The organism is Coleofasciculus sp. G2-EDA-02 (assembly GCF_040226375.1).
Classification (GTDB): domain Bacteria; phylum Cyanobacteriota; class Cyanobacteriia; order Cyanobacteriales; family Coleofasciculaceae; genus Coleofasciculus.
Map to the genome: position 1 here is coordinate 1 of NZ_JAVKEW010000052.1, position 45,763 is coordinate 45,763.

The following is a 45,763-nucleotide window of genomic DNA, read 5'->3' on the forward strand; positions in this document are numbered from 1 at the left end:
TTTTTGGACAGTTACCGACCGATAACCTTGGCGAGGCTAACTTTACCCCAGAAATGGGTGAAAACCGGAGGGGCAACCATACCCCTCCACCCCGAAAGGGGTATGCTTCTTAAACCGCTACCGCTTGTTCCTCCCTGGTCTAAAGCTTGCCCGATAAGCGAAGCGAAGGGACACAGGGTTTCCCACAACGAAGGATTTTTATGAAACTAACTTGTAAACAAGGTGAACTCAATACCAATCTTTCTCTGGTGAGTCGGGCGGTTCCCTCACGTCCCACCCATCCGGTGCTGGGTAATGTTTTACTTAAAGCCGATGCCAAAAATCAGCAAGTGTGCTTAACCGCCTTTGATTTGAGTCTAGGTCTGCAAACCAGTTTTAACGCCAACGTCGAAGCAGATGGTGCGATCGCGATCCCAGCTAAACTGTTCAACGACATTGTTTCCCGTTTACCAGAGGGAGACATTACTCTCGAAGATTCCCTCACCGAAGCGGATAATGATCCTGAAACCGAAAGCATATTGATCACCTTAACCTCAAAATCTGGACAATACAAAATGCGGGGAATGAACCCGGATGACTTTCCTGAACTTCCCCAAATCGAAGCGGGGATGGTGATTAAACTCCCGGTTGAAGCATTAATTGAAGGATTGCGCGGATCGTTATTTGCCACCAGCGCCGATGAAACCAAACAGGTGCTGACTGGGGTGCATCTGATGGTTCAAGAAGATAACCTGGAATTTGCGGCGACGGATGGTCACCGACTGGCTGTTGTGGAAACGCCTAACACTAAACCGGTGAGTGCAGAAAACTCAGAGGATGAAGAGAACCCAACCTCTGAAGATACCCTATCGCCCTTTGAACTAACCGTACCCGCTAGAACTTTAAAAGAACTCGAACGGATGCTAGGACTCCCTCAATCCAGCGATACCGTCGCCTTGCGGTTTGAGGTGGGTCAAATTATCTTCCAAGGTGGTAATCATCGCTTGACCAGTCGGACATTAGAAGGACAATATCCGGCTTATCGCCAACTCATCCCCCGCCAGTTTCAACGCCAGGTAGCTATTGATCGGCGTCAATTACTGAGTGCAGTTGAGCGAATTGCCGTCTTGGCTGATCAGAAGAATAATATCGTCAAGTTTGATATTGACGAGTCCGCCCAAAAAATTGCTCTGACTGTGGACACTCAAGATGTTGGTAGTGGTACTGAGTCCCTAGCGGCACAAGTTACGGGTGACAGTATAGAGATTGCCTTTAATGTAAAGTACTTAATCGATGGCTTAAAGGCACTGTCTACGTCAGATATTCAACTACAAATCAATGCGGCGAATACCCCAGTGATTCTCACGCCTCTGGGTGGCTTAAAAATGACCTACCTAATTATGCCTGTGCAAATTCGGGATTGACCTCGCGCCACTAAACGCTTCGCGCTGGCTTCCGGGGATTCTTCCTTCACAAGGAAGAAGCCTTTACTTCGGAAAGAGGACATGGTTGTATAGCAGTAGACACATCGATTAGGACTTTCCTTTCCTGTTGTAGAGACGTTGCATGCAACGTCTGGAACCAAATGATGCGTCCTAACCGCTATGGCGATTGCTATACAACGTCGGTGGTTGTTGGCTTTACCCTCCAGTAGAGACGTCGCCGGCTACGTCTCTACTTATTAATAAAATCTCTATTGGCGATACGCTCATGCCGTTTATTTCCTTTCCAAAGTGCATTGGGGCGATTATTTGACCTTCATCCTACCTAATTTTCTCATTTTAGTCATGAAACTATACATTATTAATGGATATTTTTATCCAAAAATAAATTTATTGTAGTTGACTAGGATAAGCTCAAATACGATGTTCCCTAGAAACCATCGATTAATTTCTCTACCAAACTTTCATTACTATTATTTATCTTTTTGAAACCCTTCCTGATATCTGCTATTATCTATAAGCGGATTTTACCTTTTAAATTGTTCAATAGAATAGGGCAATCAGCAAAACGGTAAAAACGGAAACAATTCTTTTCCTGTAGTCCATTATACAGTTTATCCAGTGATATAGCCACCCTAAAGGAGGCAAAAAAAACAGGGATCAAAAGCATACCCAATCAGGGTTATTATTTCCAAAATGTTAGACACACACTCTCTCGCCATCAATAATTTTTCACCAACTTGACCCCTATCCTCTGGGTGCAATAGACGGACTATTATAAGTAAGACTTGCGGCAATGGGGGTTCACCTTCAACATTTACCTGACATTTTTAAAAAGTTTACAAAGTCTTCATCTTCAGTTTACACAGTCTTCATCATTACTTAACTTAATACTCCTGTCTCATTTTCAAATTGTTGATAACTGTAATGTAAACAGTAAGTTAAGCAAACCAGGGTTCATCAGCGTGCTTACCTTATCAACAGCGAATGATTGATCTGTGATGCAACCCGTAATTGATAAACACGTTATCATCTCTGACCATCTGGTCACCATGGTATTCACAGACCTCGTTAATTCTACCGCTGTCAAAAAATATTTGAAGGGAAATGACATCACCAGCCGCAATCGCCTCTACTTCGACACGATTCTCAAACCCCATCGCCAGCGTGTTGAAGCGAATTTAGTGGCTTACGGAGGGCGTGTAGTTAAAACTGAAGGTGACGCTTATTTTGTGGTTTTCGCCAATGCGTCTCAAGCGGCTCAGTGGGCGGTGGCGCTGCAACTTAGTCACACCCATGAACCCATTGACACTCCCCTGGGTTCCTTACAAGTCAGAATTGGTATGCATACGGGGAGTCCCTTACCCGACGGTGATGATTTTATTGGCGAGGAAGTTGACTACGCGGCTCGGGTTTCCTCTCTCGCCCATGGGGGACAAATTCTGCTGTCGGAAGTGACAACAGATTTGATTTACGAGGCGGGAATTACCAACTTAAGCATTGTTTCCCGTGGCAATCACTACTTAAAGGGTATTGGCAAAGCTCCGATTTTTGAACTGCAATACCTCAACAAGCAGCAACGACAGCGCCAAAAACCCAGATCTTGGAAATCTCGGAGTCTTCAACTGTTGGCAAGTCTGACGGGTGCAGGTATGGCAATGGGTGTCGGTTTGGTGGGTGTGCTACAGCCTCTGGAAATGAAGGCGTTTGACCACTTTATACAAATCCGTCCTCAACAGGAAAGTCCTGACTCACGCCTGCTGATGATTACGATTACAGGTCGTGATGTTCAAGCTCAATCTTCTGCCCAACGCCAAGGGTTATCGTTGACAAATGCTAAATTGGCTCAACTCCTGGAAAAGTTAGCTCAATACCAACCGCGAGTTATTGCTTTAGATCTCTATCGCGATTTTCCGGTAGAACCTGAGTATCGTAATTTAGCCAATCGTTTACGGCAAGACAACCGTTTAATCACGGTTTGTAAGGTGGGGGATACAACGGATAATCCGGGAATTGCGCCCCCTCCAGATATTCCTGTAGACTCCTTACCCGAACGAGTCGGGTTTAGTGATGTAACACTAGACCCAGATGGCGTTGTGCGTCGTCATCTTTTGGGTTTAGCGCCTCCTGAGCAATCTGAATGTCAAATCAGTAATTCTCTGAGTCTAGTCATGGCTTTGCGGTACTTGGAAGATGAGGGCATTACAGCTCAATTGACTCAAAACAATGACTTGCAGATTGGTCAGGTTGTTTTCCCGACTCTAAAAAGCAATAGTGGAGGGTATCAGAATACCGATGCCAGAGGTTATCAAATCTTGGTGAATTATCGGGCTACGGGTTCGGTAGAAGCGATCGCGCCTGCTTATACGTTAGAAGAGGTGCTTTATGAGAATAAATTAACGCCTGAATTGGTCAAAGACCGCCTGGTTTTTATTGGTACTGTTGATAAAACCTTTCACGATATTCATGCAACTCCTTACAATCAAGGTAACCGACCTGAGGCGGCTGGGGTATTTCTGCAAGCCCAGATGACGAGTCAAATTATCAGTGCGGTTAAGGATGGACGTCCTCTGTTGCTGTGGTGGTCCGATTGGGCTGAATATGTTTGGATTGGGGCTTGGTCTGTTGTGGCTGGTTGGGTTAGTTGGCGTTTCCGTTCCCCTCTGGTGCTGGGTTTGGCAGTCGCCGGAATGCTGATTGTTCTCTATGGCTGCTCTTATGTGATTTTTCTCCAAGGAATTTGGGTGCCGATGATACCATCGGGCTTAGCGATCTTTGTCACCAGTGGCATGGTTCGTGTGTATTTTTCTCATCCCGGTCTAAAATACTGGATGCTTTATTGATTCCCCCATTTGGCACGACTAAATCGCGGACTTCTTCGCCTCCTGTATTTTGGACAGATTAGGGGCATGGCAGCACTGCCGTGACCTGTCCATTAAGATGGACTTAATCCCACAGATGCTTAATCCAACAGATTTAGGATATGAAACGTAAACAATTGAACGGGCTAGGAGGGATTCGAACCCCCGACACCGTGGTCCGTAGCCACGTGCTCTAGTCCACTGAGCTACAAGCCCTAGCTGTGATCTCTCACCGATTACTTAGAATATCACATCTTTATCCAATGACGCAAGAGTATTCCCAAAAATCATCCCTCACTCATCTAAATTCTCAGGGTCAAGCCCAAATGGTGGATGTCTCCAGCAAACCCGCTACCCGTCGCCAAGCTGTCGCAGCGGCTCAAGTGCGGATGCAAACGGCGACATTCCAGGCGATTGAGACGGGTAATGCGCCGAAAGGAGATGTTTTAGCCACCGCCCGACTGGCTGGTATTATGGCAGCCAAGCAGACGGCAAACTTGATTCCTTTGTGTCATCCCTTACCCCTACACCAAGTCGAGGTACAAATCCAACCTGATTCTCAACTACCGGGGTATCAGATTCAGGCGTCTGTGACGACAAAAGCCGAAACGGGGGTAGAAATGGAGGCTCTGACTGCCGTTTCTGTTGCCGCTCTTACTTTGTACGATATGGCAAAAGCTTTGGAGAAATCGATTCAAATTGAATCTATCCGCCTGTTGAGTAAGACGGGTGGCAAATCCGGCGAGTATCAATCCCCCAGTTGAGCGAGCTTTCCTATCCCTTCTACGCCAATTGGCGTAGGTAATTTCTGTAAATATACGGATGTCTACCACCTCAAGGAATATTTATATTAAGGCTTGATGAGCTAATTGTACTGAGGGGATTAGCAAAAATCTGTATTGTACTTTTGATAGTTTGCAGTAGGAGATGGGTAATCAATGATTTACTGTGTGGGTATTATTTACGGAACAATAGCCGCTTATTTATTTACCGTTTGGTTTGAGTTGACTGATGATATGAGGACTTTATCTGAGCCACAAAAGGTCTTCTCCTGGGTGACGTTAATTGTTGCTGCTGTATTTTGGCCCCTGGTAATCCCGATTGCTTACACTAAGCTGCTTAAATCTCAAACTTCTAAAAGACTTATTTGAACAGGGTTATATCCTAGAGAATTGGCAGTAATAGGTTGATGAAAAACTTGACTGCCGGATAATAGTAAATAGCTCTACACTCTGTTTTGAGAAACGCTTTGCGGAAACTTAGAAATAATTAACATCAATAACCAAATGTAGGGGCTTGGTAACCAAGCCCCTACAGATACGGGTGGGAAATAATGTTAACCGGGAATCATCATACTCACCGTTTGACTCCAGGGTCCTGATTCCCCTTTGGTGTTGACCCAGCGTAGCATGAAGTAAGCGGTTTTCCCCACATCTTCACCGCTGAATTCCATCACATACGGTGTCGCTGTATCCAAGGCTACAAAGGTTAACTCCTTCGGATCAGTGGGCGGTGAATCACCAATTTTCACCCAAATTTCACTGCCAATTATGCCACTGGGTTTGGCTTTGCGTGTGGGTGTGGTTTCATCAACGAAATGAAGTACGGTGTAACGGTTCCTTGGTACGGTGTAACGGTTCCTCGTGCAATATGACAGAAATCATTGAACCGCTAAAATCTCCCAAAACGTAGCCGATTACGTCTCTACAAGATTCCCCATCTCTCCTATTCAATCTGTTTCAGTTTTAGGGTGGCGTTTATAGAGAAGTTCCGATACAAGGTATCGAGAAAATCAATGATGATTTGGGTTTGGCTCCGGGTTGAGGAAAAGGGAAAAAGAGTAAAATTTTTCCTTGACAAATTAAATGAAGTTATGTAATGTATAAGAAGGATACAGAATAAATTTTAATACCAACGGAATAAAACGTCAGTGAACAAGACTTTTTGGGAACATAGTTTTTCGGGTCAGATTCAGAATCATTCTACCGTTGTTAAAGACGACTTTTACTAATAGCGTGTAGGTTAACACAATGCGGAGCGGCAGCAAGGTTGAAGCCGCCGTAGGGTCAAGGGTTTCTCCCAAGTTCTTTAACGCCAGTTTTAGAGGCTCTATATCATTTGTGCTAACCGACAATTAGAGGATTGAGAGGCGCTGCGCTGATGTCAGACTAAGGAACGCTATTTTGGCTCAGGCTGACTTAGCTAATATCTCCTTAACTGATGCGACTGGACTGACACAGTTAAACTGGTGGGATAGATTTATGGTTAGATCGGGTGCACGCCGTTGAGATGGGTGCACGGGATTTAGATACGGGTGCACGGGATTTAGATACGGGCGCACGGGATTTAGATCCGGGTGCACGGGATTTAGATACGGGTGCACGCCATTTAGCTCCGGGTGCACGGGATTTAGATACGGGCGCACGCCATTTAGCTCCGGGCGCACGGGATTTAAATACGGGCGCACGCCATTTAGATACGGGCGCACGCCGTGCGCCCCTACAATTCTAATCCACCAATTAAGGTGTGCCACGCCAACGCCATCCACAGTTACGTTGTTAACGACTCCTAGTGCCGTTTTTTGATCTACCTATAATCCGGATGGCTGAACTGTTTTTTGAAACATTTACAGCTCGTTCACCTGCAGATTAAAGGTAAATTCAGCCAAATCCAAATCCTAAAGCGTCTCCACGAGTGAGATTAACTTTAGGATGCATCGACATGGGTTTTAAACCCAAGAGTTTTCTAATCCTGAAAAACAATAGAATTATGCCAGCTTTAGACTTTAGTGAACAAGAGTTATTCGGGAATGACTTTAGTGGGCAAAACCTAAATGGTTCCACCTTTTTCAAAGCTAAACTCGATGGGGTCCAATTGGTTGAAACCGCCTATAAGAGGGACTACCTTTGAAGAAGCCGTACTGCTAAATGTTGATGCAACCGGTGCCATCTTTGCCGCCAATGGGAGCTTTGGTCCTGCTACTTTCTTTAAGGCAACTTTAGAAAATGTTAATCTCAGTGACGCCAACCTAAGGGGGGCGAATCTATCGTTAATTAGCACAAAATTCATTACCCTAACCAACGCCAACCTGACGAATGCGAATTTACGAGAGGCGAATCTAAGTGGCGAGCAGTCGGATCGCCCCAACCTCCAGGGTGTCAATTTAACTGGCGCGGATTTATACAAAGCCAAGCTAAAAGCGGCGGATTTTACGGGGGCAAATATTACTAATGCTAGCTTAGAAGAAGCGGATTTGGAAGCCACGCTGCTGATTAATGTCAATGCAACTGGGGCGGATTTCCGCTTAGCTAATCTCACTGATCTTACTCTGGAAAATTCTATCTTTGATTTAGCGAATTTCAGTGGTGTTTCTCTGAGTGATGTGTCAGTCGAACCCGGAGCAACGGGTAATGTCAGATTCCGTGGCGCTGATTTAAGCGGCTTTCTCGCCGATGATGCGATGTTGACGGGGGCTGATTTTAGTTCCTATGTCGCTACCGATGGTACGGTAACCGTAACGAATCTCACGGGCGCTAAATTTGATGATACGGATATCAGTGGCGCTAACTTCACTCAAGCCAACGCTGAAGGTATCTTTATTAATGGGCTTGCGGTTGGCACGAATTTTACTGATGCTAATTTAAGAAACGCGGATTTATCCAAAGGCGACTTTACGGATGCTATCTTTGTCGGTGCGGATCTCACGGGTGCGATCGCGGTTGATGCGATCGGTTTAACCCTAGGCACTTCGGCTAATGATAATTATAGCGGCACATTAGGGAACGATAACATCTTCGGCTTTGATGGCGATGATACCCTTGATGGTGCTGGCGGTAATGATTACCTCGATGGTGGAATTGGTAGTGATTCCCTCATCGGCGGCGCTGGTAGTGATACCCTTTTTGGCGGCGATGGTGCGGATAATCTCAACGGCGGCGGTGGTAGTGATTTTCTCAAGGGCGGCGCTGGCGGTGATACCCTCCTGGGCGGTGCTGGTAATGATACCTTAGTCGGCGGTACAGGGAATGACACGATTACCGGCGGTGCCGACAGCGATACAATTTACTACAGCAGTGGTGATGGTCAAGACCGAATCAATGGATTCGTCACTGGAGTTGGGGGAGATATCTTGTCCTTTACTGATATTACTGCTATTGATGTGCGTTTCGTCAATGGTAATACCCAGTTTCGAGTTGGAGATGGGATAGGCGGCAATAGCGGTTTTGGTACAGGGAGTTTGTTAGTTACGTTGATTAATACTAGCTTCACCCAGGCTGATATTAGCACCAATATTGACCCAACCAATAATACAGTGTTTCAGTTCTCTTAATCGTTCCTCGTTAGGTTTGTAGTGAGGACTTTACTCCTCCGACAAGGGCGGGTTTAATGTAGGGGCGGGTTTTATAGCAGTAGACACATCGATTAGGACAAACGAACTGTTGTAGAGACGTTGCATGCAACGTCTCTACCAAATGATGCGTCTTAACCGCTATGGCGATTCCTATACAACTATCTTTTTGGTTACACCTAGATATAACTAAACCCGCCCCGACAAAGCTTTTGCCATCAGTTATCTGTAAAACCCGCCCCAAAAGCCATCATCCTTAATCACCCAATAAAACCAACACAGGAAATCCAACCCATGATTCCTCCCCGATTAATCCTCCTGATCATGACTTCAGTGCCCCTCTCCTAAGTTGAGGAGAGGGGGAATAATCAGGATAGCTACAGACAAAAAATCACCAAACAATTTGGTGACTTACATAACCAATTCATCGAAAAAAAGAGGTAAACTATGGCAATTATCAATGGCACACCAGAACCTGATATCCTAATTGGGACAGCCAATGCTGACCGGATTCGCGGCTTTGACAAAGAAGACTATCTGGAAGGCTTAGGTGGCAATGACACCCTCGAAGGCGGGGCAGAAAAAGATACCCTATTAGGTGGCGCCGGTGCCGATCGCCTTTTGGGGCAAGATGGTGAAGATGAACTCTATGGTGAGGGCGGTAACGATCAGCTCTTTGGCGGATTTGGCAATGATACCCTGTTTGGTGGCGTCGGTGCCGATCGCCTTTTTGGGGAAGACGGGGAAGATGAACTCTATGGTGAGGGTGGTAATGATACCCTTAACGGTGGAGACGGCAAAGACTACCTGGATGGGGGAGCAGGTAACGATTCCCTAGTGGGTGGCTTTGAAGATACTCTCTATGGCGGTGCTGGGGATGACACCTTAACCTTTGCTGATAACTTAGACGGGAAGAGTGTTCTCTACGGCGATGCTGGGAATGACTCCTTAGTCGGTAGTAACTCTGTGATTGAAGGGGATACCCTGGAAGGGGGCGCCGATAATGACTTCCTCGATGGACTCGATGGTGATGACGTGCTTTGGGGCGATGATACCTTAAGCGCCCCAGGTGCGGATACTCTCGTCGGCGGAGATGGCAATGATACCCTCTATGGGGATGGGGATACCTTGAGTGGCGGTGCTGACTCCCTCGTGGGTGGCGCGGGTGATGATATTCTCTATGGCTTTGCCGGGAATGATACCCTGGATGGCGGAGATGGTTTGGATACCCTCTATGGTGGGGATGGTGATGATGTTCTCAATGGGGGGCTAGGAGCGAGTACAATCTTTGGTGAAGCAGGTTTTGAGACAATCACCGGCGGTGCTGAAGGAGACTACATTGATGGTGGAGCAGATAGTGACTCCCTCTTCGGTGCTGGTGGCAATGATACGCTCTTGGGTAGCGATGGCAATGATACCCTCAGTGGTGGCGCCGGGGATGACTATCTGGATGGTGGAGTCGGTGTAGATCGCATTCTGGGTGGTGCGGGGAATGATACCCTGTTTGGTGGGGAAGATTTGGAGGATCAAACCGTAGCAGATACCCTGATTGGCGGGGCGGGCGCGGATGTCTTTCAATTGCTGTATCTGGAATTTATACCCGAAATCCCTGATCCGGGTGAGCCTCCCATACCGGAACCCGTTGGGGATGTGATCCAAGGCTTCGAGGATGGGATTGACTTGTTTGAGTTAGAGGTGCCCTTGTTTGAGGATCTACAGATCATCGGTAGTGGTAGTCATACCTTAATTAAAGTAGCCGAAACCGGCGAACTCATCGCCACGGTATTAAATACCAATCCCAGTTTGATTACTGAAGCCGATTTCTTGGTGTAGAAAAGGGGCGTGTCTATCCAGGGGAAGCTGGATAACCACGCCTCATCCTTGAGTCGCACCGAACTGTGCTTCAGAGTGATTTCGTCTTACTCCTGCTGTTTCTGGCAAAAGGGACAGTGGGAGCTAACTTATCAGACAGAACTATGCGTATTCTCTTTCTCCATCCTAATTTCCCTGCCCAGTTTCGTCATGTAGCGGCGGCTTTGGCGAAGGATAGCCGTCATCAAGTGGTGTTTGGCACAACTCGTCGTCAAGGGGGCTTACCGGGTGTTCAGAAGGCAGTCTATCGCCCCTCCCGTGAGGCGCGACAGGAAACCCATCATTATATTCGCCCTTTGGAAACGGCGGCGCTGCAAGGGCAAGCGGTGTATCGGTTGGCAGAGCAACTGAAGCGTCGGGGGTTTGTACCGGATATAGTATATGGTCATTCGGGTTGGGGTCCAACCCTATTTATTAAGGATAGTTTCCCAACGGCTCAATTACTCGGCTATTTTGAGTGGTTTTACCACGCCCATGGTTCTGATGCTGACTTTGATCCGAGGGAACCCCTGACGGCTGACGATGAAGCCCGGATTCGGTTGAAGAATGCGCCGATTTTGATAGATTTATATAGTTGCGATCGCGGGCTTTGTCCGACTGATTGGCAATATCAGCAGTTTCCACCGGAGTATCGCTCGAAGCTGACGGTACTTCATGATGGGATTGACACGGAATTCTTCTGCCCTAAACCGGGCGCCAAACTGGTGCTACCGAGGATTAATCTAGATTTATCTCAGGTTAACGAACTGGTAACCTATGTGGCAAGGGGGATGGAACCCTACCGAGGGTTTCCCCAGTTTATGGAAGCCGTTGCCTTACTCCAAGAGCGTCGAAAAGACTGTCATGTGGTGATTGTTGGGGAAAATCGGGTGGCTTATGGCAAAACTCTGCCGGATGGTCAAACCTATAAAGAGTTAATGTTGGAAAAATTTGCCCTAGATCAGGATAGAATCCATTTTACCGGCTGGCTACCTTACCCAGAATATTTACAAGTTCTGCAAGCTTCCTGTGCCCATGTCTATCTCACCCGTCCCTTTGTGTTATCCTGGTCAATGCTGGAGGCACTATCGACAGGATGCTTAGTTGTAGGGTCAAGAACCGCACCCGTAACCGAAGTAATCCAAGAGGGAGTCAACGGGTTATTAGCCGACTTTTTTTCACCCCAGGAAATTTGCGATCGCCTAGAGGAAGCCTTGAACCATCCCGAAAAGATGTCAGCAATCCGAGCCAAAGCCAGGGAAACCATTCAACAGCGCTACAACCTATCCCAGTTACTCCCCCAGCACCTGCAATGGATACAGCAACAAGGGGAAAAAACCAACCTGGTTTATTTCCGGGAAGGAATCAAACAAGAGCCACGATTAACCCCAGCCGAAAACGAGTCAACGGGTAAAATCACAGTAACAGAGACGGTGCAAATTGGCAACCGCACCCTAACTCATCAGGATTTGATTTGCCGACTGAATCAATACCAACTCCTACCCAAGCTCGAACAAGAACTAATTATAGATGATGCGATCGCGCCCTTTCGCTGTACGGAAGCCGAAGCAACCCAGTGCTGCCAAGACTTCTACAAACAGCATCAGTTACTATCAGAATCAGAATATCAAGCTTGGTTGCAGCAGCAAGGCATAACCGAACAGCAACTTATAGAGTTAGCAACCCGGAAATTAAGAATCGAGAAATTCAAACAAGCCACTTGGGGCAACAAATTAGAATCCTACTTTCTGAAACAAAAACAGCAATTAGATCGAGTCATTTATTCCCTGATTCGCCATCAAGACAAAGCCGTAGCACAGGAACTGTATTTCCGCCTACAAGAAAGTGAACAATCCTTTGCTGAACTCGCCCATCATTATTCCCAAGGTGCAGAGGCGAAAACCGGGGGATTAATTGGTCCTGTGACTCTAAATATACCCCATCCCCAACTCGCCAAACTCCTCAGCATCAGCCAACCAGGGCAGCTATTACCGCCAACGCGCCTAGGAGAGTGGTGGCTGATTGTGCGAGTAGAGAAATTTATACCGGCTCAACTGGATCAACCCATGCGCCAAAAGTTACTAGATGAACAGTTCACCGCCTGGTTAACCGAACAACTTCACTCTCCAACTCCAGATTCTTACCCGCATTTAAACCTAATTAATTCATCAGCGAATTTAGACAGAGAGCCTACCTCCTATCTCAAGAAAGGAGCTTAAAAAAGAGTAGGCACCACCCACCACCCTTAATGCCCTACCCTGATTATTCAACAACGGACAACTTACGATAACCTATGCGAATATTAGTAACCATTGCCCACGTTTTTAATCCAGACAGCAAAAGTCGGCACGCTTCCCAAGGACAAGATGCCCAACCCCGTATCCAAGCCTTAACTCAAAGTCTTGCCGTTTTACATCAGCTATTTAGTAAATCTCAAGATATTATCAATATCGCTCAACGAAAAGCCATCCCAGCAAACCAGCCTCACGCTTACGAACTCGACATTATTATTTGTACAACTCAAAAGAAGCATCTTTTAAATCGCCTCCCCCTGCCCGAACATTTCTACAACCACCACCCCACTCAAGCCGAACCCCTACTGTTAGGATTTGAATGTCAAGCCGTCTTACGGGATTGTCTGGGTGACTATGATTACTACTGTTATTTAGAAGATGACCTAATCCTGCACGACCCCTGGTTTTTTGTCAAACTTAATTGGTTTACTCAACAAGCGGGAGACTTAAGCTTGCTGCAACCGAATCGTTATGAAGTCTCCACTCACACCTTAAGCACCAAAGCCTACATTGATGGAGATTTAGCGCCCAAAGTAACCGCACCCTTTCAAACTGTCCAGGAAAAACCCAAAATTAACGGGAAAGTTATGGGAATGCCGATTACCTTTCATCGCGCCCTAAATCCTCATTCTGGCTGCTACTTTTTAAATGCAAATCAGATGGAGTATTGGGTGAGCCAGCCCCATTTCTTAGATCGCGACACCTGCTTCATTAGTCCCCTGGAAAGTGCAGCAACCTTAGGAATTATGAAGACATTTCGGATTTACAAACCGTCACCCAACCAAGCCAATTTTTTGGAGATTCAGCACTTTGGTTCAGCCTTTGTCAGACTAATTGGAGAACGGGTAAGTTTAGCAGCTTGTTGATGAGCGCTTGGCGCGGGGTGTCGGGAACTCAGGTTTCAGGGGAAATCTAGAAACCTGAGTCGGGGCGGGTTTGTCACATCCCTTGTGCAACCGAAAAGATAATCGTGAAACCCGCCCCTACAGAGGCGCTCCAACGGGGCTTGTTGATGGGCGCTTGGCGCTGGGGAATAGGGAATTTAAATCATCAACTCCATCCCCATCCATATTGATATTTTTTTTATAAGTTAAAAATAGAAGTATCAGTTATGTTAGTGTAGCGGCGTGGCAGACCTTATTTAATGTAGGGGCGCATGGCGTGCGCCCTTGACCAACCTGCGCCAAAGAAGTCGTAGAATTGACCAATTAATTAGGGCGTGACACAGTTAAAATGGTGGATTAGATTTGTCGATTTTATGGGCGCACGCCATGCGCCCCTACAGTTTCTGGATGTAATTCTAAATTCATCAAATCAGGTGTGCCATGCTACTACTGGCGTGACCGTCCTAAAAATGTAGGTTGGGAAAACGCAAGGAAACCCAACCAAAGCCTTGGTCATGTTCGGTTTCGTGCCTCAACCCAACCTACGGTGATGAACTATTTTAGCTGGGTCACGCCCCTACATTATGATAAACGTGCCATGTCTGTTGTTCCAGACGTGCCATGGCACGTCTGGAACAATCAGGATGAACCGATTCAACGAACCAAACGATAGTAGTATGGCAGAACACAAACGAATTGGTATTCTCACCAGTGGTGGGGATTGTGCGGGGTTAAATGCGGCGATTCGAGCGGTGGTTCACCGAGCGGTGGGAACGTATAATTGGGAGGTTTGGGGCATTTATCGCGCTACCCAAGGGTTGATGCAACGTCCTCCCCAAGCAGCTCGCCTGGAACCTCAGCAAGTAGATACGGCGCTAACCCTCGCCGGAACGATTTTGGGAACGACGAATAAAGGAAACCCCTTTGCATTTCCCATGTCCGATGGTACCGTGCGCGATCGCTCCTCGGAAATTATTGAAGGGTATCATCAGTTAGGACTTGATGCCCTAATTGGCATTGGCGGTGATGGCAGTTTAGCGATTTTGCGTAAACTAGCGGAAGTTGGCGGGATAAATTTGGTGGGGATTCCCAAAACCATTGATAATGATGTAGGGATTACCGAGCGCTCCATCGGATTTGATACAGCGGTAAATATTGCCACCGAAGCCCTAGACCGCTTACAGTTTACCGCCGCCAGCCATGATCGGGTGATGATCCTGGAAGTTATGGGACGCGATGCAGGTCATATTGCCATCAGTGCCGGAATTGCCGGGGGTGCTGATATTATTTTAATTCCGGAAATCCCCTATACTCTAGAACGAATCTGCCAGCAAATCCAACAGCGCAAACAACAGGGCAAAAACTATAGTGTCGCCATAGTTTCCGAAGCCGTTCCCACGGAATCCGGGGAAGTGGTGCAGAATACCCTTAGTTTTGGCGAATGTCGCTATGGCGGGGTGGGGCACTATTTAGCGGAGCGAATTAGCGCCTTAAGTGGTGCAGAAACACGAGTAACGGTGTTGGGACATACCCAGCGAGGTGGGACTCCCTCACCCTTAGATCGCCTCACCGCCTCGGCTTTCGGTGTCGCAGCGGTAGATTTAATTGCTGAGCAGGACTACGATAAGATGGTCACCTGGCAGAATCGACAGGTTGTCAGCGTACCGATTGTAGACGCGATCAGTCAATACCAAGCCGTGGATGCCGAGGGAACTCTGGTGAAAACCGCCAGAGGTTTGGGAATTTGTCTAGGAGATTAATCACCTTTGAAGTTCTGAGGTTGTAGCGGCAAAGACAAGAAAAGGGACACAAGTCTAAATCAGGCTTGATGTCCCTTACAGTGTACAATCATTTCTGGTTCAAAGAACGTTAAATAGAGTTGCTTTCGCTCTACCAGGCATTACTTGCAGTATGGCGACGCGCTCCACCACGATTATTCTCCCGGGGTCTAGCTTTATTAACTCTGAGCTGGCGTCCCATCCACTCTGCACCGTCGAGTTGAGAAATAGCAGAGTCTTCCTGAGCTTCGTCTGTCATCTCGACAAAGGCAAAGCCTCGAACTCGACCTGTTTCCCGATCTGTGGGTAATACGACTCGTTTGACAGTGCCATAATCAGCAAATACTGTTTTTAAGTCGTCTTCGGTTGCTTGGTAAGACAGGTTTCCTATGTAAATGGTCATTTGAATCGATAAGGCTGAACGAAATACAAAAGTTCAGAGCCACAGACGAAAACTTGAAAATGCAAGCTGCTTAAAGTCTTGTCTGATAATCCGTGGTTAATTTTCAGGGTAATCAACTATGCATGTAGCTGCCCAACAAAAATCTCACCAAAGGTAGAACTGAACTTATAGATATCGTTAATGATAACCCAGAAATGGGTTTCTGGTCGGTTATCTAGCTTACTAAACATGATGAAAGCATTTGAGCGGGGTAAGAGTCTCAAGCCATCGAAGTTCTATTCAATCGAGATAGATTGAGGTCCGCTCGTCCTACCATTGTCACTTCCTGTAGGAGTGGTTGTATAGCTGGTTGAGCCAGTTTGCTGATTAAGCCAACTTTTAACGGGGTCATCTGAAAGATTGAGTCGAAGCACTCCCGAACAAAATCCGCCTAAGAAGGCTACAGGCTGTTGGAACAATTCTTTAACGATAGGGGTGAGTTCATCAAGAAACATCTGTGAAATTCTCCTCCGGTCAATCAAAAGTTTGCTTATGGGTGGAATGGACAAAACCCAACCCTCTATTTGCCAAAACTGACGTCCCTAATTTATGGGCAGAGTGGCATTACCATTATCTTACTCGCCAAAGCACCACAAAAAAGCGAGTAAGGCAACAATCAGGGTTAATGAGGTGAACGGTTTCAATGAATTTAAGATATCCACCGGAAACAAGACGAGAACCTCTGAAAATAGCCAACTCATAATCAGCAGCAGCGAAATCAAGATAATTAAAGGCACAGTCCCTCCAGAGCCAAACGAGTGTGGCAGATGCCAAGGTGTCACCTCTTCAACTATATATAAGCGGTAAATCAGATAGAACAAGAGTAGACAGTCTGATCAACTGGTACTCAAGGGGGATAGGGAAAGAAGTTCACAATCAGTGTTTCCAGGAGAGTTAAGCTATGTTACGGCAAAGGGGTTCTCAAGTATTAATAGCCATGGTGATAGCGCTAACGGCTACACCCGTTTTATCCCAGTCAGCCAATTTTGGCAGGTTAACCTTATCACCCGGATTTTCCTCATCGTCAGGAGCGGCGATAGGTACGACAGGGGGTTCATTTTCATTGCCGTCGCTAGTGAACCGCGATCGCGAAAATAATCCTTGTTTGGGTTACGCCGAAGAAACTCCCGATCACATCATAAACTTAGAAGCAAATTTTAATCAGCTCCAGATCGCTGTTGATAGTGGCGGTCAAGACACAACCCTCTTGATTACTGGACCCAAGGGCTTTGCCTTGTGCGGTGATGATACAGGCACAAGTAAAGATGCTAGCGTAACCCGCTCAAACTTTGAGGCAGGAGAGTATAAAGTTTGGGTGGGAACCATCAATCCCAATCAAGCCTGGAACTATACCTTGACTGTGCGAGAGTAGCCAATAACGATAAGATAGTCAATGAGTCGTTTACGTTTGTTTGTCTTAACTCGCTTGTGCTATCCACGTTTTTAGCTGACTTCCGCATCATCTTTGATCGCGACCCCGCCGCTCGCAACTGGCTCGAGGTTTTATTATGCTACCCCGGTCTACAGGCACTCCTGTTTCACCGCCTCTGCCATTGGTTGCATACTATGGGGATTCCGTTCATCCCTCGTTTTATTTCTCAGTTTTCTCGCAGCTTGACGGGTATTGAGATCCATCCCGGCGCCCAAATTGGTCAAGGTGTCTTCATTGATCATGGCATGGGTGTTGTCATTGGTGAGACGGCAATTGTTGGTGATTACTGTCTTATTTATCAAGGCGTCACCCTAGGGGGTACGGGGAAAGAATGTGGCAAACGCCATCCCACCTTAGGAGAAAATGTAGTTGTTGGTGCCGGTGCCAAGGTTCTCGGCAACATTCAAATCGGCAACAATGTCCGCATTGGTGCAGGTTCAGTCGTTTTGCGCGATGTTCCGTCTGATTGTACGGTTGTTGGTATCCCAGGTCGAATTGTTTATCGTTCTGGAGTGCGAGTTAATCCCCTAGAACATGGTAGTTTGCCCGATTCTGAAGCAACGGTGATTCGATCATTAGTAGATCGGATTGAAGCCCTGGAACAAAAGTTGGCACAGTTAAGCGACAAGCAATCATCGACACCGATGCAGAATGGGTGCGATTTAGATGCTGAGCAGGTTTCAGTGGCTACGGCGGGTAGCTGCCAACTTCGGGATAAAGCGATTCAGCAATTTTTGGATGGAGCTGGAATTTAAAGGAAATACCAGAATTCATCTGATAGGCTTTGAATTGGATAGTCCCTGTTGCCTATTCCCCGTTAACTTGATTGTGCCAGAAGTCTCCCGCCATAATCTACGATTTGGCGGCGAGATGAATCGCGCCTTGTGACAAAACTTGTTTTTATAAACTTATGCTTAAGAGACTTTACTATCAATTACTTGGATATGTTATATTAAACAGAATAGGCTAGAACTCTAGCCGCAAACCGCGAAAACCAAGCGGCAAAAACTTTCATTCTGCCTTGGAAGGGCGGCGGCGCGGGTTCTCCCATTGAGGAGATAAAGGTTGGATTCCAACCAGAGACGCGCTCGCAAGACCAACATGCTTTCGGGTATAGCGGCTTCGGTGAATGAGACGCGAAGCCTACACCATAGCGTTAGTTTGGTGTAGGTAGTTCACGAGTTCCCTTTGATTAGTACATTCGACTCAGTACATAATCAGTTAGCTCGACTAAAGCTGTCGTAGCTGGCGAGGGTTTTAGTGGCGCTAGGTTTTCTAAGGCGAGGCGAGCATGGTAAGCCGCCAGTTCACGCGATCGCTCAATACCCCGACTCTCCATAACTAATGCCAAGGCTTGGCTAATGTCATCCGGTTGAGCAAACTCTCGCTCAATCAATACCTCTAAGTAGGGTTTTTCTTCTATCGCGTATAAGACGGGGGCAGTTAGATTCCCGCTGCTCAAATCAGAACCCGCCGGCTTGCCCAACACTTCTGTGGATGCGGTGAAATCCAGGATATCATCAACAATCTGAAAGGCTAACCCTAGATGATTTCCATAGCAGTACAGACTTTCGGCAAACTCAGCTGAGACGCCACTCAAAAGTCCGGCTGACTTGGAACTATTGGCAATCAGGGATGCCGTTTTCTTGTATGTCTTTTCTAGATAGGTTTCAATGGTAGTACCCGCCTCAAATCGGGTCAGTCCCTGCTGAATTTCTCCCTCCGCCATATCCTTAATCACTTCGGAAAGCAACTTGACTACCTCTAAGTTGTTGAGATTAGCCAGATACCAAGCGGATTGACCAAACAAAAAATCTCCCGCCAGTACCGCGATGCGGTTATTGAACAAACTATTAACCGTGGGGACATTGCGACGGACTGATGATTCATCCACGACATCATCATGAACCAGAGACGCGGTATGAATCATTTCGGTAATTTCCGCTAGACGGCGATGACGGGGGGTAATGTCGGAATCCAGCACCGTCGCTCGCGCAATCAATAGGACAATGGCTGGTCTTACCCGCTTGCCCCCAGCTCCAAATAGGTGTTCTGCTGCGGCATAGAGGATAGGGTGGCGGGCACCCACTAAGTTCTTTAAGTTCTCGGTCAGCAGATGGAGGTCTGCTTCAACAGGGGCAAAAAGGGAAGTCACTGAGGTCATGGATTGGGCGACTCAGAAATTAGGTTACGAAAGTTTACATATTCTTTCCTTAATTTTAAGCGAAGCGTCCCAAGTAGGGAAATCTGTTTGACCAATAACATGTCTGGGGGGACTTCCAGGAATTGTATCGACTTATTAAGTTGATAAGAAAATTGCTGGAATTCCCTGGAACTGTTATGTTAAGCTAAATATTAAGGGTTTCAAAAGATTAATCGACTGATTGACTCCGAGGTGGTAGGGACAACTCGCTTCCTTACCTTTAGGTTAAGGTGCCGTTAGGTAGGCAGAGATAGCCTCAAGGTTTTGGATGACGGCTTGGTGTTTTGACTAAGTGTCGTCCTCTATTTTACATAAACAGGAGCTTTCCGCTAGGAAACCTGTCGAGCTTCATCCAACTGAGTTGGATAAAGGCTTGTACATATCACCGCCAGTAATAGTGAAGCAACTGAACAAACTGGGGAAGTTTTCCCCGAAGCTTCTGGTAGCAGGATTTATTCCACTGCCGGTGGGCTAGTACCGTTGCCTCAGTTTCTATGGAATCTTACATGACTTTGCTGTTCGTCCACACTATGATTTACACTGATATGCCTTTGATTATTCCTGTTCTGGCAACTGTTTATTTGGTCGCGATTTACTTGCTGTTAATGGTAGCTCAACGCACAAAAAAGAGTTCGCACTACCTAGCTAACTCTTTTAGTGACGTTTATGCTACTTCAGTGGGTCTGGCATCAAATGCTACATCTACAACGGATGAAGTAGAACAATCGCCAGCTTCAACGGTTCAAGAAGTGAGTAGTCCACCACTGAGTTGAGCTTTCATACCACTCATACAGGGTTTCAGACCAGAACAGCGGGGGAGCTTGCTTATCCGGAGAGAATTGGTGGAAACCTTTGACTCTGACAGGTTGATGTTTAGCCAAGTCTCTCTCACCCCCCATTCAAATAATTCTTATTATTATTTATTAAGCTAAATTATACGTCACAAGCTTGGCTGATTAATTCTTGGAACTCGTTAGTATCAATACACCCGCTAATCTACTGTTGTCGGAGCGACATCTAGCTTGCTCATGATCGGCACGAGTATAAAGTAGAATTTTTTGAATGGGTGAATGGGTGAATTCTGATCGAGGTACTCTAGGGGAATTTTCAGAAGTTCTGGGTTGAAGGAAGGCAGTAGAAGAATTTCTCGACCAAGACTTGCGCTTAAGGTACGATGTCGTTTAGTTTAGATTGTTTGCATCAAAAGAAAGCCTGTAGTTGCATGACTTCAGATTCTGACCAAGTATTATCTATGTCAACGGTTGCCGAGAGCAACATGGCAGTGGATTGCCAGTCTCAAGTCCGCCTGAAACAGACCGAGGAAGGGCTACAGCTTGTCTTACCCTCAGTGGAAGATATGTCCGATGCCAATTGGTCTGATATGTGGCAACAGTTTAAGCATCGCTGGCATGGAGGCGATCGCTTCTGGTCAATGCCAGCTACAGTACATCTGATGGCAGGTGACCAATTATTGGATGGACTGAAGTTACAAGCGATCGCGGATGTATTAAACGACGTGGGACTACGAATTTCGCGGGTACACACCAGCCGACGACAAACAGCCGTTGCTGCGGCGACAGCCGGGTATTGTATTGAGCAACAATCAGCTAACTATTCTCTCCATCAAACCCCTGAACCCATTCAGGAGTTAACTGAACCCCTATACTTACAAATGACCGTGCGATCGGGTGTAGAAATTCGCCATCCTGGTACTATTGTTATACTGGGAGACCTAAATCCGGGTGGTACAGTGATTGCAGCCGGAGACATCTTCATCTGGGGACGTCTACGTGGGGTAGCTCATGCGGGAGCTGATGGCAATCGCTCCTGTCGGATTATGGCTCTGAAAATGGAACCCACCCAACTCCGGATCGCCGATGCTGTGGCTAGGGCACCGGAGACGCCACCGATTGAGTTTTACCCAGAGGTGGCGTATGTCACACCCCAAGGCATTCGTATTGCTAGAGCTGCTGATTTTGCTAAGACCCAGTTATTGTTAAATTCATGAGTCGTATTATAGTGATCACCTCTGGCAAAGGAGGGGTGGGTAAAACAACAGTTACGGCGAATTTAGGCGTGGCGATCGCTAAATTAGGTCGTCAGGTGGCACTCATTGATGCCGATTTTGGTCTAAGAAACTTAGATTTGCTCCTAGGGCTAGAAAATCGGGTGGTTTATACCGCCATTGAAGTATTCGCAGGACAATGTCGCTTAGAGCAAGCATTGGTAAAAGATAAGCGCCAAGAGGGATTGGTTCTGCTTCCTGCTGCCCAAAGCCGGAACAAGGAAGCGGTTAGCCCCGAGCAAATGAAAAAACTCATTGCTGTGTTATCCCAGAAGTATGAGTACATCTTAGTGGACAGCCCAGCCGGAATCGAAATGGGATTCCGTAACGCGATCGTGGCGGTGTCGGAGGCGTTAATCGTGACGACGCCGGAAATTGCGGCAGTGCGAGATGCTGATCGCGTTGTGGGTTTACTAGAAGCTCAAGGGATTAAGCGTATCTTCCTGATTGTTAACCGTCTTAAACCCGCCATGGTGCAAGCGGATCAAATGATGTCTGTTCAAGATGTCCAAGAGATTCTGGCAATTCCCTTAATTGGCGTCATTCCTGATGATGAGCGCGTGATTGTTTCCAGTAATCGGGGCGAACCCTTAGCCCTAGCAGAAAATCTCACGCTCCCCGGTATCGCCATTCACAATATCGCTCGGCGTTTGGAAGGAGACAAAGTGCCCTTTCTTGATTTGATGGCGGAACATGACACCCTGATTAATCGTATCCGTCGCATGTTCCGCAGTTAAGTTAGTTAGTTAAATTTTGAGTGTTGATAATCAATTAACCCAACTCATAACTCATCACTCCTCACTCACCACGGATGCAAAACCCCATGATTAGCGAACTTCTAGAACGACTTTTTCCCTGGACAAGTGCCAGTAACAGTCGCGCGGAAGTAAAACGCCGCCTACAACTGGTTATTGCCCACGATCGCGCCGATCTTAGTCCAAAGATGATTGAGTCGATGCGTCAGGAAATTTTAGAAGTTGTGTCTCGTTATGTGGAGATTGATCAAGAGGGTTTGGAGTTTACCCTAGAAAGTAACCAACGGGCAACAGCATTAATTGCCAATCTTCCCATCCGCAGAGTTAAGGAAGAAAAACCTCCCTTACCGTCTGTTGACTAAAGCGGAAAATCCCTTTTGTCCCTGGCGATTGGACTATTTTTAGATACATTTTTCTGTACAATAAGATGAGCCACTTACCAAGTTTAGCGATGGAAAAGTCTAGGTACAACCTCAGTCGCGAATAGGGGTAAGCCGTCACAGTATCATAGGTTATAGCCGCGACAGTATTAAGGTAGCCGCCTTGAATACCATGAAAGTTTTGCTGACTGTAATAGTCTGGATAAATGAGATTGGTTTGTCGGAAACGTTCACTCTGCTTTTGCCAATTAATGGTTTCATAGAACTGGAGTTGATCCTGACCAATCAGGGCGCTTATGATTGGCTTCAGTAAAAGCTCTCCTATTTTGTTTGTCATGCATTTACAGCGCGATGGCGTGTAAGTGAGGTACACAGACAGATCCCCGACGCCCTAGGAGTTGTCGGGGATCTTGGTTGAGGCTGTACCTCATCAACCACCAAATCTGCTGTAAATTGGGTATTAGTAGCGAGCAAGACGCTCGCACTACAACGATTTCGCAAAGGATATTCAAAAGTTTAATTTCTCGGACTTTTTCCCTTGATTAGGTACGTAGTTTTTTGTGATTCGGCGATCGCTCTTAGGTTGAATAGCACGTTCAGATGAGGCTGGTGGGCAATGCCCACCCTACGATATACCAAGGGTTTCGGCGATCCAAAAATGTAAATTTTCAGTGCCATTCCTCTTAGATTGGTCTACTTGAGAATCGTTTACGGGAACGATTCTAGTTACCTTGCGAGTTCCATAGATACCGTTGTTAACGCCGTTTCCGATATCTGCGTTGTTGTCGGTGTCTGGCTATTTCCTTGCGTTTGTGCTTTTCCAAGGGAGTTTCAAAAAAGCGGTTCTTCTTCATGTCTGAGAAAATCCCAGCGCGAGATACTTTGCGCTTGAATCGTCTAAGTCCAGATTCAATTCCCTCGTTTTCTCCAATAATCACTTGAGCCATGCTTATCTCCTTTGAAGCTCAACACAAAAAGGGCAGACAATTACCTGCCCTCAAAATTCAAAAGCTATAATAAATTAATTCCTTATCGTTCCTAATTTCATAGAAAAATAAGGAAATCAGCTTTTGAAACTCCCACCGCTAAATGCTTAACGTTATAGCGCTCTTGCCATAACTGTCAGGATGAGAAAATAACTTTTCTCACAAGGCGCGATTTATGTCACCACTCTCATCCAGTGTAGCGATATAAGTATGACACAGAAAGCGAAACATTCACTATCCATCCCCGCCGCACGAGACGAGCGGGGAATTGGAGCGATTTTACCTAGAAAGAGCTACGGCTATAGTCACCGCGATTTCCATTTCCATTGCTTCGTTCCCTTGGTCTTGCTTTGTTAACCTTCATTGAGCGTCCCATCCATTCAGCACCATCAAGGGTTTCAATGGCACTGTCTTCGTTAGAGTCAGACTCCATCTCCACAAAAGCGAACCCTCGTGGACGTCCGGTTTCACGATCTTTAGGTACACTCACACGAGTGACGGTGCCGTATTCGGCAAAAACTTCCGTCAGATCATCTTGAGTTACATCGTAGGACAAATTACCAACGTAAATAGACATAAGGCACTTCCTTTTACTGAACCTGTAGCGAGATAAATCGGAGAAGTGCCTGCGGACAAAATCGAAATCGAAAAAATCGAAACAAGCTTACTTACCGAAAATCAACCGTATATACTCTAGCATCGATGGGGGGAGTTTGGCAAGATATTTAACTTGTCTGGACCATCTCCCCCCAATCTACCCCTTATCTCTTACCTTCCTGTTGTGCGACTTGCTGCTTCACCTGACTCACACTATCCGGATTCAGGGAAATCGAATCAATTCCCGCTTCGACTAAAAACGCGGAAAAATCCGGATGATCGCTGGGTGCTTGTCCACAAATACCCACCTTGCGATCGCACTGATGCGCGGTTTTAATCAGTCGCCGGATCATTTTCTTGAGCGCTAGATTGCGTTCGTCAAATAGATGGGACAGATCACCAGAATCTCGATCCACCCCTAAAACTAACTGAGTCAGGTCATTACTACCAATGGAGAAGCCATCAAAGCGTTCAGAAAACTCCTCCGCTAACTCCACATTAGAGGGAATTTCGCACATCACATAAACTTCTAACTCATTTTCCCCCCGCTTGAGTCCATTTTCTGCCAAGACGTGGAGAACCTTATCCGCCTCATCCAGGGTGCGACAGAAGGGAATCATGATAATCACATTATTAAAGCCGATTTCTTCTCGTACCCGTTTCAAGGCGCGACATTCCACGGCAAACCCTTCCCGGTAGCGATCGCTATAATACCGAGATGCACCCCGGAATCCCAGCATGGGGTTGGCTTCCTTTGGTTCAAATTGTTGACCGCCAATCAAATCAGCATATTCATTGGTCTTAAAATCACTCATCCGCACAATCACGGGATCAGGATATTGGGCGGCGGCGATTTTGGCAATTCCCCGGGCTAAATTATCGACAAAATATTCTGTCTTATCCTCATACCCCTGAGTCAAGTCCTGAATCTTCTGGCGTGCATCTTCATCCTCTAACTCATCCCAATGAATCAATGCCATGGGATGAATTTTAATCACATTATTGATAATAAACTCCATCCGTGCCAACCCAATGCCTTCACAGGGTAATCGCCACCAGCGAAACGCCGCATCCGGACTGGCAATATTCATCATAATTCGGGTTTTGGTTTGGGGAATTTCTTCCAACTTGAGTTCCGATTCCTCATACTCTAATATTCCCTGATAAATCAAACCGCGATCGCCTTCGGCACAGGAAATAGTAATCTCTTGACCATCTTCTAAAGCGCTCGTTGCATCACCCGTTCCCACAATAGCGGGAATTCCTAACTCCCGACTCACAATTGCCGCATGACAGGTACGTCCCCCGTGATCAGTGACAATTCCGGCAGCTTTTTTCATAATCGGCACCCAATCGGGGTCAGTCATTCCTGTCACTAGGATAGAATTCTCTTCAAATCGGTCAATATCTGCGGCGCTCTTAATTCGGCATACTTTACCCGCCGCGATCGCATCCCCTATACTGAGTCCACAAAGGATTTCTTTGCCCTTTTCCTTGAGGTTATAGGTTTTTAATGATCCGGCTTCTTTTTGGGATTGAACTGTTTCTGGACGCGCTTGCACGATAAACAAGTTGCCTGTATCCCCATCTTTTGCCCATTCCATATCCATGGGTTTTTGGTAATGGGATTCAATCGCACTTGCCCATTGACCCAGTTGTAAAATTTCCTCGTCATTCAAGACAAAATAATTACGCTCTTGGGACGATGTGTCTATATTTTGCGTCGTCTCGCTTCCCCCTTTCGCGTAGATCATTTTCTTCTCTTTGGCGCCCTGTTTTTTCTCAATAATCGGCTTGAGATTGGCATCCTCTAATAAGGGTTTAAACACCCGATATTCATCTGGCGTTACTGAACCCTGTACCACATTTTCACCTAATCCCCACGCCGCATCAATTACAACCACATCGGGAAAGCCAGTCTCGGTATCCAGGGAAAACATCACCCCAGCGCTAGATTTATCTGATCGCACCATCTTTTGCACCCCCACCGAAAGCGCCACTTTCAGATGGTCAAAGCCTTGGGCCTGTCTATAGCTAATCGCGCGATCGGTAAATAAGGAAGCATAACATTTACGACAGGCTTCTAATAATTCTTCATAGCCAGTAATATTCAGAAATGTTTCCTGCTGACCCGCAAAACTTGCTTCCGGCAAATCCTCAGCCGTTGCGCTACTTCTAGCCGCGATATCTACATCTTGGGTATCATAGCGTTGACTGAGTTGGTCGTAAGCCTCACGAATTTTACTGGCAATGTCTTCGGGAAAGTCGGCAGAATGAAATAGCTTGCGGATAGATTTGCCGACTTCCTCTAGAGGAATTTTATCACTTTCTAGTTCCGACAAATGCGACTTTATTTTTTCATTTAGCTGGTTAGACTCAAGGAATTTACGGTAGGCATCAGCCGTAGTAGCAAAGCCATCAGGTACACGAACGCCTTCATCTTTTAGGCTGCGAATCATTTCACCTAATGAAGCATTCTTCCCCCCGACTATTGACACATCATCGGAGGTAAGATTCTCAAACCAACGAATGTACTGATTATTGTTGTTTGTCATAATTATTGTTAACAGAAATAAAATAGAACTATGATTTACAAATTGACAATGGATAATGAACAATGGATAATGACCTCTCCTTAAAAGAAGAGGATTGAATTTAAGGAAAATATTTTTTAATTTCTTCGTAAACGAAGAGGTCTTAGACCCAATTAATCAATTATCAATTATCAATTATTAATTATCAATTATTAATTATCCATTGATAAATGATTGGTAAGTGCCTATACCTCCCACTTTTTCCCAAAATTCATTACCAATTAAAACAACTTCATCTTCTTTCATATTGAACCATCGAGTAGGTGGAGACCAGGCATAGTCTTCTTTCAATCCATAAGGATTGTAGGGTAATGCAAAGTATGCCTCATCAACTTTTTTAGGGTTCATACTATACAACTTTAGGATTTTCTCTTTACTAACTTTTGTTTGATCGCTGTTAGGTAGTGGTGCTTTTAATTCAAAAGCATATGTTTTACTATTAGTTTTATCTTGAGCAAAAATATCACAGATTACCTGTACAGGTATATCTTCACCATCTCCATCTAAAATATAAGACAATTCACTATCCCAATCTGGTCTTACTCTAGCTTGTTCTAAAGGTGGGTGTTCTAGCTTATTGAGTACTTCTGTAATTCGCCTAAGCCTTTCAGTTTTTACTAATCCGTGAATAGTGTGATTCATCACTCCATAACCCAATCCTTCTTTAGCAGCTACTATAGCTAGTTTTTCCCAGACTTTACCAAAGGGAGTGACAAATCTTCTCTCAAAGTAAGAACCTTTGAAAATTTCATCGGGGACTAAAGCAGCGTAGAGAGGTTTAAATGCTCTATGCTCTTCAGGAATAAAAGGCTTCTTAATGAGTACATTCTCCATTACCTTATCCATCATTTCTTTGATGACGGATTGAATAGCCGTTTTGATTTTTTTGGAATCATTCATGTAACTTTCGCTATAAAATTACTTTCACTAAAGCTTTAGCTATATGATAAACAACAGGAACTGATACCGCATTTCCAAATTGCTTTTTAGCAGTATTTTCCTTGTCAGCAATTGTAAACAAATCTGGAAAGCCCTGCAATCTAGCATAGTCTTTTGCAGATAAAGGTTTGTACTTTCCTTTTCTATAAATTTCTCGAATGAATGTATTTTTATACTCTTGAGGTTCTTGAGAGTCTAGTGATACAGTGGCAACAAAATCTCTAGTACCCGTTGCCGTCAACGTCCCAATTACATCGGAATTTGGTAGAAATATCTTAGAAATTCCATTGATTCCTGAAGAAATCTTAGAGTTGAAAAATTCATAGCCTTTGTGTTCAATATATCGAAGTATTTTTTTGGCAATTAACTTGTCGAGTTCGGCGGCGGTCAAATTTGGGATAAGTTGATCTAGAAATTCAAATTTTAAAGGATTACCATCTTTCAAGCCATATTTCTTTTTTCTTCTATTTTTGAGTATTGTTTTACAAATCAATTTTTCTCGTTGAGTAGTCCTGACAAGATCCCACGAGTGAATCGTGGTATGTCCATCTCGAATATCTGTAAAGATAAAGAAATCATTTAACTCATCATTTTTTTGAAATCTACCTCTAGAAGCCGGTATTTTCCCTGCAAACAAAATATCGGGAGAGAATTTTTTCTTTCTCACTTCACTAGCCTCAATACCCTCTATAAATTCATAAAGTTTTGGTTTAACGTGCAAGGGTTCAGGAAATTGGAAAGATTCGCTATTATCTAAGTCATCTCTAACTCCTACTATAAATACCCTTTCCCTATCCTGAGGAACGCCAAAGTCATAGGAATTGATTACACTGGCTTTAACGTTATAGCCTAAGCTTTTAAGCTTGCTGATTATTAGTTCAAAGCTTTGCCTATGTCGCGGCTCTGTTAAGCCTTTTACATTTTCAAATATAAACCCTTTTGGTTGATTTTGTGCTACAACTCTAATTACATCAAACCAAAGCTTTCCCCTTGGATCATCTAAACCTTTTATTTTTCCAGCAATAGACCAGGGTTGACAAGGAACTCCACCAACTACTATATCCACCGAAAAAGGAAATTTCCCAAGTTTGACAATATCCCCCAGATTTACTTCTTCTGAGTTCAAATAACTAATAAAGTTTTTTTTGTAAATTTTTATAGCTTCTTTATCAATTTCTGAATAGCCTAAGCATTTTCCTCCTAACTCTTCAAGAGCAATCCTAAATCCACCAATACCAGAAAATAAATCCACAAATGTAAATTTAGGATTAAACCATAGAAGGTTAGATGGTTTAGATGGATTAAATAGCTCTAACTGATTAGAAGACAATACCGATTTCATCACCGATTTTAAGTTTGACAATCAACCCAAATTAAAAAATACTTCCACTAATCTACGTTTAGAATTAAGCCAGGTTTTCTCTGAAATGTACTTGATTCGGTTAGAGTATCTAATGGCTGAGTTACCATCATGACCGTGGCTTAAGTGTGTAGATAGTATAGAAGGTATTATAGTTTCATGTCTATATATTACCAAACATAACTATATCTGACTATATTCTTATTTAAAATTTACAATACCAAGTTTATGTTCAGGTACTTCGTTCGGCAAGAGCCAAATTATTGTAAACTATTATATCGATTTATTATATTATTTTTCAATGAGCAAACTTCTGTATCATTCTTAGTCCACACAAACCAGAAAGGAGTAAAGTTAAAAAGTGAAGCTATAAAGCTTTCCTGACAGATAACCGAGTCTAGTCTAGTGTAACTTAAACATCACGATAACAAGGTCAAAAGATCTGTTTACCCCAATATCTGTCTCGTCAACAAACAACAGCAACGATAAACTGGATTGTTCATAATTTACTCAAATACAAGACTGGGAGCTATGCAACTGAAGGGTGTGAGGTCAGTCAGCGCAACTCCAAAACAACTTGTGTCACTATAGGAAATTACGGGCAAAAATTTAAAAGTTGCTGTTGTTTTTCAATGGACAAAATTCTTTAGGGTTGACGTTTGCTCAAAGACGGGTTTTGTTGATAAATTATCAGTAACTAGCGACACCCTAAACTATCCCGCGTGGAAACGCCGGTGAAGGGATTAACACCCTCTGCCCGTTGACACATTAAGGAGATTTGATAGGTATCAAGCAATGCACCGGAAAAATCTGCCCCGGTAATCGTGGCATCAAAAAAGCGGCTGCGATTGGCAATAGCATCAGTAAAAATAGCATTGGTTAAATTAGCACCGTCAAAGATAACTCGATCCGCTAAAGTCTCTGACAGGTTAGCTCCAGTCAAATCCGCCTCAAAAAACGCCGCTTTGGTGAGAATTGATCCTTGAAGAGACGCTCCTCGAAAAGAGGCGCCGCGTAAATCTGCACCAGCAAAGGAGGTTCCCGCTAAGTTTTGATTGGAAAAATCTCGATAGTGTAATTCTGTAAGGGTGTAGTTGACAGTATTATCTTGTGCGATCGCGCTAGGCACATCTACCATCCACGCTATAACTATCATCAACAATCCCATGCCAATTGCCAAAAGTTGCATAGCCTGGTGACTGGGGCGATTTTCGGTTCGTTTTTGGCTCGCAGTAGTCATATTCAAACAGATGGGGGCTAACTTACCTATTTTGCCGCAAGCTGGGATTTGTCATTTCACTCGTTCAGCGGCATTTTGTTAAGATACATTAATTACTCATTAGTCGCCCTATCCTACCAAGCCACTCATGATCACTGAACTTTTGCCCTTTCCATTCGAGTTAAATACGAGCGCGATCGCGGGTGCATCGTTGTGGGCGCTAGCGCTTTACTGGGGCTTCTCGACGCTAAGCCACTGGATCATGGAACAGCTAAATCGCTGGTTTAACTTTGCCGAGCGATCGCTCTACACCTCTGTGAAGGAATATGAACGCACTCGTCGGGGAAGAGAAGCCCAAAACGCATTCTATGCTTCTTTGTTCAGCATTGTGCCATTTTTAATCGTTGGCGCTGGCTGCAACTGGGGTGTCGAACTTACTCTGGGTTCGAGTTGGGCAATTAGTATGGGGCTTCTGGCTTGTATCAGTGGCGCTGTTTATGAACTAGGGCGTCGTGATAGTCAGTCGAATTAATTATTTATCCTTTATCTTTCCTCAGAACCATAATCCTCCATGTTAACCAGCACATTGTGGATTTTACTGATGGGCTTTTTTGGGGGTCAAATTGCTCGTCGTTTAGGTGCGCCACCGTTGATCGGCATGATTTTGGTGGGGATTGTCCTCGGACCACAGGTTGGCAATGTCATCAGTTCAGATGTACTGGAGGCGGCGGATAGCCTGCGAACCGTTGCTGTGATGGTTATCTTGATGAAAGCAGGATTGGGGTTGGATCGGGAAAAGCTACTTTCTCAGGGAAGTGTGGCGCTGCGGTTAGGCTTTTTGCCGGCGGGGTTTGAGGCAATTGCGATCGCGTTAGCCGCGATCTGGATTTTTCAGTTTGACGTTCCCACTGGGTTACTCTTGGGTTGCATCATTGGCGCAGAATCTCCGGCGGTAATTGTCCCAGGAATGCTGCGACTGAAACGTTTGGGTTGGGGGGTGACTAAGGGAATTCCCGATGCCATTCTCACGGGAAGTGCCTTATCCGATGTTCTATTATTACTTCTATTTAGTTTATTGTTGAGTTTTTTAGGTCAGGGCGGAATTGAAACCATCACCTTACCTGGAGTATTTACACTTTCAGCCGTACAATTACTGCCGTTTCAAGTATTCATTGAAATCGGACTGGGCGTCTTAATTGGCTACGCGGCGGCTCGTTTAATCGTCTCGCTGCTAACGGAACAAAATTGGACACAAAACACGGTTCAAGATGTTTTAATTGCCGCTGGAATTGCTCTATTATTGGTAATTCTTGAGAAAACATTGCCTTATTCGGGTTACTTAGCCGCTATGGCGATGGGGTTCTTTTTGATTGAGTTGGATGCACCGTTGGCTCGACGCCTACGCGGTGGATTTGATAGCCTTTGGATTGTGGCGGAGATTGTCCTATTTGTTTTGTTGGGGGCTAGCGTTCAACTCCAGGTATTAGGGAATACAGTTTTACCGGGACTTTTAGTGTTAGCTATTGGTTTGTTTATCGGTCGTCCCGTGGGTTGGTATCTCTCGACGTTAGGGAGTAATTGGACATGGCAAGAACGGTTGTTTTTACTGCCGGGAAATATGGCAAAAGCAACGGTACAAGCGGCGATTGGTGCGATTCCTTTCGCTAGGGGAATTGAAGGGGGAGAAGTAATTTTAGCGATCGCGGCGCTTTCAATTTTGACCACGGCACCGATTGGTGCTTGGGCAATTCCTACGTTTGCGCCAAAATTATTGGAACGGGGAGAGGTTGACCCGACGAAAGTAACTGTGGTGACTCATACTGTACTATTAGCGGCTGTGGATACATCTCCCTTGGCGACAGAGGTTTTAAGGAAAGCCGCTAGTATTGCTCGGCGTACAGATGGTGAAGTGATTGTCTTACATGTTATCAATAGTGATGAAATAGAGGAGGTAGAAAAGCTGCGCGATCGCACTCAACGATTGCTCAGTGATATTCGCTATCGGTTTATCACGATTAAGGGTTCCATTCCAGAGGAAATAGTTCGTGTGGCGCAAGAGTATCAAGTGGCAGATATTGTCATGGGAAAACGGGGACATCAACGTTGGCAACAGGTGCGAATCGGTTCCGTGTCGCAAGCGGTTCTAGAAATGAGTTCTATCCCTGTTATCTTAGTCGAAGATCCACAAAATAATTTTCTGGCAAAAAGCAACACCTAATTTATAATTAAGATGACTTGTATTGACTATTTATGCAAGCTTTTAGCACGTCGAGACTATAGTGTTTTTGAATTAACCAAAAAAGCTCAAGAAAAAGGGTTTGATGTTACGGATATTACTGAATCTATTGAAAAACTCCAACGACTCAATTACCAGTCTGATACTCGCTTTGTCGAAAGTATGATTACGTCATATCGTGGTAAATATGGAAAAGTAGTCATTAAGCGGAAATGTCGAGAAAAGGGGATTGATTCTGAGTTTTTTGAACAAATCTGGCAGTGTCAAATGGAAGACGAAGAACCGGGAAAACTGGATGGTTTAAAAGCTAAGGTTATGATAAAATATAAAATCACTGATTTTCATAAGATTGACCCGAAGACAAAGCCAAAGGTATGGAATTACCTTCAATACCGTGGGTTTAATCCGGGTGAGATTTTAGCCCAGTGGCAGAGGGAACAAGATGAAGCGATAGAGTAGCCAAAGTATCGGACATTACGGATTTGTAGTAGGGATAAAGTGGTGCCAGCTAGTTATAGTAAAAATAAGTCCTGTTGAAACCATCACTATTTTGATGAACTTATGTCAAAATTTAACACATTGGTAAATGAGAAAACCTCGGTTAAAACTATTTTGATCCTGGGAGCAACCGGCTATGTTGGGGGAGCATTATGCCAGAAGTTTTGCCAAACCCAAGATTTCCAAGTTGTCGCACTTGTGCGCCCCAGTAGTAACAGTAAGACTATCGAACCGTTCTGTAAGGAAATAGCATGGATTCATGTTGATGATTTAGCCGATTGCTATATCGCTGTAGCGCGAAGAGGCGAGAAAGGAGGACATTATCTCGCCGCACCAGAAGATTTGAGTATTAGTCAGATGGCGACATTGTTTGCCCAGGCGGCTGGCGTGAAATTCCAGCCACCAATCTTTGAAAATAAAGATAATGTAGTTTTTGACGATTCTTATACCAGAGAAGTATTGCAACTAGACTGGAAATATAAAGTGACTGATGAGGTTAAGGCTTGGGTTGAGCAAATTCAAGAGTTGGGTACTTATTTTTTAGAGTAAAGAGTCAGAGATATTATAATAATTTAATAAGTTGTTTACTCAATAGTAATATGAGCCTCAAAGACCGCATCTCTGAAGACATCAAAGTCGCGATGAAGGCGAAAGATAAAGTATGGCTGGAAACGGTTCGCAGTATCAAAAAGCTGATCCTGGAAAAAGAGATAAGCGTGCGTCCTCAAGGACAAGACAGTCTCACTGAAACTCAGGAACTTGAACTTTTAGCTCAACTGGCTAAACAGCGTCGGGATTCAATTGAACAATATCGTAACGCTGGACGGAAAGACTTGGCTGAACAAGAAGCAAAAGAGTTAGCCATACTTGAAGAATATCTCCCTACCCCACTGTCGGATCAGGAAATTGAAGCGGTACTGGATGAAATTATTACCCAAACTGGCGCAAGTTCCATCAAAGACATGGGGAAAGTCATGGGACCTACAATGGAAAAGCTCAAAGGGCGTGCTGAAGGTCGCAAGATTCAAGCTATGGTGAAAGCTAAACTAAGTGGTTGACGCTTCCATCCCAAACAGTGAGGTCTTCTCAGGAGCCACAGAGAAAAGTTTAGGAGTTTGGCGGAATGAGTGACACCCCAGATTATATTCTATTTGCCCAACACGGCTGGGCGGATACCGAAGTTGCGATCGCAGCGATGGCGCAAACCCTGGCGACTCCCCAGACTCTCGTGATTACACCCAATCTCGGTTGGTTAAAAACTTGGTGGCGGATTAAGCCGTTAATCAAACAAGTGGACGAAATAGCCACGGAAACAATTGCCAAGTATCCCGATACACCGATCCGGATTATCGGCTATTCCCTAGGGGGATTAATCTGGGTGGAACTCCTCAACCGACATCCTGAATGGTACTCTCAGGTGGAGTCGTTAGTCCTTGTGGCTTCACCCATCGGTGGGGTGGATTTAGCCCGAAATTTTACGGTTTTGGGAATGGGTGTCGGGATAGCTGGGGCAATGCTTGACAATCGCCGCCAGATGGCGGAATCTATTGCTAAAGTGATTCCCACGTTAGTGATTGCGGGGGATATTGGTGGCGGAACGGACGGTGCAGTGACTCTAGAAGAGACAAAGGTTCCTGGTGCAAATTTCTTTTATCTGCCCACATTATCTCATCCCACCCTAAAAAATCATCCGGCTGTAGCGGAAGTGATTCGCGACTTTTGGGAAAATCCAGTTATCATTGATAATTGATTTGTTATTGGTATTTCGTCCTACTCGCTATCGCGAGAAGCAAGCTACGTCATTCGTCCTTATTTGTTAAAGGTTAATTGATGATTATTCAGGAACGAACGTACCATGGTTCGGTGTAGGGGCGGGTTTCACTATTATCCTTTCTTAACCCACCCAGATGTCACTCGCGCCCGCCCCGACCGAGTTTCCTGTTCTCTTTGATAGATTGAGGTATTGCCATCTAAATCCTGAACAGATTAACAAAGATGCAATCGTTGAATTGGCTGACTTAAAATGGCTAAAATCTTAGAAATATTTATATCGTCGGCATCCTCGATCACCAATTCCTCGTTATCTATTGCAACCGTTTGAGCCGAAAGCTGGAGAAAGCGCCAGACGCGACCCGTGGTTACAGCACCATAGATACTTTCAATCATTTGGTCTCTGGCTTGGTTAAACCGTTGTGCGGCTACCATCTCCGCAATACACTGTCCTAAACCGACAGTAGTACTCTCATTTTTGGCTTCGACAATTGTCACTACTGGGGACTCGATTTCTAATGTAAACGGTGAGGCACTCAAAATATAGTCACAAAAGCCATTGAGTCCTTGGCTGGCATCAACATTAAAATCTCGACCAGAAAACAAGCTAATTTTACCATTAAACATCTCTCTGATTTCTATCAACAACGGTGCAATTATCAACTCTGAACGAGCTTTTTCAGTGTCGTTATCAAAGGCGACTTTCAAATTACGTCTCAGAGTCATTTTAAGGTAGTCGCTCGGTTCAATCTGTTCGCTTTGGGGAAACAAATTAATTAGATTAATCGTCAGATCGAACTTGGCTTTAACTTGATTGATTGTTTTAAAATCGCTATAAGCCATGACTAAACAGTCCTTATGCCTTTTGCTATAACCCTATTTTATTCCTGATTATTTCGTTCTCGATGATGCCCATGAACCAAACGCCAGATTTTATTCTATTTGCCCAACACGGCTGGGCGGATACCCATCACGCGATCGCAGCCTTAGCGAAAACCTTAGCCACTCCCCAGTCTCACTTGGTTACACCCAATCTGGGTTGGTTGAAAACCTGGTGGCGAATTGAACCATTAATTAAACAAGTAGAAGGAATAGCCACTGAAACTATTACCCAATATCCGGATACCCCGATCCGAATTATCGGTCATTCCATGGGCGGTTTAATTTGGCTAGAAATTCTCAATCAACATCCAGAATGGTGGTCTAAAATAGAATCCTTTGTATTGGTTGCATCCCCAATTGGCGGCGCAGATTTAGCCCGATTAATAGACCCCTTTACTGTTGGTATCGGTATGGCTAGTGCCCTAGGGATTAATCGCCGCCAGATTGCCCAATCCATCGCCAAAAAGATTCCTACGTTAGTCATTGCTGGCGATAGGGATAGGGGTAGCGACGGCACAATTACCGTTGAATCAACCAAGTTTTCCGGAGCCAAGTTTGTGAGTATCCCCAATTTAGCCCATGCCCAACTCAAAAATCATCCCACAGTCATCGGAATTATCCGGGAATTTTGGGCAAATCCGACAATAACTGACCCTTCCCCCCTAGATTTTACCGCTAACTTAATTGAACGCTTGCAGTCAATACCTGGAATGACTGATGCTCATCCGCGAGACTTTACCCGTAGTCAACCCTACATCACTTTAGCCAACGGATTCACGATTCGCATCTGGACAAATCCGTTACAAGTTGATCATATCTTTGTCGCTAATCCCGAAGGGGAATGTCTTTACAGCGGATTCGTTGGCTGGAGACATCGTGGGGCGTTACATCAAGCGTTAGCTGAAATTAGGCATCTGTAAACCCGTTTTCTATCTGAATACCTTGGAAGCCAGTAGTGGCATGGCACACCTAAAATGGTTGATTAGTATTGTAGGGGCGCACGGTGTGCGCCCCATTTCACCGTCAAATCTATTCCACTTAAGCTACAACCCTTGCCAATCCTAATTTTCAGCGAGGGTATCCCTGCTCCCAGACGCGCCATGGCGCGTCTCTACATTGCTCCCCCTGCTTTTGGCGCTTAAGTTGACACCAATGGTGCCCCTACGGTTCTCTATCCCAACAAATCTGCCTGTTCCAGAGCTTCTTTAGACTCCTCAATTTCCGCAGACTCTGGTGAACCTTTAAACGCTATTCGCAAGAAAGGTGGCGCTAAGAACGTCGTCAGAATCACCATAATGATAATCGCCGCTTCTAAAGGCTTACTCAGAACCCCACTGGCTGAACCAATCCCCGCAAAAACCAATCCCACTTCACCACGAGGAATCATACCAACCCCAATCGCCAAACGGTTAATTTGAGGTTGTCCAATAACCGTCCAACCTGTAATCAATTTCCCGATAATCGCCACCACAATTAAGAAGACAGCAATCACTAATCCTTCCCGATTTGCCGGAACCGCAGGATTGAGAACCCCTAAATCCGCTTTCGCCCCCACAGTCACAAAGAAAATGGGTACCAAAATATCGGCAATGGGAACAACCTGCTTATCCAGTTCTTTGCGCTTATCTGTTTCATCCAAAACTAATCCCGCCGCAAATGCCCCTAAAATCGCTTCTAATTGGATCACATTCGCTAAAAACGCCATTAAAAAGGCAAAGGTAAACGCGGGAATAACCAATTTGCCTCGCGTTTGTAACTTATCAGCAATCGTGACAAAGGAGTGGTTGAAAAACTTACCCAGGAAAATAGAACCGAGTAGGAAAACAGTCGCACTAATAATCAGATAGATAACGTTGAAAACGTCAACCTCACCGGTTTTAGCGAGACTAGCAACCACGGCTAAAACGATGATACCCAAAACATCATCGATAACAGCCGCCCCGACAATAATCTGACCTTCTTTTGATTTGAGACGCCCTAATTCCGAGAGAACTTTGGATGTAATACCAATACTAGTTGCCGTTAACGCAGCACCCGCAAAAATCGCCGGAATCGCGGCAACATGAAAGAAAAACATCAAGCCGACTGTACCCGCCGCAAACGGGGCGACGACTCCCACCACCGCCACAATTGCCGCTTGGTAACCCACTTCTTTGAGTTCCCGTAAGTCCGATTCTAAGCCAATTTCAAATAAGAGGATGATCACCCCAATTTCGGCTAAAACCGAGACTACTTCACTTTGGGTTTCAAAGACACTGGTGACAGCCTCTGGGCTTAAATTACCAATCCATTGCAGCAACTTCATTAGTAGCGAATCAGCCGCAACTGCGCCACTTTCAGGAAAAATTAGCAGATGCAACGCTGAAACACCCACCACAACACCGCCGACTAATTCACCTAAAACCGGCGGTAAATCAACTGCTTTAGATAACTCTCCACCTAGTTTACTGGCAAGATAAATGACGACTAAACTAAGCAACACGCCAGCGAGTACAATTGAACCATTTTCTGGCGCTGTTGCTACTATAGGAATCGGTTGGATCAGGTCTGAAAAACTCATGGTTTCCATCTACTGTTTATCTTCAACTCCGTGAGGTTAATTAATGACTTATCCTTGAGGTTTAGTGACACTCAATACATTTAGTTCCTCAAAACGTTTTCCGTCAAGCCGCAGTGCTTAAACGGCTTGTCTCCTAAATCCATTAACATCTGAATTTAAGCGAATTCCTAACTAGAGTGTGCTGAGATAGAATGAATACCTATCACACAACCCTAACTTGACTAATCTATTATCAGATCGTCTGGATTGCTTTTTGGCACCGACCTATCCTTATTGGTCTGGACACAGGTTTGTTTTTAGTCAATTAGAAAAAGCAAACCTTATTTTACCGCATTTAACTCTTCCTACAATTATAAGTCTTTGTGACAAAATTAAGAAATTTACCGATTCAATATTTATAATAATTATCCCAATTCTTTCTTATGGTCTAGCTTACATATTACATTTGTGTTCCAAATTTCTATTCACGCCCATAAAAAAATTCCCTCCATTGGAGGGAGGGGGGTTATATATCAACCCTATCCTATATAACTAGCCTTATTTGAATCTTTTAGTTGCTGATGGCAACATCATCGGCTTGAGTGGGATAGGCAGTTGAGGATGTACCATTTGCCGGGGGTTCATATCCCTTGACCGCAGCAACGGCTTGGCGCAACGCTTCGGTCCTATCCATGTGCAAATGATGTGCCGGTAAGAGTGACAGAATCCCCAGTTTTTGCAGGCGTCGTTTGATCTGACCCGTAGCACCAACAATGAAGACTTGACGACCTTTATCAATGGCTTCTTGAATGGCGTTTTCAATCGCCAGCGAAGAGGTAACACCTAAATGAGGGACATCACTTAAGTCCACAATCAGGACATCATGATCTGCCATTGCATTATGCTGGCGGGAGATTGCCTTGGACACCCCAAAGATCATCGGTCCACTCAGATGGAACAATAGGATGCGACCATCGGCTTGATCGATCAGTTCTTTCTCTTCAGCACTCATCTGGATGGCATCATCAGCATCCGTAATCGTCTTAACATCATTGGCTTGGACTTTGGAGAGACGTTCAATGGTTAAGAGATTGGCAACAAACACACCAATACCAACAGCGACAATCAAGTCAACAAAGACGGTAAGGATGATCACGCCATACATAATCATGGCGGCTTTAATCGAAACCTGATGCGCTCGCTTCAGGAAGCCCCAGTCAATAATATCTATACCTACCTTGAGGGCAATTCCTGCCAGAACCGCCATGGGAATCCAAGCGGTTAGATTGGCGGCTCCTAAAATGACAACGAGCAAAATTAAGGCACGAGTTAAACCCGATACGGCAGTTCTAGCACCGGTTTGGATATTGACCACGGTTCCCATGGTTGCACCAGCACCTGCAATACCGCCAAATAACCCGGACATCAAGTTACCTATACCTTGACCAATTAATTCTTTGTTCGAGTCATGCTGAGTACGAGTTAAACTATCGGCAACAACGGAGGTGAGTAGGGCATCAATACAACCAAGCATCCCCAAAACCAAGGCATCAATGAGCATGCTTTGGAACTGAGTCGCACTAAAGGTTGGTACTTGTAACGTAGGCAAACCGGTAGGAATTTCCCCAATGCGTCGGATATCATCCATCAGGGGGAACGCATACAGAGCAACGACTGTTCCAACCACCAGCGCTACTAACTGCGGCGGCGGGATAAACTTCCTTATATTAGACGGTACAAGTTGTCGCACTAAAATTGGCATCAGGACCAGAATAGCAACCGTCAAGACTGCCAAAGCCGTCTCACCGGGCTTGATATTCTGTAACAGCGTACCTATGTTTTGAACCGTGCCCAGGATGCCACCCTTAGGACTTGCCTGTCCCAAAAAGGGTCCGAGTTGCAGGATGACTAGGATAAATCCAATCCCAGACATAAATCCGGACACTACGGTGTAGGGCATTAGGGTAACGTATCGACCCAACCGCAATGCACCGAGAACAATTTGGATTATCCCTGCCATCATGACTACGGTAAATGCCATAGCCATACCCTGTTCTGGGCTATCCGCCGTTACCGTGAGCTTGGCGATAATGGCAGTCATGACCACGGTCATCGGACCTGTGGGTTCGGAAATGAGAGTGGGTGTACCGCCAAACAGGGCAGCAAAAAAGCCAACTAAGACAGCACCCCAAAGACCAGCTGCAGCGCCAGCGCCAGAGGCAACCCCGAAAGCCAGTGCCATGGGAAGTGCGATAATCGCAGCGGTGAGACCCCCAAATATATCACCCTGTAGATTCCTAAAATGTATGCGATTAGTGATTTGCATTAGACTCGGAGGAGTGAGAGAACGACATGTGTACTCAGAGACGTGTTAAGCATTTGGAAAATATTCTCATATTTTCCGGGAAGAGTTTAAGCTTTGTAACACTTGAGAACATTTCTTTAGTTAGATTAACTGAATATGAACAATTCTAAACATTTAAATTTTCAATAGAAAGCATAGAGAGATGGGGAGGGGGAAATGGGGGAAATGAGCTTATTAGGTTAAGATTACAAAAATTCACTCTATCTATAGACAGATATTATCAATGGATTGTATACAGGTCAATAAAATTCGGTCTTACGGCTATACGGGTTATCTGCCAGAAGAGCGGGTACTCGGACAATGGTTTGAAGTGGATCTCACGTTATGGCTGGATTTAGCCGCCGCCGGTGAGAGTGACGATATTGCTGATACTTTGGATTACCGCCAAGCCATCGAAACGGTTAAGCAACTGATCACAACCTCTAAGTTTTCCTTAGTGGAAAAATTAGCCAGCGCGATCGCACAGGCTCTGTTACAGCTAGATAGAGTACAGCGAGTACAAGTGCGGCTGAGTAAACCCGCTGCTCCTATCCCTGATTTTGGTGGCAAAATTACAATCGATATCACTAGAGCATTGATCTAGAAAAATAAGAGCGCGGGGTGATTCGCCCTCTCAACCTTACGCGATCGCTAAATCCGTCTCAGTCTGCTCCCCAAGGTTACCTCCTTGATCTACCCGCATCCATTCCTGAAACACATCTTCGATGAATGTTCGTTTCTTCATTCCCGTCTCATTCACCACCTGCACTTCAACTTTGAGAGTGGGTAGATACACACTATCTATGAGTTGATGCCCATAAGCTACAACTTTACCCACGTTCCCAGTTGAACGATGACATGCATAGTCCCCAATATTGAGCAAGATATTCATAATTGCCCACAATAATTCGCTAAATGGACAATGCATACCATAGCAATGGGAGCAAGTTATGGCAATATTTCTTAATTTTTTTCGGCTATTGTTACATCGCTACATATTTTTATCATTTGTCTTATGTCATTCGTCCTTTGTCCTTTAACGTATCCATTATTAAATAACGAATACAAAACGTTTACATGCTTATCATCCACTTAATAACGCTTCAACAAACTCATAACTTGAGAAAGGACGCAAATCTTCAATCCCTTCCCCAGCACCGATAAATCGAATCGGCAGTCCCAGTTGCTGCACGATCGCCAAAGCCACACCCCCCTTAGCCGTACCATCCAACTTAGTCAACACAACACCACTAAGTTTTGCCGCTTCCGAGAACACCTCAGCTTGACGCAAACCATTTTGACCAAGGGTAGCATCCAATACCAGCAAAGATTCCACCTTCGCCTCCGGTGCTTTTTTATCAATAATCCGGCGAATTTTCGCCAATTCCTCCATCAGATTTTTCTTGTTTTGCAAACGCCCTGCGGTGTCTATCAAAAGCAATTCCGTATTTCGGGCTTGAGCGGCTGTGATTGAATCGAATACCACGGCGGCTGGATCAGTATTCTTGCCCGGATTAGCAATCACCTCTGTGCCACTGCGTTCTCCCCAAATCTTCACCTGTTCCACCGCCGCCGCCCGGAAGGTATCGGCAGCGCCAATTAAACATTTGTAACCCGATTTATTGGCTAAGTGAGACAGTTTGCCAATAGTAGTGGTTTTCCCAGCGCCATTCACCCCAGTCATCAACCAGATATTCAGGGTATCTTTTTCCGGGAAAAAGTTGGAACCGTAAGACTCGTGACCGGGTTTATCTAGTAAATCCCGGAGAATTTGTTTCAAATACGCGATCGCTTGTTCAGGAGGCAAGACTTCCTGGCGCATTTTGGCTTGCAGGGTTTCAATAATGTAATCCGTTGCCTCAATACCCACATCCGCTTGCAACAGCAACGCCTCGATTTCCATCACGGCGTCTTGGTTCAACGGACCTTGACCAACAATCGCCTTGAGTTGATTGACTAAGCTGCGACGAGTTTTGCCGAGTCCAGAGCGGAGCTGTTTGAGCCAGCTAATTTCCTCGGCGGAAACATCGTCAGGGGTACGCCCTTGAGCCGCTAAGACTTTAGCTGACCACAAAAATTCTTCATCAAAGGCTACACCCGCTTCTGCTTCTAATTGGGCGGTGGGTTGGGTGACGGGTTCCGGTTCTGGCGTCTCAATCGCCGTTGCTTCGAGCCGTTTGAGTCGTTCTTCCCGTTCAGCTTTCCTTGCCCAAATCGGGACAGTCGCTGATTCTTCCGTAGCCGGAGGTTCTGGCTGTACTGCTGGGGTTTCCGTTTCGGCTACGGTGTCTGAAGCCGTCGGAACCTCGATTTGGTCAGGTTCTGGTTGTTCGGTTTCAGCTTCAGTGACAACTGTGGATTCTAGAGATACCGTTGGTGTTGGGGCTTCTGTGACTTCACCCTCTGGCTGCTCAAAGACTGACTCTACAGGTGCCGTCTCTTCTGGAGCCACTTCCACCGTTTCTGAGTCTGGGGAGATTTCTTTTGATTCTGTCGTCTCGGTTATTTCAGCTTGAGTAGGTTCAGCTATGTCCGGTTGAACCTCTGGCGCTGGGGTTTGAGCTTCTGAGGGTGCTTGCTGCTGCTTTTGCAGGTTTGTATAAGCTGCTTTTGCCCAACTCAGATAGTCTTCATCAACTGTTGATGAGTTCTCCTGAGTGGTAGACTCACTCTCCGGTTGCTGTGATTCAACCTGGGGAGTTGCTGACTGCTGCTCCTGCGTCTGTTCGTCGGAAGCTGCTTCACTTTTACCAATTTGGCGGCGGAACCAATTAAACACCATTGCACCTAACCAGAAATAGTTTTGAGTTTTGACCCTTCGCTGCGATCGAGGGCATGGTTTTGAGTAGGGGCGGGTTTGACGATTAAACTTTTTTTGTCACCCCAATGTGATTAAACCCGCCCCTACCGACATTTTGAGTTGTTAGTTGGAGTTATGAGTATCCTTAGCAATATTTGACATCTTCCCCCACGTTACGATAGTTTTTTAGCGATCGCGATCAGGGTAGGGCTGATCGGATTGTACCTAGGGTTAAATGGACTTTTGTAGAATGGGGGAGTCTGGCTCACTCATCAGGATAGTGACGCGACGCAACACGCCATTGACAAATCGATGCCCTTCTTCATCGCTGTAGCGTTTAGCCAGTTCTATGGCTTCGTTAATCGCGACGCGATCGGGAATGCCTAAAAACGCTATTTCTGCCACCGCTATTCGCAAAATATCCCGGTCAATGCGGGGTAAGCGATTAATCTGCCAATCTTTAAGAGATTGAACTAATATTTGATCAATCTCTACTTGCCTGCGACCGATCGCCTGTAGAATTTCTATGGCATAAGCCCGCACCTCTGCTTGATTAGCTAGCTGAATCATTTCCGGCATTTCTACGGCGACACCGATACGGTTAATCGCTTTCTGAGTCAATTCTATGGCGTCAGCGACCATCGTTTTAGCACTTCGCACATCGATCGCGCGGGTTTCACTCCCCAGGAGGCGATCGCTCCCGCGTTTGAGTTCTGCTGCGGCTGTTTCTAATGCTTCGTGAATTTCATCGGTTAGAGTCCTCACGGCGATCAATACCATCTGACTCAGTTGTTTTTCCTCAAGCTGTTCCGGTTCAGTAGGCATCTGAGAGAGGCTTAAAAGCGCCAGTTCACGAGCAATTCTACGGGGTTGCATGGTTTTGTCCTTTGTTCTTTTGTCCTGTGTCTTTTGTGCTTTGTCCCCTTCTTCCCCTATCCCTAATCCCTAGGAACTTTCTTCCGTGGGTAACATCTGCTGCGGGCGCATATCGGGTAGAGGTTGCTCTCGTGTCGTCTTACCGTATGGCATCTTTAGGGGCATACCTATGGAGGATTCAGCCGGTCCAACAATTCCACCGGAGATTAATACCTTAAAGGCATCTTCGATCGACATCGAGAGATTAATCACTTCATTTTCCGGCACAACAGCATACCATCCTGTGGTCGGGTTTGGGGTAGTGGGAATGAAAATATTCAACATGGTGTCGTTGAGTTTGCTTTGAATTTCACCCGTGGCTGTTCCCGTGACGAAGGCTATCGCCCACATTCCCTGACGCGGATACTCCACCAAAATCACCCGCCGAAATTTGCTGCTGGAATCCTTAAGTAGGGTTTCCAATAACTGTTTGAGCGTTTTATAGACTGAGCCAGCTAGGGGAATTGCCTGTAACACTCGTTCTCCTAAATCCAGCAACCACCGCCCGGCAATATTACGTGCCATTAAGCCAATCAGCAGAATACACAGGAGGGGCACCGTTAGCCCCACCAATAAATTCAAGAGATTGACCAAAATGGGGTGGAGGTTATTATAGGGATTGAGTTGCTTGGGGATACGGGTGAGAAAATTGATCACCCAATTGGCGATGGTAATCGTCAGCCAGATTGTGGTAGCGAGGGGAATCACTACCAGTAGACCGGCGATTAGGTCGTTTTTTAAGTCCTGCTTGAAGCGTTGGATCACAGAGTACTGACTCTCCTTACAATGGATCTTAAATGTCTGTCATTGCTCCCTCAAGTACTGGTATAAGCTGTTGAAACCTTGACCCGATGAACGGCAATCGCCGCCAGCTTTCCCAGCCGTGGATGGGGATGAACTCCTGCTCAACCCCGTTTTGCTGCCCCGGTGAAGCAGTACTCTTGGTCGAGGGTTCTCTCTCTAGTTGTAAAGCTTGTTAAGAATTGTTGCAAGTATTGATATCTCTATTAAGGTTTCCGAATTAAGGTTGCCGAGGGGATTGGGGTGTCATTTCTCACGTTGCCTTTGTTTCCTGGCTGACTCTAGGGTAGTGGAGGATGTCGCATCACTGCGGTTGCCGATGAAATATTCCATTATTTTTAACGACTCTTACCTATGGATTCTTGTTTTAGATGACAAAGCTGTAGAATGTCTATCGTCAAAGCGCATCCAACATTCCTAGGGGCTTAAAACTGTAATTTGATTTCTGTGCATATCTAAGCAATTGTGATCAAAATGTATAGCTATAACCATCTTTACGGTGAATTGGTGTGCAGTAATCCAATCTGATTGACCTCCTCTTTTTGTCAATAACGAACTCGCCACGACCG

The 45,763-nt window shown here is 45.4% G+C and carries 45 protein-coding genes and 1 tRNA gene; 26 read left to right on the plus strand and 20 right to left on the minus strand.

The features are described from left to right. Nucleotides 1–200: 200 nt before the first annotated feature. Nucleotides 201–1,403, plus strand: coding sequence for a DNA polymerase III subunit beta (dnaN, locus tag RLO19_RS05145; RefSeq protein WP_446354438.1), 1,203 nt, complete (start codon nt 201–203; stop codon nt 1,401–1,403). Nucleotides 1,404–2,422: 1,019 nt separating this feature from the next. Further along, the gene (locus RLO19_RS05150; protein ID WP_446354440.1) at nt 2,423–4,264 is read left to right on the plus strand and encodes a CHASE2 domain-containing protein; all 1,842 of its coding nucleotides are present in this window, start codon (nt 2,423–2,425) and stop codon (nt 4,262–4,264) included. Between the two features lie 160 nt (nt 4,265–4,424). Here RLO19_RS05150 and RLO19_RS05155 read toward each other — a convergent pair. Next, nucleotides 4,425–4,498: transfer RNA gene (locus RLO19_RS05155), tRNA-Arg, on the minus strand. Nucleotides 4,499–4,545: 47 nt separating this feature from the next. On the opposite strand from RLO19_RS05155, the gene moaC reads away from it, so the two are divergent. Both moaC and RLO19_RS05165 read left to right on the plus strand, forming a co-directional pair. Next, entirely contained in the window at nt 4,546–5,046 is a 501-nt protein-coding gene (moaC, locus tag RLO19_RS05160; protein ID WP_446354442.1) for a cyclic pyranopterin monophosphate synthase MoaC, read from the plus strand. Between the two features lie 174 nt (nt 5,047–5,220). Continuing rightward, nucleotides 5,221–5,433 carry a hypothetical protein gene (locus RLO19_RS05165; protein WP_446354444.1) on the plus strand — a complete coding sequence of 71 codons (213 nt, stop codon included), beginning with the start codon at nt 5,221–5,223 and terminating at the stop codon, nt 5,431–5,433. A 185-nt stretch (nt 5,434–5,618) separates the two neighbouring features. On the opposite strand, the gene RLO19_RS05170 is transcribed toward RLO19_RS05165, so the two are convergent. After that, nucleotides 5,619–5,813 carry a hypothetical protein gene (locus RLO19_RS05170; RefSeq protein ID WP_446354446.1) on the minus strand — a complete coding sequence of 65 codons (195 nt, stop codon included), beginning with the start codon at nt 5,811–5,813 and terminating at the stop codon, nt 5,619–5,621. Nucleotides 5,814–6,556: 743 nt separating this feature from the next. Here RLO19_RS05170 and RLO19_RS05175 point away from each other — a divergent pair. The 7 genes from RLO19_RS05175 to RLO19_RS05205 all read left to right on the plus strand — a co-directional run bounded on the left by RLO19_RS05175 (nt 6,557) and on the right by RLO19_RS05205 (nt 15,419). Continuing rightward, on the plus strand, nt 6,557–6,793 hold the full coding sequence (locus tag RLO19_RS05175; protein WP_446354448.1) for a hypothetical protein: 237 nt from the start codon (nt 6,557–6,559) through the stop codon (nt 6,791–6,793). Between the two features lie 352 nt (nt 6,794–7,145). After that, entirely contained in the window at nt 7,146–8,612 is a 1,467-nt protein-coding gene (locus RLO19_RS05180; RefSeq protein ID WP_446354450.1) for a pentapeptide repeat-containing protein, read from the plus strand. Nucleotides 8,613–9,077: 465 nt separating this feature from the next. Beyond that, on the plus strand, nt 9,078–10,463 hold the full coding sequence (locus tag RLO19_RS05185) for a calcium-binding protein (RefSeq protein WP_446354452.1): 1,386 nt from the start codon (nt 9,078–9,080) through the stop codon (nt 10,461–10,463). A 143-nt stretch (nt 10,464–10,606) separates the two neighbouring features. After that, nucleotides 10,607–12,700 (plus strand): glycosyltransferase, encoded by a 2,094-nt coding sequence (locus RLO19_RS05190; RefSeq protein ID WP_446354453.1) that lies wholly within the window; start codon nt 10,607–10,609, stop codon nt 12,698–12,700. Between the two features lie 74 nt (nt 12,701–12,774). Next, complete coding sequence (locus tag RLO19_RS05195) at nt 12,775–13,641, plus strand: calcium-binding protein (RefSeq protein ID WP_446354454.1); 867 nt, start codon at nt 12,775–12,777, stop codon at nt 13,639–13,641. Between the two features lie 454 nt (nt 13,642–14,095). Continuing rightward, nucleotides 14,096–14,332: a hypothetical protein gene (locus RLO19_RS05200; protein ID WP_446354456.1), complete on the plus strand. Its 237-nt coding sequence runs from the start codon at nt 14,096–14,098 to the stop codon at nt 14,330–14,332. Nucleotides 14,333–14,336: 4 nt separating this feature from the next. Continuing rightward, nucleotides 14,337–15,419 carry an ATP-dependent 6-phosphofructokinase gene (locus tag RLO19_RS05205; RefSeq protein WP_446354458.1) on the plus strand — a complete coding sequence of 361 codons (1,083 nt, stop codon included), beginning with the start codon at nt 14,337–14,339 and terminating at the stop codon, nt 15,417–15,419. A 130-nt stretch (nt 15,420–15,549) separates the two neighbouring features. On the opposite strand, the gene RLO19_RS05210 is transcribed toward RLO19_RS05205, so the two are convergent. The 3 genes from RLO19_RS05210 to RLO19_RS05220 form a co-directional block, all read right to left on the minus strand. Beyond that, entirely contained in the window at nt 15,550–15,840 is a 291-nt protein-coding gene (locus RLO19_RS05210) for an RNA recognition motif domain-containing protein (RefSeq protein ID WP_446354460.1), read from the minus strand. A gap of 275 nt (nt 15,841–16,115) precedes the next feature. Beyond that, the gene (locus RLO19_RS05215; RefSeq protein ID WP_446354461.1) at nt 16,116–16,334 is read right to left on the minus strand and encodes a hypothetical protein; all 219 of its coding nucleotides are present in this window, start codon (nt 16,332–16,334) and stop codon (nt 16,116–16,118) included. A 120-nt stretch (nt 16,335–16,454) separates the two neighbouring features. Beyond that, nucleotides 16,455–16,700 carry a hypothetical protein gene (locus RLO19_RS05220; protein WP_446339878.1) on the minus strand — a complete coding sequence of 82 codons (246 nt, stop codon included), beginning with the start codon at nt 16,698–16,700 and terminating at the stop codon, nt 16,455–16,457. Nucleotides 16,701–16,780: 80 nt separating this feature from the next. Between RLO19_RS05220 and RLO19_RS05225 the strand changes: the two genes are divergently transcribed. From RLO19_RS05225 to RLO19_RS05235, 3 genes are read left to right on the plus strand one after another with little or no spacing between them, the layout of a single operon-like run. Further along, nucleotides 16,781–17,251 (plus strand): hypothetical protein, encoded by a 471-nt coding sequence (locus tag RLO19_RS05225; RefSeq protein WP_446354463.1) that lies wholly within the window; start codon nt 16,781–16,783, stop codon nt 17,249–17,251. A 56-nt stretch (nt 17,252–17,307) separates the two neighbouring features. After that, nucleotides 17,308–18,066, plus strand: a complete 759-nt coding sequence (gene cysE, locus RLO19_RS05230; protein ID WP_446354465.1) for a serine O-acetyltransferase — start codon at nt 17,308–17,310, stop codon at nt 18,064–18,066. Beyond that, nucleotides 18,050–18,199: a hypothetical protein gene (locus tag RLO19_RS05235; protein ID WP_446334457.1), complete on the plus strand. Its 150-nt coding sequence runs from the start codon at nt 18,050–18,052 to the stop codon at nt 18,197–18,199. Before cysE ends, RLO19_RS05235 begins: the two co-directional genes overlap by 17 nt. 304 nt (nt 18,200–18,503) lie before the next feature. Here RLO19_RS05235 and sds read toward each other — a convergent pair whose 3' ends face one another. Continuing rightward, complete coding sequence (gene sds, locus RLO19_RS05240) at nt 18,504–19,475, minus strand: solanesyl diphosphate synthase (RefSeq protein WP_446354467.1); 972 nt, start codon at nt 19,473–19,475, stop codon at nt 18,504–18,506. 569 nt (nt 19,476–20,044) lie between these two features. Here sds and RLO19_RS05245 point away from each other — a divergent pair. The 4 genes from RLO19_RS05245 to minE all read left to right on the plus strand — a co-directional run bounded on the left by RLO19_RS05245 (nt 20,045) and on the right by minE (nt 22,696). Beyond that, on the plus strand, nt 20,045–20,287 hold the full coding sequence (locus tag RLO19_RS05245; RefSeq protein ID WP_446354469.1) for a hypothetical protein: 243 nt from the start codon (nt 20,045–20,047) through the stop codon (nt 20,285–20,287). Nucleotides 20,288–20,736: 449 nt separating this feature from the next. Next, nucleotides 20,737–21,522, plus strand: a complete 786-nt coding sequence (gene minC / locus RLO19_RS05250; RefSeq protein WP_446354470.1) for a septum site-determining protein MinC — start codon at nt 20,737–20,739, stop codon at nt 21,520–21,522. Continuing rightward, nucleotides 21,519–22,316, plus strand: coding sequence for a septum site-determining protein MinD (gene minD / locus RLO19_RS05255; RefSeq protein ID WP_446354471.1), 798 nt, complete (start codon nt 21,519–21,521; stop codon nt 22,314–22,316). Before minC ends, minD begins: the two co-directional genes overlap by 4 nt. Before the next feature lie 86 nt (nt 22,317–22,402). Further along, on the plus strand, nt 22,403–22,696 hold the full coding sequence (gene minE / locus RLO19_RS05260; protein WP_446354473.1) for a cell division topological specificity factor MinE: 294 nt from the start codon (nt 22,403–22,405) through the stop codon (nt 22,694–22,696). On the opposite strand, the gene RLO19_RS05265 is transcribed toward minE, so the two are convergent. The 7 genes from RLO19_RS05265 to RLO19_RS05295 form a co-directional block, all read right to left on the minus strand. After that, the gene (locus RLO19_RS05265; RefSeq protein WP_446354475.1) at nt 22,659–23,051 is read right to left on the minus strand and encodes a hypothetical protein; all 393 of its coding nucleotides are present in this window, start codon (nt 23,049–23,051) and stop codon (nt 22,659–22,661) included. The two genes, minE and RLO19_RS05265, sit on opposite strands and share 38 nt — an antisense overlap. A 418-nt stretch (nt 23,052–23,469) precedes the next feature. Continuing rightward, nucleotides 23,470–23,661 carry a 30S ribosomal protein S21 gene (gene rpsU, locus RLO19_RS05270; RefSeq protein ID WP_006103066.1) on the minus strand — a complete coding sequence of 64 codons (192 nt, stop codon included), beginning with the start codon at nt 23,659–23,661 and terminating at the stop codon, nt 23,470–23,472. Nucleotides 23,662–23,983: 322 nt separating this feature from the next. Then, a complete protein-coding gene (locus RLO19_RS05275; protein ID WP_446354476.1) occupies nt 23,984–24,277 on the minus strand; it encodes an RNA recognition motif domain-containing protein in 294 nt (97 codons plus the stop codon). A gap of 184 nt (nt 24,278–24,461) precedes the next feature. Next, entirely contained in the window at nt 24,462–26,852 is a 2,391-nt protein-coding gene (gene ppsA / locus RLO19_RS05280) for a phosphoenolpyruvate synthase (protein WP_446354477.1), read from the minus strand. Nucleotides 26,853–27,047: 195 nt separating this feature from the next. Continuing rightward, complete coding sequence (locus tag RLO19_RS05285) at nt 27,048–27,791, minus strand: TdeIII family type II restriction endonuclease (RefSeq protein ID WP_446354478.1); 744 nt, start codon at nt 27,789–27,791, stop codon at nt 27,048–27,050. Nucleotides 27,792–27,801: 10 nt separating this feature from the next. After that, entirely contained in the window at nt 27,802–29,172 is a 1,371-nt protein-coding gene (locus RLO19_RS05290) for a DNA cytosine methyltransferase (protein WP_446354480.1), read from the minus strand. Nucleotides 29,173–29,887: 715 nt separating this feature from the next. Continuing rightward, on the minus strand, nt 29,888–30,430 hold the full coding sequence (locus RLO19_RS05295; RefSeq protein ID WP_446354482.1) for a pentapeptide repeat-containing protein: 543 nt from the start codon (nt 30,428–30,430) through the stop codon (nt 29,888–29,890). Nucleotides 30,431–30,557: 127 nt separating this feature from the next. On the opposite strand from RLO19_RS05295, the gene RLO19_RS05300 reads away from it, so the two are divergent. The 6 genes from RLO19_RS05300 to RLO19_RS05325 all read left to right on the plus strand — a co-directional run bounded on the left by RLO19_RS05300 (nt 30,558) and on the right by RLO19_RS05325 (nt 34,893). Continuing rightward, complete coding sequence (locus tag RLO19_RS05300) at nt 30,558–30,941, plus strand: hypothetical protein (RefSeq protein ID WP_446354484.1); 384 nt, start codon at nt 30,558–30,560, stop codon at nt 30,939–30,941. Between the two features lie 39 nt (nt 30,942–30,980). Then, a complete protein-coding gene (locus RLO19_RS05305) occupies nt 30,981–32,627 on the plus strand; it encodes a cation:proton antiporter (RefSeq protein ID WP_446354486.1) in 1,647 nt (548 codons plus the stop codon). Between the two features lie 12 nt (nt 32,628–32,639). Beyond that, nucleotides 32,640–33,104: a regulatory protein RecX gene (locus RLO19_RS05310; RefSeq protein WP_446354488.1), complete on the plus strand. Its 465-nt coding sequence runs from the start codon at nt 32,640–32,642 to the stop codon at nt 33,102–33,104. Nucleotides 33,105–33,206: 102 nt separating this feature from the next. Next, nucleotides 33,207–33,692, plus strand: a complete 486-nt coding sequence (locus tag RLO19_RS05315; protein WP_446354490.1) for a hypothetical protein — start codon at nt 33,207–33,209, stop codon at nt 33,690–33,692. Between the two features lie 50 nt (nt 33,693–33,742). Continuing rightward, a complete protein-coding gene (locus RLO19_RS05320; RefSeq protein ID WP_446354492.1) occupies nt 33,743–34,201 on the plus strand; it encodes a GatB/YqeY domain-containing protein in 459 nt (152 codons plus the stop codon). Nucleotides 34,202–34,266: 65 nt separating this feature from the next. After that, a complete protein-coding gene (locus RLO19_RS05325) occupies nt 34,267–34,893 on the plus strand; it encodes an alpha/beta hydrolase (protein ID WP_446354494.1) in 627 nt (208 codons plus the stop codon). 236 nt (nt 34,894–35,129) lie between these two features. Here RLO19_RS05325 and RLO19_RS05330 read toward each other — a convergent pair whose 3' ends face one another. Then, nucleotides 35,130–35,756: a hypothetical protein gene (locus RLO19_RS05330; protein WP_446354496.1), complete on the minus strand. Its 627-nt coding sequence runs from the start codon at nt 35,754–35,756 to the stop codon at nt 35,130–35,132. A gap of 71 nt (nt 35,757–35,827) precedes the next feature. Between RLO19_RS05330 and RLO19_RS05335 the strand changes: the two genes are divergently transcribed. Further along, the gene (locus tag RLO19_RS05335) at nt 35,828–36,715 is read left to right on the plus strand and encodes an alpha/beta fold hydrolase (RefSeq protein ID WP_446354497.1); all 888 of its coding nucleotides are present in this window, start codon (nt 35,828–35,830) and stop codon (nt 36,713–36,715) included. 251 nt (nt 36,716–36,966) lie between these two features. Here RLO19_RS05335 and RLO19_RS05340 read toward each other — a convergent pair whose 3' ends face one another. Beyond that, the gene (locus RLO19_RS05340; protein ID WP_446354499.1) at nt 36,967–38,355 is read right to left on the minus strand and encodes a cation:proton antiporter; all 1,389 of its coding nucleotides are present in this window, start codon (nt 38,353–38,355) and stop codon (nt 36,967–36,969) included. A gap of 550 nt (nt 38,356–38,905) precedes the next feature. Next, nucleotides 38,906–40,660 carry a bicarbonate transporter BicA gene (gene bicA, locus RLO19_RS05345; protein ID WP_446354501.1) on the minus strand — a complete coding sequence of 585 codons (1,755 nt, stop codon included), beginning with the start codon at nt 40,658–40,660 and terminating at the stop codon, nt 38,906–38,908. A 262-nt stretch (nt 40,661–40,922) separates the two neighbouring features. Here bicA and folB point away from each other — a divergent pair, with 262 nt between their 5' ends. Next, nucleotides 40,923–41,282 (plus strand): dihydroneopterin aldolase, encoded by a 360-nt coding sequence (folB, locus tag RLO19_RS05350; RefSeq protein ID WP_446354502.1) that lies wholly within the window; start codon nt 40,923–40,925, stop codon nt 41,280–41,282. A gap of 36 nt (nt 41,283–41,318) precedes the next feature. Here folB and RLO19_RS05355 read toward each other — a convergent pair whose 3' ends face one another. The 4 genes from RLO19_RS05355 to RLO19_RS05370 all read right to left on the minus strand — a co-directional run bounded on the left by RLO19_RS05355 (nt 41,319) and on the right by RLO19_RS05370 (nt 45,158). Continuing rightward, nucleotides 41,319–41,606 (minus strand): hypothetical protein, encoded by a 288-nt coding sequence (locus RLO19_RS05355; RefSeq protein ID WP_446354504.1) that lies wholly within the window; start codon nt 41,604–41,606, stop codon nt 41,319–41,321. Nucleotides 41,607–41,762: 156 nt separating this feature from the next. Next, nucleotides 41,763–43,460: a signal recognition particle-docking protein FtsY gene (gene ftsY / locus RLO19_RS05360; protein WP_446354506.1), complete on the minus strand. Its 1,698-nt coding sequence runs from the start codon at nt 43,458–43,460 to the stop codon at nt 41,763–41,765. 249 nt (nt 43,461–43,709) lie between these two features. Beyond that, a complete protein-coding gene (gene nusB / locus RLO19_RS05365; protein WP_446354508.1) occupies nt 43,710–44,354 on the minus strand; it encodes a transcription antitermination factor NusB in 645 nt (214 codons plus the stop codon). Between the two features lie 69 nt (nt 44,355–44,423). Next, nucleotides 44,424–45,158, minus strand: a complete 735-nt coding sequence (locus RLO19_RS05370) for a DUF502 domain-containing protein (protein WP_446354510.1) — start codon at nt 45,156–45,158, stop codon at nt 44,424–44,426. Nucleotides 45,159–45,763: the final 605 nt, after the last annotated feature.

Bases quoted from the DNA above. Each gene is read 5' to 3' on its own strand.
- RLO19_RS05285 (WP_446354478.1), bottom strand. From the start codon at position 27,791: ATGAATGATTCCAAAAAAATCAAAACGGCTATTCAATCCGTCATCAAA.
- sds (WP_446354467.1), bottom strand. From the start codon at position 19,475: ATGACCTCAGTGACTTCCCTTTTTGCCCCTGTTGAAGCAGACCTCCAT.
- RLO19_RS05335 (WP_446354497.1), top strand. From the start codon at position 35,828: ATGAACCAAACGCCAGATTTTATTCTATTTGCCCAACACGGCTGGGCG.
- minC (WP_446354470.1), top strand. From the start codon at position 20,737: ATGACTTCAGATTCTGACCAAGTATTATCTATGTCAACGGTTGCCGAG.
- nusB (WP_446354508.1), bottom strand. From the start codon at position 44,354: ATGCAACCCCGTAGAATTGCTCGTGAACTGGCGCTTTTAAGCCTCTCT.
- ftsY (WP_446354506.1), bottom strand. From the start codon at position 43,460: ATGGTGTTTAATTGGTTCCGCCGCCAAATTGGTAAAAGTGAAGCAGCT.
- rpsU (WP_006103066.1), bottom strand. From the start codon at position 23,661: ATGGCTCAAGTGATTATTGGAGAAAACGAGGGAATTGAATCTGGACTT.
- RLO19_RS05165 (WP_446354444.1), top strand. From the start codon at position 5,221: ATGATTTACTGTGTGGGTATTATTTACGGAACAATAGCCGCTTATTTA.
- moaC (WP_446354442.1), top strand. From the start codon at position 4,546: ATGACGCAAGAGTATTCCCAAAAATCATCCCTCACTCATCTAAATTCT.
- RLO19_RS05245 (WP_446354469.1), top strand. From the start codon at position 20,045: ATGATTTACACTGATATGCCTTTGATTATTCCTGTTCTGGCAACTGTT.
- RLO19_RS05325 (WP_446354494.1), top strand. From the start codon at position 34,267: ATGAGTGACACCCCAGATTATATTCTATTTGCCCAACACGGCTGGGCG.
- RLO19_RS05190 (WP_446354453.1), top strand. From the start codon at position 10,607: ATGCGTATTCTCTTTCTCCATCCTAATTTCCCTGCCCAGTTTCGTCAT.
- RLO19_RS05290 (WP_446354480.1), bottom strand. From the start codon at position 29,172: ATGAAATCGGTATTGTCTTCTAATCAGTTAGAGCTATTTAATCCATCT.
- dnaN (WP_446354438.1), top strand. From the start codon at position 201: ATGAAACTAACTTGTAAACAAGGTGAACTCAATACCAATCTTTCTCTG.
- RLO19_RS05150 (WP_446354440.1), top strand. From the start codon at position 2,423: ATGCAACCCGTAATTGATAAACACGTTATCATCTCTGACCATCTGGTC.
- bicA (WP_446354501.1), bottom strand. From the start codon at position 40,660: ATGCAAATCACTAATCGCATACATTTTAGGAATCTACAGGGTGATATA.
- minE (WP_446354473.1), top strand. From the start codon at position 22,403: ATGATTAGCGAACTTCTAGAACGACTTTTTCCCTGGACAAGTGCCAGT.
- RLO19_RS05265 (WP_446354475.1), bottom strand. From the start codon at position 23,051: ATGACAAACAAAATAGGAGAGCTTTTACTGAAGCCAATCATAAGCGCC.
- RLO19_RS05185 (WP_446354452.1), top strand. From the start codon at position 9,078: ATGGCAATTATCAATGGCACACCAGAACCTGATATCCTAATTGGGACA.
- RLO19_RS05320 (WP_446354492.1), top strand. From the start codon at position 33,743: ATGAGCCTCAAAGACCGCATCTCTGAAGACATCAAAGTCGCGATGAAG.
- RLO19_RS05340 (WP_446354499.1), bottom strand. From the start codon at position 38,355: ATGAGTTTTTCAGACCTGATCCAACCGATTCCTATAGTAGCAACAGCG.
- RLO19_RS05195 (WP_446354454.1), top strand. From the start codon at position 12,775: ATGCGAATATTAGTAACCATTGCCCACGTTTTTAATCCAGACAGCAAA.
- RLO19_RS05225 (WP_446354463.1), top strand. From the start codon at position 16,781: ATGTTACGGCAAAGGGGTTCTCAAGTATTAATAGCCATGGTGATAGCG.
- minD (WP_446354471.1), top strand. From the start codon at position 21,519: ATGAGTCGTATTATAGTGATCACCTCTGGCAAAGGAGGGGTGGGTAAA.
- RLO19_RS05205 (WP_446354458.1), top strand. From the start codon at position 14,337: ATGGCAGAACACAAACGAATTGGTATTCTCACCAGTGGTGGGGATTGT.
- RLO19_RS05210 (WP_446354460.1), bottom strand. From the start codon at position 15,840: ATGACCATTTACATAGGAAACCTGTCTTACCAAGCAACCGAAGACGAC.
- RLO19_RS05300 (WP_446354484.1), top strand. From the start codon at position 30,558: ATGATCACTGAACTTTTGCCCTTTCCATTCGAGTTAAATACGAGCGCG.
- RLO19_RS05295 (WP_446354482.1), bottom strand. From the start codon at position 30,430: ATGACTACTGCGAGCCAAAAACGAACCGAAAATCGCCCCAGTCACCAG.
- RLO19_RS05235 (WP_446334457.1), top strand. From the start codon at position 18,050: ATGGAGCTGGAATTTAAAGGAAATACCAGAATTCATCTGATAGGCTTT.
- ppsA (WP_446354477.1), bottom strand. From the start codon at position 26,852: ATGACAAACAACAATAATCAGTACATTCGTTGGTTTGAGAATCTTACC.
- RLO19_RS05275 (WP_446354476.1), bottom strand. From the start codon at position 24,277: ATGTCTATTTACGTTGGTAATTTGTCCTACGATGTAACTCAAGATGAT.
- RLO19_RS05215 (WP_446354461.1), bottom strand. From the start codon at position 16,334: ATGTTTCTTGATGAACTCACCCCTATCGTTAAAGAATTGTTCCAACAG.
- RLO19_RS05355 (WP_446354504.1), bottom strand. From the start codon at position 41,606: ATGCATTGTCCATTTAGCGAATTATTGTGGGCAATTATGAATATCTTG.
- folB (WP_446354502.1), top strand. From the start codon at position 40,923: ATGGATTGTATACAGGTCAATAAAATTCGGTCTTACGGCTATACGGGT.
- RLO19_RS05330 (WP_446354496.1), bottom strand. From the start codon at position 35,756: ATGGCTTATAGCGATTTTAAAACAATCAATCAAGTTAAAGCCAAGTTC.
- RLO19_RS05180 (WP_446354450.1), top strand. From the start codon at position 7,146: ATGGGGTCCAATTGGTTGAAACCGCCTATAAGAGGGACTACCTTTGAA.
- RLO19_RS05315 (WP_446354490.1), top strand. From the start codon at position 33,207: ATGTCAAAATTTAACACATTGGTAAATGAGAAAACCTCGGTTAAAACT.
- RLO19_RS05310 (WP_446354488.1), top strand. From the start codon at position 32,640: ATGACTTGTATTGACTATTTATGCAAGCTTTTAGCACGTCGAGACTAT.
- RLO19_RS05305 (WP_446354486.1), top strand. From the start codon at position 30,981: ATGTTAACCAGCACATTGTGGATTTTACTGATGGGCTTTTTTGGGGGT.